Origin of the sequence: Brevibacillus gelatini, assembly GCF_003710935.1 — a bacterium.
Classification (GTDB): Bacteria; Bacillota; Bacilli; order Brevibacillales; family Brevibacillaceae; genus Brevibacillus; species Brevibacillus gelatini.
Genome location: NZ_RHHS01000047.1, coordinates 1 through 57,671, shown reverse-complemented (window position 1 = coordinate 57,671; position 57,671 = coordinate 1). Strand labels below are relative to the sequence as shown.

Annotated in this window: 54 protein-coding genes (1 of these 54 running past the window's edge); 10 read left to right on the top strand and 44 right to left on the bottom strand. The window is 54.9% G+C overall.

The features are described 5' to 3' along the window. Positions 1–522 carry the beginning of an efflux RND transporter permease subunit gene (locus EDM57_RS19085; protein WP_122906285.1) on the bottom strand. It extends 2,604 nt beyond the left edge of the window, so only the first 522 of its 3,126 coding nucleotides appear in the window; its start codon is at positions 520–522; the stop codon falls past the left edge of the window. Between the two features lie 76 nt (positions 523–598). Then, on the bottom strand, positions 599–985 hold the full coding sequence (locus EDM57_RS19080) for a MarR family winged helix-turn-helix transcriptional regulator (RefSeq protein WP_122906284.1): 387 nt from the start codon (positions 983–985) through the stop codon (positions 599–601). A gap of 194 nt (positions 986–1,179) precedes the next feature. Here EDM57_RS19080 and EDM57_RS19075 point away from each other — a divergent pair, with 194 nt between their 5' ends. Together EDM57_RS19075 and EDM57_RS19070 are read left to right on the top strand one after the other, a co-directional pair. Beyond that, positions 1,180–2,382, top strand: coding sequence for a sensor histidine kinase (locus EDM57_RS19075; protein ID WP_122906283.1), 1,203 nt, complete (start codon positions 1,180–1,182; stop codon positions 2,380–2,382). Beyond that, positions 2,379–3,056 (top strand): response regulator, encoded by a 678-nt coding sequence (locus EDM57_RS19070; protein ID WP_122906282.1) that lies wholly within the window; start codon positions 2,379–2,381, stop codon positions 3,054–3,056. Before EDM57_RS19075 ends, EDM57_RS19070 begins: the two co-directional genes overlap by 4 nt. A gap of 9 nt (positions 3,057–3,065) precedes the next feature. Here the strand turns inward: EDM57_RS19070 and EDM57_RS19065 are convergent, their stop codons facing one another. The 15 genes from EDM57_RS19065 to EDM57_RS19000 all read right to left on the bottom strand — a co-directional run bounded on the left by EDM57_RS19065 (position 3,066) and on the right by EDM57_RS19000 (position 15,747). Further along, positions 3,066–3,566 (bottom strand): hypothetical protein, encoded by a 501-nt coding sequence (locus EDM57_RS19065; protein ID WP_246005851.1) that lies wholly within the window; start codon positions 3,564–3,566, stop codon positions 3,066–3,068. 262 nt (positions 3,567–3,828) lie between these two features. After that, on the bottom strand, positions 3,829–5,367 hold the full coding sequence (locus EDM57_RS19060) for a two-component system sensor histidine kinase NtrB (RefSeq protein ID WP_122906280.1): 1,539 nt from the start codon (positions 5,365–5,367) through the stop codon (positions 3,829–3,831). Positions 5,368–5,672: 305 nt separating this feature from the next. Beyond that, entirely contained in the window at positions 5,673–5,963 is a 291-nt protein-coding gene (locus tag EDM57_RS19055; RefSeq protein ID WP_122906279.1) for an antibiotic biosynthesis monooxygenase family protein, read from the bottom strand. Between the two features lie 78 nt (positions 5,964–6,041). Beyond that, on the bottom strand, positions 6,042–6,950 hold the full coding sequence (locus tag EDM57_RS19050) for a hypothetical protein (RefSeq protein WP_122906278.1): 909 nt from the start codon (positions 6,948–6,950) through the stop codon (positions 6,042–6,044). A gap of 88 nt (positions 6,951–7,038) precedes the next feature. Further along, the gene (gene thiE / locus EDM57_RS19045) at positions 7,039–7,701 is read right to left on the bottom strand and encodes a thiamine phosphate synthase (protein WP_122906277.1); all 663 of its coding nucleotides are present in this window, start codon (positions 7,699–7,701) and stop codon (positions 7,039–7,041) included. Beyond that, positions 7,698–8,327: a thiamine phosphate synthase gene (locus tag EDM57_RS19040; protein WP_122906276.1), complete on the bottom strand. Its 630-nt coding sequence runs from the start codon at positions 8,325–8,327 to the stop codon at positions 7,698–7,700. Before EDM57_RS19040 ends, thiE begins: the two co-directional genes overlap by 4 nt. After that, positions 8,317–8,685 carry a hypothetical protein gene (locus EDM57_RS19035; RefSeq protein WP_122906275.1) on the bottom strand — a complete coding sequence of 123 codons (369 nt, stop codon included), beginning with the start codon at positions 8,683–8,685 and terminating at the stop codon, positions 8,317–8,319. The genes EDM57_RS19040 and EDM57_RS19035 overlap by 11 nt, the downstream gene beginning before the upstream one ends. Before the next feature lie 116 nt (positions 8,686–8,801). Then, positions 8,802–8,933: a hypothetical protein gene (locus tag EDM57_RS23940; protein WP_281274250.1), complete on the bottom strand. Its 132-nt coding sequence runs from the start codon at positions 8,931–8,933 to the stop codon at positions 8,802–8,804. 56 nt (positions 8,934–8,989) lie between these two features. Continuing rightward, positions 8,990–9,406: a DUF3054 domain-containing protein gene (locus EDM57_RS19030; RefSeq protein ID WP_122906274.1), complete on the bottom strand. Its 417-nt coding sequence runs from the start codon at positions 9,404–9,406 to the stop codon at positions 8,990–8,992. Positions 9,407–9,493: 87 nt separating this feature from the next. Beyond that, complete coding sequence (locus EDM57_RS19025) at positions 9,494–10,084, bottom strand: GNAT family N-acetyltransferase (protein ID WP_122906273.1); 591 nt, start codon at positions 10,082–10,084, stop codon at positions 9,494–9,496. A 108-nt stretch (positions 10,085–10,192) separates the two neighbouring features. Next, positions 10,193–11,719: a tripartite tricarboxylate transporter permease gene (locus EDM57_RS19020; RefSeq protein ID WP_122906272.1), complete on the bottom strand. Its 1,527-nt coding sequence runs from the start codon at positions 11,717–11,719 to the stop codon at positions 10,193–10,195. 12 nt (positions 11,720–11,731) lie between these two features. Further along, entirely contained in the window at positions 11,732–12,196 is a 465-nt protein-coding gene (locus EDM57_RS19015) for a tripartite tricarboxylate transporter TctB family protein (protein ID WP_122906271.1), read from the bottom strand. Between the two features lie 111 nt (positions 12,197–12,307). Then, positions 12,308–13,339, bottom strand: a complete 1,032-nt coding sequence (locus EDM57_RS19010; RefSeq protein ID WP_122906336.1) for a tripartite tricarboxylate transporter substrate binding protein — start codon at positions 13,337–13,339, stop codon at positions 12,308–12,310. 142 nt (positions 13,340–13,481) lie between these two features. Continuing rightward, positions 13,482–14,180 carry a response regulator gene (locus EDM57_RS19005; protein WP_122906270.1) on the bottom strand — a complete coding sequence of 233 codons (699 nt, stop codon included), beginning with the start codon at positions 14,178–14,180 and terminating at the stop codon, positions 13,482–13,484. Then, positions 14,167–15,747: an ATP-binding protein gene (locus tag EDM57_RS19000; RefSeq protein ID WP_425455821.1), complete on the bottom strand. Its 1,581-nt coding sequence runs from the start codon at positions 15,745–15,747 to the stop codon at positions 14,167–14,169. The genes EDM57_RS19005 and EDM57_RS19000 overlap by 14 nt, the downstream gene beginning before the upstream one ends. Before the next feature lie 153 nt (positions 15,748–15,900). Between EDM57_RS19000 and EDM57_RS18995 the strand changes: the two genes are divergently transcribed. The 3 genes from EDM57_RS18995 (at position 15,901) to EDM57_RS23450 (ending at position 19,711) form a co-directional block, all read left to right on the top strand. Further along, a complete protein-coding gene (locus tag EDM57_RS18995; RefSeq protein ID WP_122906268.1) occupies positions 15,901–17,664 on the top strand; it encodes a UbiD family decarboxylase in 1,764 nt (587 codons plus the stop codon). A gap of 175 nt (positions 17,665–17,839) precedes the next feature. After that, positions 17,840–19,330, top strand: a complete 1,491-nt coding sequence (locus EDM57_RS18990; RefSeq protein ID WP_122906267.1) for an NCS1 family nucleobase:cation symporter-1 — start codon at positions 17,840–17,842, stop codon at positions 19,328–19,330. A 204-nt stretch (positions 19,331–19,534) separates the two neighbouring features. Next, on the top strand, positions 19,535–19,711 hold the full coding sequence (locus EDM57_RS23450) for a hypothetical protein (protein ID WP_170163476.1): 177 nt from the start codon (positions 19,535–19,537) through the stop codon (positions 19,709–19,711). A 125-nt stretch (positions 19,712–19,836) separates the two neighbouring features. Here the strand turns inward: EDM57_RS23450 and EDM57_RS18985 are convergent, their stop codons facing one another. From EDM57_RS18985 to EDM57_RS18965, 5 genes are all read right to left on the bottom strand, one after another. Beyond that, the gene (locus EDM57_RS18985) at positions 19,837–20,349 is read right to left on the bottom strand and encodes a hypothetical protein (RefSeq protein ID WP_122906266.1); all 513 of its coding nucleotides are present in this window, start codon (positions 20,347–20,349) and stop codon (positions 19,837–19,839) included. Positions 20,350–20,447: 98 nt separating this feature from the next. After that, positions 20,448–21,338, bottom strand: a complete 891-nt coding sequence (locus tag EDM57_RS18980) for a nitrilase-related carbon-nitrogen hydrolase (RefSeq protein WP_122906265.1) — start codon at positions 21,336–21,338, stop codon at positions 20,448–20,450. Between the two features lie 32 nt (positions 21,339–21,370). After that, entirely contained in the window at positions 21,371–22,756 is a 1,386-nt protein-coding gene (gene hydA, locus EDM57_RS18975) for a dihydropyrimidinase (RefSeq protein WP_122906264.1), read from the bottom strand. Positions 22,757–22,857: 101 nt separating this feature from the next. Beyond that, positions 22,858–24,135, bottom strand: a complete 1,278-nt coding sequence (preA, locus tag EDM57_RS18970; RefSeq protein ID WP_122906263.1) for an NAD-dependent dihydropyrimidine dehydrogenase subunit PreA — start codon at positions 24,133–24,135, stop codon at positions 22,858–22,860. Between the two features lie 118 nt (positions 24,136–24,253). Continuing rightward, positions 24,254–25,600, bottom strand: a complete 1,347-nt coding sequence (locus EDM57_RS18965) for an NAD(P)-dependent oxidoreductase (RefSeq protein ID WP_122906262.1) — start codon at positions 25,598–25,600, stop codon at positions 24,254–24,256. A gap of 190 nt (positions 25,601–25,790) precedes the next feature. On the opposite strand from EDM57_RS18965, the gene EDM57_RS18960 reads away from it, so the two are divergent. Both EDM57_RS18960 and EDM57_RS18955 read left to right on the top strand, forming a co-directional pair. Next, positions 25,791–26,306: a hypothetical protein gene (locus EDM57_RS18960; RefSeq protein ID WP_122906261.1), complete on the top strand. Its 516-nt coding sequence runs from the start codon at positions 25,791–25,793 to the stop codon at positions 26,304–26,306. A 9-nt stretch (positions 26,307–26,315) separates the two neighbouring features. Further along, the gene (locus EDM57_RS18955) at positions 26,316–26,726 is read left to right on the top strand and encodes a hypothetical protein (RefSeq protein ID WP_122906260.1); all 411 of its coding nucleotides are present in this window, start codon (positions 26,316–26,318) and stop codon (positions 26,724–26,726) included. Between the two features lie 8 nt (positions 26,727–26,734). Here the strand turns inward: EDM57_RS18955 and EDM57_RS18950 are convergent, their stop codons facing one another. The 5 genes from EDM57_RS18950 to EDM57_RS18930 form a co-directional block, all read right to left on the bottom strand. Then, entirely contained in the window at positions 26,735–28,000 is a 1,266-nt protein-coding gene (locus tag EDM57_RS18950; RefSeq protein ID WP_122906259.1) for a hypothetical protein, read from the bottom strand. Positions 28,001–28,183: 183 nt separating this feature from the next. Then, positions 28,184–29,512 carry a hypothetical protein gene (locus EDM57_RS18945; RefSeq protein WP_122906258.1) on the bottom strand — a complete coding sequence of 443 codons (1,329 nt, stop codon included), beginning with the start codon at positions 29,510–29,512 and terminating at the stop codon, positions 28,184–28,186. A gap of 197 nt (positions 29,513–29,709) precedes the next feature. Beyond that, positions 29,710–30,294, bottom strand: a complete 585-nt coding sequence (locus EDM57_RS18940; protein ID WP_122906257.1) for an LOG family protein — start codon at positions 30,292–30,294, stop codon at positions 29,710–29,712. 290 nt (positions 30,295–30,584) lie between these two features. Then, complete coding sequence (locus EDM57_RS18935; RefSeq protein ID WP_122906256.1) at positions 30,585–31,949, bottom strand: aspartate aminotransferase family protein; 1,365 nt, start codon at positions 31,947–31,949, stop codon at positions 30,585–30,587. Positions 31,950–31,963: 14 nt separating this feature from the next. Continuing rightward, positions 31,964–33,472 carry a CoA-acylating methylmalonate-semialdehyde dehydrogenase gene (locus EDM57_RS18930; protein WP_122906255.1) on the bottom strand — a complete coding sequence of 503 codons (1,509 nt, stop codon included), beginning with the start codon at positions 33,470–33,472 and terminating at the stop codon, positions 31,964–31,966. Between the two features lie 165 nt (positions 33,473–33,637). Between EDM57_RS18930 and EDM57_RS18925 the strand changes: the two genes are divergently transcribed. Next, on the top strand, positions 33,638–35,302 hold the full coding sequence (locus EDM57_RS18925; RefSeq protein ID WP_122906254.1) for a PucR family transcriptional regulator: 1,665 nt from the start codon (positions 33,638–33,640) through the stop codon (positions 35,300–35,302). A gap of 68 nt (positions 35,303–35,370) precedes the next feature. On the opposite strand, the gene EDM57_RS18920 is transcribed toward EDM57_RS18925, so the two are convergent. The 9 genes from EDM57_RS18920 to EDM57_RS18880 all read right to left on the bottom strand — a co-directional run bounded on the left by EDM57_RS18920 (position 35,371) and on the right by EDM57_RS18880 (position 48,563). Further along, a complete protein-coding gene (locus tag EDM57_RS18920; protein WP_122906335.1) occupies positions 35,371–37,635 on the bottom strand; it encodes a S8 family serine peptidase in 2,265 nt (754 codons plus the stop codon). A 145-nt stretch (positions 37,636–37,780) separates the two neighbouring features. Beyond that, complete coding sequence (locus EDM57_RS18915) at positions 37,781–40,192, bottom strand: AAA family ATPase (RefSeq protein ID WP_122906253.1); 2,412 nt, start codon at positions 40,190–40,192, stop codon at positions 37,781–37,783. 84 nt (positions 40,193–40,276) lie between these two features. Then, positions 40,277–41,452, bottom strand: a complete 1,176-nt coding sequence (locus tag EDM57_RS18910) for an MFS transporter (protein ID WP_122906252.1) — start codon at positions 41,450–41,452, stop codon at positions 40,277–40,279. A gap of 83 nt (positions 41,453–41,535) precedes the next feature. Beyond that, the gene (locus EDM57_RS18905) at positions 41,536–42,027 is read right to left on the bottom strand and encodes a MarR family transcriptional regulator (RefSeq protein WP_122906334.1); all 492 of its coding nucleotides are present in this window, start codon (positions 42,025–42,027) and stop codon (positions 41,536–41,538) included. Positions 42,028–42,157: 130 nt separating this feature from the next. Further along, the gene (locus EDM57_RS18900) at positions 42,158–42,370 is read right to left on the bottom strand and encodes a hypothetical protein (RefSeq protein WP_122906251.1); all 213 of its coding nucleotides are present in this window, start codon (positions 42,368–42,370) and stop codon (positions 42,158–42,160) included. 46 nt (positions 42,371–42,416) lie between these two features. Next, positions 42,417–43,457 (bottom strand): Gfo/Idh/MocA family protein, encoded by a 1,041-nt coding sequence (locus EDM57_RS18895; protein WP_122906250.1) that lies wholly within the window; start codon positions 43,455–43,457, stop codon positions 42,417–42,419. Between the two features lie 277 nt (positions 43,458–43,734). Then, on the bottom strand, positions 43,735–44,061 hold the full coding sequence (locus tag EDM57_RS18890; RefSeq protein WP_122906249.1) for a hypothetical protein: 327 nt from the start codon (positions 44,059–44,061) through the stop codon (positions 43,735–43,737). A gap of 6 nt (positions 44,062–44,067) precedes the next feature. After that, positions 44,068–46,617, bottom strand: a complete 2,550-nt coding sequence (parC, locus tag EDM57_RS18885) for a DNA topoisomerase IV subunit A (protein WP_122906248.1) — start codon at positions 46,615–46,617, stop codon at positions 44,068–44,070. A gap of 2 nt (positions 46,618–46,619) precedes the next feature. After that, positions 46,620–48,563, bottom strand: coding sequence for a DNA gyrase/topoisomerase IV subunit B (locus EDM57_RS18880; protein ID WP_211338276.1), 1,944 nt, complete (start codon positions 48,561–48,563; stop codon positions 46,620–46,622). Between the two features lie 536 nt (positions 48,564–49,099). Between EDM57_RS18880 and EDM57_RS18875 the strand changes: the two genes are divergently transcribed. Further along, a complete protein-coding gene (locus EDM57_RS18875; protein WP_122906246.1) occupies positions 49,100–49,477 on the top strand; it encodes a YflT domain-containing protein in 378 nt (125 codons plus the stop codon). A gap of 94 nt (positions 49,478–49,571) precedes the next feature. Here EDM57_RS18875 and EDM57_RS18870 read toward each other — a convergent pair whose 3' ends face one another. The 8 genes from EDM57_RS18870 to EDM57_RS18840 form a co-directional block, all read right to left on the bottom strand. Further along, entirely contained in the window at positions 49,572–49,877 is a 306-nt protein-coding gene (locus EDM57_RS18870) for a DUF1292 domain-containing protein (RefSeq protein WP_122906245.1), read from the bottom strand. An 82-nt stretch (positions 49,878–49,959) separates the two neighbouring features. Next, a complete protein-coding gene (locus EDM57_RS23445) occupies positions 49,960–50,133 on the bottom strand; it encodes a hypothetical protein (protein ID WP_170163475.1) in 174 nt (57 codons plus the stop codon). A 30-nt stretch (positions 50,134–50,163) separates the two neighbouring features. After that, a complete protein-coding gene (locus EDM57_RS18865) occupies positions 50,164–51,030 on the bottom strand; it encodes an ABC transporter permease (protein WP_122906244.1) in 867 nt (288 codons plus the stop codon). Beyond that, positions 51,027–51,959: an ABC transporter ATP-binding protein gene (locus tag EDM57_RS18860; RefSeq protein WP_122906243.1), complete on the bottom strand. Its 933-nt coding sequence runs from the start codon at positions 51,957–51,959 to the stop codon at positions 51,027–51,029. Before EDM57_RS18860 ends, EDM57_RS18865 begins: the two co-directional genes overlap by 4 nt. Then, positions 51,953–54,190: an acetyl-CoA carboxylase biotin carboxylase subunit family protein gene (locus tag EDM57_RS18855; RefSeq protein WP_122906242.1), complete on the bottom strand. Its 2,238-nt coding sequence runs from the start codon at positions 54,188–54,190 to the stop codon at positions 51,953–51,955. The genes EDM57_RS18860 and EDM57_RS18855 overlap by 7 nt, the downstream gene beginning before the upstream one ends. A 17-nt stretch (positions 54,191–54,207) precedes the next feature. After that, the gene (locus tag EDM57_RS18850; protein ID WP_122906241.1) at positions 54,208–55,284 is read right to left on the bottom strand and encodes a TolB family protein; all 1,077 of its coding nucleotides are present in this window, start codon (positions 55,282–55,284) and stop codon (positions 54,208–54,210) included. Then, positions 55,281–55,844 carry an RNA polymerase sigma factor gene (locus EDM57_RS18845; protein WP_122906240.1) on the bottom strand — a complete coding sequence of 188 codons (564 nt, stop codon included), beginning with the start codon at positions 55,842–55,844 and terminating at the stop codon, positions 55,281–55,283. Before EDM57_RS18845 ends, EDM57_RS18850 begins: the two co-directional genes overlap by 4 nt. 134 nt (positions 55,845–55,978) lie before the next feature. Beyond that, positions 55,979–57,127 (bottom strand): trans-sulfuration enzyme family protein, encoded by a 1,149-nt coding sequence (locus EDM57_RS18840; protein WP_211338273.1) that lies wholly within the window; start codon positions 57,125–57,127, stop codon positions 55,979–55,981. Positions 57,128–57,261: 134 nt separating this feature from the next. On the opposite strand from EDM57_RS18840, the gene EDM57_RS18835 reads away from it, so the two are divergent. Continuing rightward, the coding region (locus EDM57_RS18835; RefSeq protein WP_211338272.1) for a peptidylprolyl isomerase at positions 57,262–57,671 on the top strand (410 nt) is incomplete at its 3' end.

Below are 57,671 nucleotides of genomic sequence, written 5' to 3'. Positions count from 1 at the left end.
GGAAGCAGCCGCAACGCCGTCAATCCGCTCCAGCCGCGACTGGATCATGTCTTCCGCCAGCTTTTTCAACTGGTTGACATCCTGCTCGCCTGTGACGGCAAACTGGATGATCGGCTGACTGTTCGGATCGATGCGCAATACGCGCGGCGCATGCGCGGAATCAGGGAGCATGCCTCTCACCTGATCGACCTTTTCCCGCACATCGAGCGAGGCCTGGTCGAGATCCGTTCCCCAGTTAAACATGAGGATGACCTGCGAGGCCCCTTCAATGGATACGGATGAAATGCTGTCCAGATTGGAAACAGTTCCCAGCGCATTTTCTATCGGCTTTGTCACCAGTTTTTCTACCTCACTGGGCGATCCCCCGTCTACAGACGTGACGACTACCGCAACCGGAAAATTAAGTTCCGGCATCAGGTCAATCGCCAAGCGAGGCAAGGAGACGAAACCGAAAATCAGCATGGCCACGGTCAGCATAATCATCGTGACCGGGCGTTTAATCGAGAGTTCAGACAGATTCAAATCTACTCACCTCTTCTGGAAAACTTGACATGGCTAATCGTACCCCTTCGGCTTTGCCATTTGCCGAAAGCGACAATTAGCCTGTTATTTCTTTCATTTGGGAGAACAATCGTTGCAGCGCATGAAGAGATGAGATCGCGTGAGGATCTTCCGGCTTCAATTCCTGTTGGGTAGACACCCGCTCCGTCAAGGCAACCCACACGATTCGGCGGTCCGTTTGGTCCCGAAAACGGCGCACCAGATTTTCCTGCTCCAGCCTGTTGATTAATCCTGAAGTGGTACTGTACGGAAGATCGACAGCCTTGCAAATTTCCCCCATCGTTTTTGAACCGTTGCTGACTTGTTCCAAAATCAGCACCTGCTGCCAGTTAAGATCGCTGCTGTCCAGTTCCTTTTTGGAAATGGATGCAAACAAGGCGCTCGCTTCTTTCAGGAGCTTAGCCAACTGAATCAGTTCTTTCATGAAAGCCTCCCTTACTATCCCACATGACCCATCTACATCTTTATTAGCCAAGCTTTATTCTACCTATAGCCTTGGGTAGTGAAGTCTATCAGCAGGTTGATTTCCCGGCCTGCGGTGTCTATCTGGAGATAGACGACACCCCATGCTAGAATGAAAATAAATGAGTATCCGGTCAGAGAAAGAAGGACATCTCTTTGCTGAAACTGAGTATAAAGGCGATTCAAAAACGTTTGCTCATCATCTGGTTCTCCATCTTGATTGTGCTGGCCTTGTTGCCAAGCTCTTTCATGCGCGAGACTCCCTTACAGTTTTCTCTTACGATTGTACTATTCTTTTGTTACATTGTGGTATTCTGGATTTCAAAAAGGAAATGGAAGCCGTACCAATTTGAACTAGCGACGGTTTTACTGGGCACGATGTCTCTTTTCAAAGGCATGTTCGCCGGGGGAGAAGGCTTCGGGATGATGCTGCCGCTCGCCGTCTTTATCGGCTTTTACATCGAAGGACGGCGCGCGCTGGCTTACGCAAGCTTTTTTGGCACGTGTACCACGCTGTTTTTGTATTGTTACGACATCCTCACTCTTCCGCATATCGTTCCGTTTATCCTGACGTATATCGGCTGCTATATCGGGGCGCGAGGATACCGGATTCAAAACGAGGCGTACAAAACGAATCAGGCCCATTTGAAGGAGCTGCAACAAGCCCATACCGAGCTGCAGGAAGCGCATTCCCAGCTTCAGGAAGCGGCCTTGCACTCGCTGCAGGTAGCGGTTCTTGAGGAACGGACGCGGATTGCCCGCGACATTCACGACGCGCTGGGTCACAGTCTGACCTCGCTGATCGTCCAGCTTCACGCGCTAAAGTACATGCTGCAGGACGGTCCGGAGCACGCACAGGAAGCCGTGCGCAACATGCTCAGCGTAGCCAAGCAAAGCCTGGACGAAATTCGCACCTCCGTGCATACGCTCGCCATGGACAAAACATCGCTGGGACTCACGCCGCTGCGCGCATTGCTGTCACAGGCGCAAAAGCATACAGGGATCAAGATGGAGCTTTTGTCCTCCGAACTGGATATTCCGCTGTCCCAGGAGCTGACGATCACCTTTTACCGAATTTTACAGGAAGCCGTTACCAATACGCTGCGCCATTCCAACGCAAAAGAAATCCAGGTCTTGATCGAGCAGCGGGAAAACTCTCTCTTCCTCTCGATCCAGGACGACGGTGACATCACGCCGCAGGATCAAATCAAGCCTGGGTTCGGACTGACGGGCATCGCCGAGCGAATCAAGCAGCTGAACGGCACCCTGTCCTATTTTGCCAAGGAACCGCATGGATTCAGACTCGATGTAACATTGCCGCTGGAACATTTGGAAAAAGAAGGGGGCATGCGAACATGACAGACCAAGCGAAAAAAATTCGTGTGATCCTCGTAGACGACCAGAACATGATTCGCCAGGGATTGGGATACGTAATCCAGATGCAGCCGGATATGGAGGTCGTCGGGGAAGCTGCTGACGGAGAGGAAGCCGTGGAGCTGGTAGGAAAAATCGCGCCAGACGTCGTGCTGATGGACGTGCAGATGCCAAAAATGTCCGGGATTGAAGCAACGAGGAAGATCATGAACGCACATCCAGCCGTCAAGGTCCTGATCCTCACCACTTTTGACAACCACAATTACGTGGTCGAAGGAATCCGCGCAGGCGCTGTCGGCTATATGCTGAAGGATGCTGACTCGCAGGAGATGCTCGACCTGATCCGCAGAGCCTTCCAGGGGGAAGCTCTTTTTCATACCGTGACGGCAGCCAAGGCGCTGGCAGAAGCCTTGCAGGTGCAGCGCAGCGTTTCCGATCACGCTGCCGCTCCTTCGGCCTTGCTCGATGAGCTGACAGACCGCGAGCTGGACGTCCTGCAGCAAATCGCCTACGGGTATCGCAACGATCAGATTGCGCAAAACTTGTTCATATCCGAAGGCACGGTGAAAACACACGTTCACCGCATCTTGCAAAAAATGGGCGTCGAGGACCGCACACAGGCTGTCGCCAAGGCCCTTCGGCTCAAAATCGTGAAGTAGCGAAACGTTTCAGGCAGTACAATCGAGCGAGACTCGCGTGCCGTCGTCCTGCAGGACCCAGATTGCCAGGCCATCCAGCAACCGGGCGGCAGACATGGCTTCCCGGACGGCGGCGACTGCCTTGTCGATGTCGAGCACGCGGCAAATGACAGCAAGATGTTCCAGGCTGTCGTCTCCTCCGTCGCTATGTCCGTTCCCGGTTTTGCCAAGACATTCATCCAGCAGTTCCTCGATGGCATACCGCATCTCCACATCCGCTTCCGACAAGTGCTGAAAGCTCACCACCAGCTTCTGCATATCCTCTTGTGCAAGCTCGGCATAGCCCTTTTCCTTCATTTCTTCCGCCCAGTTTTGCAGCACATGCGCCGGCTTCCCTTCGATTTGCTCGGCGACGATTGTATAGTGGTCGCCACTCTCGCCTACCTGACCGTAGTTCACCACATACTGCCGATCCTTTTCGTCATACCACGCTTCCCAATAGCTCCACCTCTTTTCATTTTTGTGCAACATCCGGATCACTCTACGTTCAACTCCGTTCAGCCTTTTTGTAAATTATTCCACCAAACGACACGGTTTGACAACGAGTTGCAAATATTTTGATTCGAAAGACTTGCAACCTTTTCCGATCAGAGGACTTTACACCTACTCCTATCTGTTCCACCACAGTGACACCGTGCCTTTTGGCGCAGGTGCAGATTGGATATATACCTTTTTCCCGGATGAAGCCATGAAAAAAGACGGAAGGTTCGCTCCGTCTTTGCGTTTCTTATGTTCATGTGCTTGTAGTAGTGGAAAGCGGCAAGCGGATTTCGAAGCGCGCCCCATTCAATCGAGACGAGTTGTCGGCAAAAATTTCGCCGCCGTGATCCGCGATGATGCGTTGCGTTGTGGACAACCCAAGTCCGGTACCCTCTTGCTTCGTCGTAAAAAAAGGCACGAACAAATTTTCCAGACAGGCAGGACTCAGCCCCGGTCCGTTGTCCTCCACGATGATGACGACCTGGCTGATGGAGCCGTAAACGGTGACACGCACCACGCTGCCTTGAGTCAGCACAGCTTCGAACGCATTTTTCATGATGTTCAGAAACGCCTGCTTGATGCGCGAACGGTACCCGAACACATACCAATCGCCAGGAGTGATGTCCAGCTCCAGCTTGATCCCCCTGCGATTGGCTTCCGGCTCCAGCAAACGAATGACGCCATAAAGCTCGTCCAGTACGAGAAAACGTTCGGAAACGATTTTGTCGTCCCTGTACCGGGCCAAAACGAGCACGTCGTTCAACAACCCGTCGATGCGTTCGATCTCCGTCAAAATGACGGAGAAGTAGGAATCGCTGCGTCCCGCCCCTCCCTGCTCGCGCAAGAGTTGAATGAAGCCCTTGATCGAGGTAAGCGGATTGCGGATTTCATGCGCCATCCCTGCGGCAAGCTGGCCCACAGCCGCCAACGCTTCCCGCTTGTTCAGCTCTTCTTCGTATCGTTTGCTCTCGGTAACATTCCGGTAAACAGCGATTGCTCCCCACATCTCGCCCATGTAGTAAATCGGACTGGTGCTGACCGTCGTCCATTTGGCATGGTATTCGGCCATGTAATGACCTGACTGTCCGCGTTCAATGACCCATTGGACAAACCTTTCGTTCTCGTTCTGTTTAAAAACTTCGTCTATGTTTTGGCCGATGATTTGTTCGCGTTTGAACCCAAACAGTTGACACAACGCATGGTTGGCTTGGATAATTTTCAGCGAGCGATCAATCATCAAAACGGCGATGTCGCTGGAGTGCAGCACCATTTGGACCAGCTCTTGTTCGGCAAGCAGAGCAATTTGCTCCTCTTGTTTCCGCTCCAAGACTCCACTCGTATTTTGCCTGTAATTTGGCGGGCGATTTTCCTGACTGTAGACGCTCACGATCTGGGCAATCAGCTGATCCGTCGCCTGAAAAAACGCATATTGTCCTCGCAAAAGCTCAAGCTGCTCCGCTTCACTTTTCACCAGCAAGGCAGAGTTGTTGTTCATCTGCTCGACAATGCTGTCCCGGCACACTCGCAGGAACTGCACCAGCGTCGCCAAATTCAGTCCATGATGCAAACATTTGTACGCGACTTCATTAATTTCTTGTTCTGCCGTTGTTGGATCATTAGATTCCACCACTTCTGCCCAGCGAATGAGCAGTTGAACAAGCAAAGCCTCAGTATGTGCGCGGTCTCCCAGAAGCGAAGCAGAGTGATCGTATTTTTCAGAAAGAAAAGTAAACGTTTTGGCCACTGCAGCAGGGGCCAAATGAGTAAGATACTTACTTATTCGATTTTTCAAAACGCTCTGACTCCTTTTCTTCTTGCTTCATTGAGGCCTTCATTCAACTATGTATGATAATATTATGGACACAAAATCGAGATGATGTAAAGCAGTGTGTCCAACAATCAGGGAGATGATCGCCACGCAGTCGATCCTGCTGGCGTTCGTTTTGCAGAAGTTTCTCCCAGCCAAAAATCACTTGAAACGGCATGCCCATCTTCTATTATCATATCACGATCATGCATTGATTTGGTAAAAAATGTTTATCCATCAACGATTAAAAAAAGAAGCATTTGCCCCGAAACGACAAATGCTTCTTTTTGCTATGAATGAGCTTTTACGATGTAATTGCGCAAGTCTGACTTGACCGGGCTGTTTGGATTCGTTCCGGCGTGTGCGCGCTTGAATGCTTCGCTCTGCGTCCAGTTTTGGAACGACTGTTCATCTGTCCACTTTGTGAAGACGATGTATTCGTCACCTTCTGTCGGTGCGAGGAAGAGAAACTCCAAAAAGCCCGGAACTTCCTTCATCCCCTCGCCGCCCCCGCCAAAGGCGCGTTCGAGGTGAGACTGGTAATCGGCAGGAACTTTCAATCTGTTCATGGATACGTACATGCTTGTCCACATCCTTTTTCAAATAGGTTTCCCTTCTATTATACACCACAGCGCGAAAAACAAAAAACCGCTGACGCTTCAGTCACGTCTGCGGTTGAGCTGCTGCTCCAGCATAATATCCATCAGCAAGGTGTCCTGCAGCGGGTCCTTGGGATCGACCGTCAAAAGTGCAGCGACAGCCGCCATGGCACAGCGCACGGCTTGGTACGAGTAAAAAGCGTCGCGCTCCGTTTCACTGAACAAGGAAAGGTCCGACCGCTCCTGGACCGGATAAGGAAAATCGGTCTCCACACCTGCCCGGTCCAGCACGATCAGCGCCTGCTTGATCGCAAGCAAGGCGGCGCTGACGCTAAGCCCGTACTCCTTGCGCAAGTCGTCCCATACTTGAAAAGCGGATCGCTCCACCCTCTCCTGATTCGGCCTTGTGATAATGCCGGTTTTCCGCCCTTCCTTCAAAAGCCAGTCGACGAAGATGTCGTGGCGCGGTGGAAACGCATACACCTGCAGCTTCATCTCCAGCTCGGTCGGAAAATCTTTGGCGAAGCGCGCATGAGCCAGGGACATTTCATAACGCCGCGAAGGATGTCCAGGCACGGTGACAAAAACCGTATCCTGACGCACCGCCGCAATCTGCAGCTTCGTTCTCGCCGGAATCCGGGCCTGGGGGGCCTTTTCCCGGCGGATGTTTCCCGGAATCAACTCCGTCCCGAACTGGTGATACTCCAGAGGAGAATCAATCCACGGAATCGGTTCGCGGGTTTGAATCTCGTACAGCCCGTTGAACGTCACCCATTCGCCCGGACGTCGCTGACTGCGAATCAGGACAGCATGGACTTCTTTTTCCGGCGGCAATTCGGTATCCTGATCGTCCGGGGGCGGCTGGAGCCGTTTATGCTCGATCAGGATACAGTCGTGCAAGTTCAGTCGCTCAAGCAATTCCCGTTTGCTGACCCATTCGTATCCGATCCGGTAAATCCGATTTTTCATCGGTTCCACCTCCTTTTGATCGCCAGTATCGGTTTCCTGCGTGAATGAGTAAGTTACCCTACCATATGTATTCGTCTGGTTGTCCGTGCTAGATCGATCGTACAATCTGCAGCAAGTCTTGTGCCGCTTTTCTGGGCGAGTCTGCCCGGCTGATGGCGCTGATGACAGCTACGCCGTCGGCTCCGGCGTTGATTACCTGCTCGGCGTTTTGCAGGGTGATCCCGCCAATGCCCACGATCGGCAAGTCTCTGCCGACAGCCTCGCGAATGGCGCGAAGTCCCTTGGAACCGATTGGCTCGCCCGCATCCGCCTTCGAAGAGGTAGCGAACATGGCTCCTACCCCGATGCAGTCTGCGCCGCCGTTTCGGGCTGCGAGCGCTTCCTCCACCGTGCCTGCTGACACGCCGATATACATCGCTTCGCCTACCTTTTCTCTCACCTGGGCCAGTTGCATGTCGTCCTGTCCGACGTGTACCCCGTCCGCCTGCAGGCGAACAGCCAGCTCCACATCGTCGTTGACGAAAAACAAGGCTTGTGCTTCGCGGCACAGCTGCTGGAGCTGCCGTCCCAGTTCATGACGTTCTTCCGCAGTCAGCCTGCTGCCTTTGTCCCGCAACTGCACGATGCCAGCTCCGCCCGCAAGCGCCTCGCGAACGATCTCGACGGTCTTTTCACTGGAAAACCCGCAATCCTGGCTGCCGATCACCAGGTAAACGCCCATCTTTTCCCGAAGTGTGTGCCTGTCTTTCACTTTTCATTCCCCTCCCAGCGATCCAACGCCTCGCGATAAGCCAAAGCGGCTGCCTGTGCATCTGTTGCGTCGGTGATTCCGGATAGTACGGCAATACCTGCGCAGCCTGCAGCGAGCACTTCGCCAGTCCGCTCAGGTGTAATCCCGCCGAGTCCGATCACGGGAACCGTCCACGCTGCTGTTATTTTCATCAACTCGCCCGTCCCTCTCGGCGCGAGGTTCGGTTTGGAGCCGCTTGGAAAAATATGTCCGTACATCAAATAGTCTGCCCCTGCTGCCACTGCTTGCTCTGCTTCCAAATACGAATGGACGGAGCGACCTATTTTTTGTTCCCGCCGCAAAACCAGCCGGGCATCGCCAACCTCCAGGCTGTGATACGCCAAATGTGCGCCTGCACAGCCTGACGCGGCACTCACATCGACCCGATCATTGACCAAAAGGCACGATAGCGGAACCACATTCGCCAAAGCCCGAACCCAGTCCATGCATTCTCTGGCCGTTCGCTGCTTTTCGCGAATATGCAGGTAGTCCATCCCTCCGGCATACGCTGCTTCGGCCATCCGCAGTACCTCTTCGAGCGTTTGCCTGCCGCTCGTAATGACGTGAAGCTCCCGGCTAGTTCGCATCTGCTTTGGCACCTGCCGCAGCACCGACCCCGGACAACGCCGTCAGACATTCCTGCAGCCATTGCGTCGTCTTGTCGTCATTGCCATCAGGTGCTTGCGCAAGCAGCTCCACGATCAGCCTCCGCACGAAAAACGCCTGCTGCACCGTCAGTGGAAACGTAATTGTCTTTGGCTTCGTCTCTTGCTTCTCCAGAGTTTCCACTCCGGCCAAAAGAATATCCCCGATGGACTCAATCAGCTCGCGAAGCTGTTCATTTTGCTTCAACTCGTCATAGCATCCGTCGTAAAGTCGGCACAAAATCAAAAACGCCTGTGACGACATAGTCACCGGCTGTACGTCATGCATCGGTTCCGTCATACAGTTTTTCCCCTCCACTCGCTTGAAAAACAAAACCTATTATAACACAACTCGTCCGGAATCGAACCATTTGCTGTGCCAGCCTGGCTGCTGAAAACAGAAAAACCGCTGAAAGCTCAGCGGTCTTTGCCCGTACCCTCGTTTCGGTCGTTGTGGTGGGATTGGCGCAGGTTCGTGTTCTGATCGTTGTGATCGAGCGTTTTCCCGCGGTTTTTTCCCAGGTCCTTGCTGTTGTTGTTCTTGCCCAAATGATTCACCTCCTGTCGTCATTCACAGGATAGCGTAACCAATTTGGAACAGTTTATTAGTGAACAGTCTCTTGTCTGGTCCGCTTCCATAAAGCGTGGAACAGCGCGAAAGGCAAACGCCAGCCAAGCAGAAAAGCCAAGGTCACGAAGTACGTCACGCCGGAAAAAATGAGCGTCATCGGCACACCCGTCCACCAGGAACGGATCAAAAGGCCAATCGGCGCCGCAAGCGTCCAGCTGAACAGCATCGTGACCAGCTGCCGCCCCCAGGATGAGCAGGCGCGTTCTGCATAGGTGCGAAAAACCAGTATCGCGATGATCCAGCCAAGCAAAAACGGAGCCAACGTCTCGCATATTCCAAGAAACGTAACTGGCAGATGATGAGCCAGCTTTCCATAATAAACAAACAGTACAAAGGCGATCAGATCCCCGGCGAGCAGTACGCAGCCGGTTGGTGAGAGGCGAAATCTCATGCATACCCTCTTTTCTGAACCCATTTGCCCTCAAGGTTCATTCCTATTGTACACATGGAGGTTTTCCGCTACAATCGCCCCGCCCTTTTATTCACCAAACAGCAACATTTCCAGCCGTTCTTTCACTGCCGGCCACTCACGGTCGAGGATGCTGAAATAAACCGAATCGCGGATATATCCGTCCCGCATGACCATGTGATTGCGGAGTACGCCCTCGCGGATGCCGCCGATGCGGGCGATGGCGCGCTGGGAGTTGAGGTTGCGCGAGTCGGTTTTCAACTGGACGCGGATGCATCCGAGCTGCTCGAAGCAGTGACGCAACAGAAGCCATTTGCACTCTGTATTGACAGCGGTTTTCCAGACAGCAGGGGTCAGCCACGTGAAGCCGATTTCCAGTCCGCGATCCTTGCGAGAAATGGCGAGAAACCTCGTACTCCCGATGACTTTGCCATCTGCGCGATTGATGATGGCAAAAGGCAGTTCGGTTTGCGCTGCCTCGTTTTTCATGGCTTGCTCGATAAAAGCTTGCGCGTCATCGCGCGTCTGAATCTCGACCGACAAGTACGACCAGATCTCCGGAAAAGCACCGGCGGCAAAAATGCCATCCGTATGCACCGGACGAAGCGGCTCCAGTCTGACCAGCTTTCCTTCCAGTGTGACAGGCTCGATTGCCAACATGTTCGTCTCCCCTTCCCTGTACTGCCCGCTTGCCCGAGCAGTACAGCTTCCCGCAATTTTTCCTATGATAGGGGGAGAGAAAAGCGCTGTCAAGCAGCGTGTATAGCTTTATGCTTCTTCGTTAATCACGACTTGTTTTCCCCGTCGCTTCAACACCAGCGGCACGACGAGCCAGGCCAGCGCACACAACAGAAATACGGCAGAAAGCGGCTTCGTGAAAAAAATCGAGAAGTCTCCGTTGGACGTCGTCAGCGCCCGGCGCATGTTGTTTTCGATCATCGGGCCGAGTACCAGCCCGAGCACGAGCGGAGCGAGCGGGAAGTCGTTTTTGTTCAAATAGTAGCCGAGAATGCCGCATATCACGAGCAAAATGAGATCAAACGTGCTGATTTGCACCGCATAGACGCCAAATACGGAGATGGCAATAATCATCGGGAGCAAATATTGCGGCGGCGTTTCAATGATTTTGGCGAACACTTTGACGAGCGGCATGTTCAGGGCGAGCAGCATCAGATTTCCGATGAACATGCTGGCAATCAATCCCCAGGCAATCTGCGGGTGATCGCTGAACAAAAGCGGCCCCGGCTGGACGTTGTACATGAGCAGCGCCCCCATCAGAATCGCCGTTGTCCCTGATCCCGGGATTCCCAGCGTCAACAGCGGAATCATGGCGCCTCCGGAAGCGGCATTGTTCGCAGATTCCGGCCCTGCTACCCCGGCGATCTCGCCTTTTCCGAAACGCTCCGGGTGTTTGCTCCATTTTTTCTCCATGATATAGGAAAAGAATGAGGCCAGTGTCGCACCTGCTCCGGGCAATACGCCGATGAAAAAGCCGAGCAAAGAACCGCGGACGATGGGAGCGGCACTATCTTTCAAGTCTTTTTTGGTCGGTAAAATCCGCTCGACCTTGATGATTTCCTGGGAGGAATGGTCATTTTCCAGAATCGTTTTGAAAACCTCGCCAAGCGCAAACAGACCGACTGCAATTGTCAAAAACTCCAACCCTTGGTACAGGTCGGGAATATCGTAGGTAAACCGGGCCACTCCCGATACGTTGTCGATGCCGATCGTTGCCAGCAAAAGCCCAAGGACTGTCATCATCAAAGCCTTCGTCATGGATTTGCCGCCAAGTCCGCTCACGGCGCACAGACCGAGCAGCATGAGCGAAAAATACTCCGCCGGACCGAACTGCAGCGCGAGGTCAGAGAGCGGATCGGCGAGAAAGACAAGCGCCACCAGCGCCACAATCCCGGCCACGAACGAGCCGATGGCCGCAATCGACAGCGCCGCTCCTGCCCGCCCCTGTTTCGCAAGCTGATACCCGTCCAAGGTCGTGACGACGGACGAAGATTCGCCCGGTGTATTTAGCAAAATGGACGTGGTAGAGCCGCCGTACATCGCGCCGTAGTACACGCCCGCAAGCAAGATCAGGGCGCTCGCCGCCGCCATCTCGGGCGGCAGACCCGCCGTCAGCGAGGCTGTCACCGGCATCAGCAGCGCCACACCGCTCATCGGACCGATGCCAGGCAGCACCCCGACAGCCGTACCGATCAGCACTCCGATAAACGCGTAAACCAGATTGTGCCATTGAAAGGCGATTTGAAATCCATCAGCCAAATATTGCAGCGTACCCATCTCGATCCCTCCCTAGACGCCGAGCCAGGCAGGAAAGCCTGGAAGCGTTCCTTTCAGCAGTTGCACGTACACCACGTAAACGCCGACGGAAAACAGCAAGGAGACAACCGCCGATCGCCATTGGCTTTTGCTGCCCATGACCAGAAACGTGACGTAAAGAAACAGAGCCGTAGCGATCACATACCCGATTGGCTCCAGCAGCAGGACATACAGCACCGTCGCCGCGAGCATCAGGAGAAATCGTTTGTACAAAAGTTTTTCAACGGCTTGTCCCTCAGCACGGTATTTCGCCTGGAATGTCTCGTAAAACAGGCGCAGACTGAGCAGGACCAGCAAGATGCCCAAGCCGAACGGAAACATGCTCGGCCCGACCTGACTGCCGTATGCACTCGTTGAGATATGCTGGCTCTCCGCGATGAAAAATGCCCCCACCAGCGCAAAAGCAATACTGCCGTACCGATCAAACCTGACGTTCATACGTACCTCCTTTTTCGATAAGGGAGCGTTCGGACGCGTCGTTTTCTCTACCCGAAAAAAACGGACGCGCGCCGCAAAAAGCGGGGAAAAAAGGAGAGGAGTGCCCTCTCCCTATTTCGCCATGCCAAGCGAGTTCAACAGTTCTTTGACGAGCTGATCCTGCTCCTCCAAGAACGCCGTGAAGGCCGCCGCGTCCTTGTATTCGCTCTCCCAGCCGTTTGCAGCAAGCTCCTTCTTCCACGCTTCGCTCTCCGACAGCTCTTTCAATTTGGCGTCCCAATACGCCTTGGCATCTGCAGGCATGTCAGCCGGACCAAATACACCGCGCCAGATCGTAAAGGTCGCATCGATTCCTTGCTCCTGCAAAGTCGGAACGTCTTTCAAATCGCCGCTCATCCGCTCTGTTGACGTGACACCGAGCACGCGAACCTTGCCTGCCTTCACGTATTCGCCTACGCCGGAGGCATCGGTCGCGATCATGTCGGCATTGCCGCCAAGCAGTGCCGCAATCGCTTCTCCGCCGCCGTCATAGGAAACGTACTTGACCGTTTTCGGGTCAATGCCGTATTTGGCTGCTGGCAACACGCTGACGAGATGGTCCATCGAGCCCGGAGCCGAACCGCCAGCCAGCGTCATTTTTGTCGGGTCTTTTTTCAAATCGTCCAAAAAGCTTTTCATATCCTGGTACGGCGAGTCGGCGCGCACGACCAGGGCGCCGAAATCTTTCGTCATTTGCGCAAGCGGCGTCACATGCTGGAAGCCGAACGGACTGTTCCCCTCTTTTTTGTTATGGTTGATGAGAATCGGCGGAGAGCTGACAAACAGCTTGTAAGGGTTGCCTTTGTCCTTGCTGACGTATTCCGCCATGAAGACGGTCCCGCCGCCGCCTGGTTTGTTTTCTACCGTAATCGCTTCCGTCACCAGCTTGCTCTCGGCGAGTACCTTGGCAAGCGAGCGGGCTGTCTTGTCCCAGCCTCCGCCTGCCCCGGATGGAGCGACGAACACAATCGGCTTCTCCGGATAGCTGGATGCGGTAGACGCCGGCTGCGCTCCCGAGCCGGACGAGCTGCTGTTCGCCCCGCCACAGGCGGCCAGCGCGAGCGTAAGGAAAGCGGACAAAACAATGAGTGCACTTTTTTTCATTTTCAAACAAAAAACCCCCTCGAACCCGTCGTTTTTGTAAGCGGTATCACGCTTGCCATTAACGTATCATGCCGGGTCTTTCGGGGATAGTTTTCGAACATAAGATACATTTAGAAAATTAACAACTTTTTGTTCATTTTGTTCATGCCCGCTCAGGCAAAAAGCGGTACTTTCGCTCTGGCCTGCCAACACTGCCGTAAATCAGTTCGGCTCTCGCCTTTTTTTCCTGCACCAGATGCTCCAGATAGCGGCGGGCTGTCGTCCGACTGGTGCCGATCTCGCGGCCGATCTCTTCTGCGGAGACGCCTTTGTCGCCTGTCTGCCTGATCGCCTCGATGACTTTTTCCAGGGTCAGCTGGTCAATGCCTTTTGGCACGGCTAACTCGCGCTGTTTTGGGTTGAGCGGACGCCTGGTCAGCATCTGGTCGATGACATCCTGATCGACTTCTGTCGCCGCTTCCGTCCGGGCCACATGGGCGCGATAGCTCTCCAGCCGCTCGCGGAAACGCTCGAAGACCAGCGGCTTGACGATGTAGTCAAAAACGCCGCCCCTAAGCGCTTCCTGGACCATCTCCATCTCCTTCGCAGCCGTAATCATGATGATGTCCACCTCGCGATAGTGCTGGCGGATGTACCAGACCAGCTCGGTTCCCAGCATATCGGGCAAATACACGTCCAAAAGCACCAGATCGGGGCGTGTGACAGCGAGCAGCTCTTTGGCGTCACTGCCGTTGGTGGCGGTGGCAATCACTTCGAATCCCTCGATCTTGTTCACGAATCTTCGGTTAATGTCGATAATCCGCAAATCGTCCTCGACGATCAGCACTTCAAGCTTCTTCACTGCCAATCCTCCCTTCTTTCGGCAAGGAAACGGTGAACAGCGCACCGCCCCAGTCGCTTTTTCCGACGACAATGTAGCCGCCCATCTCTTCGGCGATTCCGCGCACTTTTGCCAAACCAAGTCCCCGGTCCTCGCCTTCTTTCGTCGAAAAACCGTAGGCAAAAATTTTCTCGCGCCATTCATCGGGCACCCCCGGCCCGGAATCGGCAATTTCAAACAGCAGCTCTTCTTCCGTGTCCGCCAGATACACGTCGACGCGCTTTTGCGAAACGGCTGCATCATTAACCGCTTCCAGCGCGTTTTGCAGCAAATTGCCGAGCAGCACGATCACCTGCTGGCGGTTGATATGTGCCGGCAGCACTTTAAGATGGCTGTCCTGATCGATCACGAGCTGGATTTTCAGTTCTTTGGCCCGGTTGTGCATGCCCAGTAAAAGCGCGCCAATCATCGGATCCGGAATTCGTCTTGCCACGAACAAGAGCAATTCTTCCTGTGCCGTTGTCTCGCTCGTTATCAGTTCAATCGCCTCCTGCACGGAGCCGAGCTGCAACAGCCCGGAGATCGTGTACAGCAAGTTGTGAAACTCGTGCGTCTGGGCGCGCAGCACATCGGCATAGCGCCGGACTTGTGACAGCTCCGAGGTCAGCTTGTCAATCTCCGACTTCGGGCGAAAGCTGCTGACGACACCGACGATTTTGTCCCCGAGCTTGATCGGCAGGCGGTTTACGATAATTTCTTTGCCGCTCGTGATTGTTTCGCGGTCGAGCTGCTGTTCCCCGGTTTCCAGCACCTCCGGCATGCGGCTATCCGGCAGCACGTCCAAAATGTGCTTGCGTTGAATGTCTTCCTCCGGCAATTCGAGTATGCGGATCGCGGCCTTGTTCATCATCGTGATCTCGCTGTTCCGGTCAATCGCGACGATTCCTTCCCGGACGGATTCGAGAACGGCGTTGCGCTCCACGTACAAAGCGGCGATTTCTTCCGGCTCCAGCCCGAGCGTCAGCCTTTTCAAATAGCGGCTCAGCCCGATGGCAAAAGCAATCCCGCAGACGAGCGCAATCAGCGTGATGAGGAAAACCTTTTCTTGATAATCGTCGATGGCTTCCTCAATGTCCTCCAGCAAAAAACCGACCGACACGATGCCGATCACCGCGCCATTGTCGTCGCGAATCGGCACCTTGCCGCGCAAGGATGGACCCAAGCTCCCAATCGCCTTGGAAATGTACGACTGGCCATAGATCAGTCCCGGCTCATTGTCTCCGCCGACCATCGACTTGCCGATGCGGTCAGGCAGCGGATGCGAATAGCGGATGCCGTCCCGGTTGCCGACGACGACAAATTCCGCTCCGGTTTGCAGCCGGACGTTTTCTGCAATCGGCTGGATCAGCTCGGACGGCGAACTGCTTTGAAAAGCCCCGCGCAGTTCGGGGTCGTGGGCGACGATTTTGGCTACGCTCAGCGCCCTTTTCCCGATCTGCTCCTCAATCGACGAGGCCACGATGGACGAGAACACGGCACCAACTGACGAAATAATCAAAATAATTCCGATGGTAATGAGCAAGATCATTCTCGTTTGCAAAGACAATACTTTTCCGGCTGTGGTCACAAATCGCTCACCTCCAGCTTCATCTTACCATCCCGAGCGGATAAAAAGGTAGCTTCATTGCTATTGTTCGTGTACAGTTAAAAGGGAATTACGGGGATGTGGAGGTATCTACAGATGCACGCGAACCTTCGTTCGTTCATAGAACAATTGCGCCGCGCCGGACAAGTCGTGGAGATTGACGCACCAGTCGATCCCTATCTGGAGCTGGCCGAGATTCATCGCAGAGTGATTGAAGACGGCGGACCTGTTCTGCTGTTCACCAATGTAAAAGGAAAATCGTTTCCCGTGGTCACGAACCTGTTCGGGACCGTAGAGCGGGTCGACATGGCGTTTGGGCCTAAGCCCGAGGCGGTTGTCCGCAGCCTGGTGCACGGGATGGACAAGCTGTTGCCGCCAAAGCTCTCCGGCTTGTGGGAGCTGCGCCAGCCGCTCCTGGAAGTCATGCGCACCGGTACCAAAACCGTGCCTGCCTCCCAAGCGCCTGTGACGCAAATCGCAACAACCGATGTCGACATGACCAAACTGCCTGCCCTGACCAGCTGGCACCTGGATGGCGGTCCGTTCGTCACCTTGCCTTTGGTGTATACAGAGCACCCTGAGACAAAAGAGCACAACCTGGGCATGTACCGCATCCAGATTTACGACAAAAACACGACAGGCATGCACTGGCAAATTCAAAAAGGCGGCGGCTTCCACTACCACGAAGCGGAAAAACGAAACCAGCCACTGCCTGTTACGCTGACAATCGGCGGCCCGCCTGCCCTGATCGTCTCCGCAATCGCGCCTCTGCCCGAAATGGTGCCGGAGCTGGTTTTCGCCTCGCTGTTGATGGGCGACAAGCTGAAAATGACAGAGGTGCCGAACCATCCGCACCGCATCGTTGCGGAGGCCGAGTTTGTGTTCGCAGGAGAAGTTCCGCCGCACATCAGACGGCCTGAGGGGCCTTTTGGCGATCACTTCGGCTATTACTCCTGGGCACATGACTTCCCGGTGTTCAACGTGAAGCAAATGTGGCACCGCAAGGACGCAATCTATCCGGCAACTGTCGTCGGAAAGCCGCGCCAGGAGGACTACTACATCGGGGAATACTTGCAGCGACTGCTTTCCCCGTTATTCCCGGTCGTCATGCCGGGTGTCAAGGCGCTCTGGACCTATGGCGAGACAGGCTTCCACGCGCTCGCCGGCGCGATTGTGCGCGAAAGCTACTATAAGGAAGCGATGGCACACGCTTTCCGCATCATGGGAGAAGGCCAGCTCACCTTGACCAAGTTTTTGATGGTGACAGATGAGCCGTGTGACCTCGGCAACTTCAAGCAATTTCTCGAAATCATCCTGGCACGCTTCCAGCCGGAGCGCGACCTGTTGATCGTCAACGATACGTCGAACGATACGTTGGACTATACGGGACGGAAGCTGAACCACGGCTCCAAAGGGATCATGCTGGGCATCGGCGATCCGGTCCGTGAGCTGCCGCGCGAGTACAAAGGACAAGGCATCCCAGGCATGACCGATATTCGCGCTTTTTGCCCCGGATGTCTGGTCATTTCCGGGCCGAGCTTCCACGATAGACCGGAGCTGGGCGAAGAGCTGCTGCCCTATCTCAACGAACATCTCGCGGAATGGCCGATGATCTGCATCGTGGATGATGCGGCAATTGCCGAGAAGCAAAGCAGCTTCCTGTGGACCGTGTTCACTCGCTTCGACCCGGCCCACGATCTGTACGCCAAATCGACGATTGTCCGCAACAAAATCCGTTATGAAGGGCCGCTGGTCGTCGATGCGCGGATGAAGCCTTTCTATCCGGATGAAGTAGAGACACTGCCGGAAATTTCGGCACTGGTCGACAAACGCTGGAACGAATATTTCCCAAAAGCATAGCATGGCCACCTGCTGTACGTCTGGAACGAACTGTTCCGGACGTTCTTTTTTACCCAGGAAAAAAGCTGGAATTAGGTCTTCCTTCCCCCAATATAATGTTACAACTTGTATTTCAGACAACCTGGGGGCAGTTGTCAGAATACGAGTGATTTTGTCAATAAAAAGGAGGGAAAAAATGAAGACGCAGGAAGAAGTAAATGGAATCGTCACCCTGACAAAAGAAGGGGAAGAGCTCATCAGTCACAGCTCGCTCTATAATGAAGGGCTGCGGCCGACTACCAAAGCTGAGCATTCGTGGACGGCGTACAACTTTGCCAGCCTTTGGATCGGAATGTCGATCTGTCTTCCCACGTACGCGATGGCAGCCGGGCTGATCTCGTTGGGCATGAGCTGGTGGCAGGCGATTTTGACCATTATTCTCGGAAACTGCATTGTCCTTATTCCTATTCTTCTCAACTCTCATGCCGGAACGAAATTCGGCATCCCCTACCCTGTGTTCGCCCGACTCTGGTTCGGCTCCAAAGGCGCACACATCCCGGCAGTCGCCCGCGGCCTGATCGGAGCCGGCTGGTTTGGCATCAACTGTTGGTTTGGCGGTGCCGCCATCGATACGCTGCTCATGTCGATGTCAGACTGGGCCAGTGTCCCCGGCCATCTGTGGATCTCCTTTTTCGGTTTTTGGCTCCTGAACGTATGGGTCGCCTATCGCGGTCCGGAAACCATCAAAAAGATGGAAGCCTGGGCAGCGCCGATTCTAATTATCATGAGTCTCGCCTTGCTCGTATGGGCTTTGACCAAAGCAGGCGGATGGGGCCCGATGCTCTCCGCTCCTTCCAAATTCACCTCGATTGGCGAATTTTTGCAAGTCTTTTTCCCGGCCCTGACAGGAGCAATCGCCTTCTGGGCAACCATGGCGCTCAATATTCCCGACTTCTGCCGTTACGCCAAAAGTCAAAAAGCGCAAATCGTTGGGCAATCCTCTTCTCTGCCGACGACCATGGGTTTCTTCTCCTTTATCGGGGTAGCCGTTGCCTCCGCTACCGTGGTGATCTACGGAGAAGCCCTTTGGGACCCAGCCGCCGTCCTGGCCAAGTTCTCGCCATTCGCCATCTTCCTTGGCACAATCGGGATCGTTCTTGCTACCTTGACTACCAATGTAGCCGCCAACATCGTCGCCCCCGCCCGTGCCGTGGAAAATCTCGCGCCACGCCGACTCTCCTACGAAGCCGGAGCGATTATCGCGGGAGTCGTCTCCCTGCTCATGCAGCCTTGGTATATTTTGGAAAATTTCAGCAATTACATTTTCCTCTGGCTCGGCACGTATGGCGCACTGCTTGGCCCGATTGACGGGATTGCGATTGCGGACTACTGGCTCGTACGCAAACGGCGCATTCACCTGGTAGAGCTGTACAAACATAACGGCATGTACGCCTACAAGACAGGGTTTAACGTAAGAGCGATCTGGGCGATGCTGATCGGGATTGCCATTCCGTTTATCAGCAAGTTCATTCCCGGCCTCCATCTCATCTGGGACAACGCCTGGACGGTCGGGCTACTAATCTCGCTTGCGATCTACACGTGGATGATGAAAAACGACGCCTCGATCTTGAGCCAAAAAGAGTACGACCAGATCACGTCACAAGCCCAGGAGTCGCGCGCTTCCTGAAACGGAAGCAGGATAAAAAATGACACCTGTTCACTACCCCTTTCAGGTAGACAGTGAGCAAGACCAAGTTTCCCAAGCTTGGTTCGACACTGGTACCTGGAGGGGGCTTTTTTTCAGACGGATTGTCATGCGAACAGAAATCCTGAGAAATGTTTCATCATAGGATGTTATGGAAAAAGTAACGTTTGACAAGGAGGTTATGGCATGTTTTGGGGAATCATTTTGGCTTTTGTCGTACCCGTGCTTGTTCTTGGCTATGTGGCTGACAGACAGCGCAAAAAGAAAATCTATTATCATGAAAATCATGATGCCGGAAAAGAAAATAGAAACCATACATCCGAAGCGGAAGCTTTAAGCAGAACTTTCATGGATCCGCCATAAAAGGTAAACGTCCCAACCAGTGTGTCCCGGTACAATGCCGAAACACACTGGCAACCTGGACCTTTTTATGACAGTCTCATCGTCCCCGTACTGCGCTCCATCCGTCGATCGCCTCGGTTGATCTCTCACACTTCAAGCACCGAAAGAAGCGTAATGTCTTCAATTTGCGAATCAGGCTCATAGCAAACATAGTACGTAAGCTCCGGGCTGATCCGATAGCGAATCCCCCGGTATCCACAGGCAAGCACGTAAGCCCGCACCTCATCCCCGGTCCATTCCAGCCATTCCTCGTACGAAAGCCCAGCGGCGCGCCGCTCCAGTTCCTCCGCGCCATGTCTGTGCTGCAGCGCCTCGTTGCGCAGCTCATTTTCGCCGTAGCGCTCGTCCAAACAGAAAAGTCCCGGCAAAGCGAGCTGTTGCTTTAGCACTGCTGCTTTGTCCCCGATCGTCTCGGCGTGACAGATCGCGTACTGGGCGGCCACAAGCGGATTGCTCACCAGATAGACACCCGCTCCAAACACCGCCTTCGCACTCGCTCCGTTGGTAAACTGGCGGCGTTCTGCCCGTTCGTAGCGCTGCGCCTTGACGACCCGCAGCGCTTCTTCGTACTCGACTCCCCGATAAACCGTCTGCTTCATTATCTGGCCGCTCCTTTTTGCCGTTTTTCGTGAACAACAGTCAGGCCGAGATGCGAAAAGGAGGAAGACGCGTGTCTGGCGTCTCCCTCACCTTTGTTTTACGGCAGCAATTTGACCATATCGCCGTACGTCTCCGGGCGACGATCGCGGAAAAATTGCCACGTATCCCGCACTTCCCTGATCTTTTCGCGATCCATGTCCGCCACGATCACCTCGTCCTGGTCGCGGCTGCCGACAGCGACAAACTGTCCGCGCGGATCGACGAGGTAGGACTGTCCGTAAAATTCCCCCATGTTCCACGGCGCTTCCGTCCCCACGCGATTAATGGCGGCGACGTAGTAGCCGTTTGCCACCGCGTGTGCGGGCTGTTCGAGCTTCCACAAATACTCGGACAGTCCGGCGACGGTAGCGGAAGGATTGAAGACGATTTCCGCGCCATTTAGGCCAAGCAGCCGCGCCCCTTCCGGGAAGTGGCGGTCGTAGCAGATGTACACGCCTACTTTGGCAAAAGCCGTATCGAACACCGGGTAGCCCAGGTTTCCCGGCTTGAAGTAAAACTTTTCCCAGAAGCCGCAGCCGCTGCTGCCCACCCCGACATGCGGGATGTGCTGCTTGCGGTACTTGCCCAGGTACGTGCCGTCTGCATCAATGACGGCTGCCGTATTGTAATACGTGCCGATGCCAACCTTTTCATATACGGGCAAGATCAGAACGGTTCCGAGCTCCTTGGCCAGCGCGGAAAACTGCTGCACAGTCGGTCCGTTCGGCACCTCTTCCGCCGCGTCGTACCATTTCGTGCTTTGTTCCGCACAAAAATAAGGGCCGTAAAAAATTTCCTGCAGACAGATGATTTGCGCCCCTTTGCCAGCCGCCTCCCGCACCATTTTCACATGCTTCTCGATTGCTTTTTCCTTGTGGAGATGAACAGGTTCATCGCCGTGCACGTCGTTTTTGGCCTGAATCAGACCGATTGTCACTTTATCTGCCATCTTGCTCCTCCTCACCCAAGCATTTTGAACAGCTATGGTCTGGCAAATGTCGAACGCTTCACGAAGCGGCCCGCCCCGGCATGGCCGACGAACTGCTTGTCGCGGACGACGAACGAGCCGCGGGACAGGACGGAAATGACATCGCCGCATACTTGCATGCCCTCAAACGGGTTGTAGTCGACATTCATATGGTGTGTCTCCACTGAGATCGTCCGCTCCGCAGTCGGGTCGAACAAAACGATGTCCGCATCGGAGCCGACTGCAATCGTGCCTTTTTGCGGAAACATGCCGAACAGCTTGGCGACCTTGGTGGAGGTGATGTCCACGAATTGGTTCAGACTGATTTTTCCTTTGCGGACGCCTTCGGAAAAGAGAATGGTCATGCGGTCCTCGATGATCGGTCCGCCATTCGGAATTTTCGTAAAATCTCCGCGGCCCAGTTCTTTTTGCCCGGAGAAGTTGAACGCGCAATGGTCGGAGCCGACGGTTTGCAAAATGCCGTTTTTCAGGGCGCTCCACAGTACGTCCTGGTTCCACTTTTCCCGCAGCGGCGGAGACCAGACGTATTTCGCCCCTTGGAAGTCCGGCTTTTCGAGTGCGGTAATATCGAGCACCAAATATTGCGGACATGTTTCGCCGTAGACGTTCCAGCCTTTTTCGCGCGCTTCGGCAATGCGGCGGACGGCATCGGCGCAGGAAACGTGCACGACGTACAACTGCGCATCCGCCAGCGCGGTGAGGGCAATAGCGCGTCCGGTCGCCTCTCCCTCCGCTTCAGGCGGCCGGGTGTAGGCGTGGTAGATCGGATCGGTATTCCCTTGGGCCAGCGCCTTCCTCGTCAAATAATCGATCACATCTCCGTTCTCCGCATGCACCTGGACCAATGCCCCCAGCTCACGCGCGCGGATCAGCGTCTTGAACAAAGTCTCGTCGTCGGCCATCAGCACATTTTTGTACGCCATGAACACTTTGAGCGAGGTAATTCCCTCGTTGTTCACGACCGACTCCAGTTCTTCCAGCACGTGGTCGTTGGCATCGGACACCATCAGGTGAAAGCCGTAGTCAATGACGGCTTTGCCCCTCGCTTTTTCGTGCCAGGTCGCAATTGCGGAGTGGAGCGACTCGCCTTTGCTCGTCAGGCAAAAGTCAATGATGCTCGTCGTCCCCCCGAATGCAGCAGCTTTTGTTCCGGTGAAAAAGTTATCCGATGTCACCGTGCCGCCAAACGGCATGTCAAGGTGCGTGTGCGGATCGATCCCGCCCGGAAGCACATAGTACCCGGTTGCGTCGATGACCTCTGCATCCGTGGCTTGCAGGTCCGTGCCGATCGCGACTACCTTTTCGCCGTCGATCAGCACGTCTGCCTGATACGTGTCTGACGCGGTCACAATCGTGCCGTTGCGAATCCATTTTTTCATGACCTTCCTCGCTCCTTTCCCTGGCGTGCATGAATGAGACAACACTTCCCTCGTACATGCTTATGCCGCCGATGTCCTCTTCATGCCATACAGCCTGTTGTTCACGTCTCGCAGCTGCCCCCGCCCGCCAAGGCCGCCTGGCGCTGGTTCCAGGAAAGCGGCGGCTTGCCTGTCGGAATCTCCACCATCTCGATTGTTCCTTCCACCGGACAGACGATGGAGCACAGGTTGCAGCCGACGCAGTCTTCCTCGCGCACCACCAGCCGCTCCTTCCCCGTCGCATCGTCCCTTACGATCTCAATGCACTGATGGGAGGTGTCCTCGCAGGCGATATGACATTTGTTGCAGTGGATACAGGTTTCTTCATGGATGCGGGCGACCACCTTGTAGTTCAGGTTCAGGTTGCCCCAATCCGAATACGTGTGCACGGCCTTGCCGACGATGTCCATGACCGAGGCAATACCGCGCTGGTCGAGGTAGTTGTTCAAGCCGTCGATCATGTCTTCCACGATCCGAAAGCCGTGGTGCATCGCAGCTGTGCATACTTGCACACCGGTTGCTCCCATGAGCAAAAATTCGACCGCATCCCGCCAGTTGGAAATCCCGCCGATGCCGGAAATCGGCACGCCTACAAACGGGTCGCGGGCACATTCAGCGACCATGTTCAGGGCAATCGGCTTTACCGCTGGCCCGCAATAGCCGCCATGCGCTCCTTTTCCATCGACGTGCGGAATCGGCAGCCATTTGTCCAGATCGACGCCCATCAGGCTGTTGATCGTGTTAATCATGCTGATCGCGTCGGCTCCGCCTTCCGCAGCCGCCCTGGCGGTAAAGCGAATGTCGGTAATGTTCGGGGTAAGCTTGACGATGACAGGCGTCTTTGCAACTTCTTTGACCCATTCGACCTGCTGACGGATCAGATCGGGGTGCTGCCCGACAGCTGAACCCATGCCCCGCTCCGCCATGCCGTGCGGACAGCCGAAGTTCAGCTCCAGACCATCGACGCCGATTGCCTCCACTTTTTTGACGATTTCATGCCACGCCTCCCGCTTGTGCTCGACCATGAGCGAGGCGATCAGCGTATGCTTGGGAAACCGTTTTTTCGTCTCATCCATTTCCTTCAGATTGACCTCAAGCGGTTTGTCGGTAATCAGCTCGATGTTGTTGAACCCGAATACCCGCTGCCCGCCAAAAGTCAGTCCGGCGAACCGCGACGAGACGTTGATGATCGGCTCCCCGAGCGTTTTCCAGACGGCTCCGCCCCAGCCCGCTTCAAAAGCCCGCTGGACCTGGTACCCCGAGTTCGTCGGCGGCGCGGATGCCAGCCAGAACGGATTCGGGGATTGAATCCCTGCCAGATTGATAGAAAGATCGGCCATGATTGCTCTCCTCCATCTTTTTGGCGCTGCCACAGGCACGCCGTACTCCCCTGCCAGACTCACACTCTGCAATAAAGCGCTTGCAAAACAAGGTCAGAATGTTCTGTATATTGATTCCCTAAACAGGCTGTTTCTGGTCGCGGATCGCCTTGTCAATCGCATGAGCGGCACGCTTTCCGTGATTGGCCGCGTCGACGACCATCGCATCCGTTTTTCCTCCGCCAAAAATGACATCCCCTGCGGCAAACACTTTCGGGTGCGAAGTCCGGTACGTGCCTTCCTCGACGCTGACGATGCCGTTTTCATGCTGCAGGCCAAACTGCTCAACCAAGGCCACGTGGCGGTTTTGGCCAATCGCTTTGACCACAAAGTCGACCTCGATGGAAAACTCGCTCCCCGGAATCGGTACCGGGCGTTTTCGGCCTTTCGCATCCGGCTCACCCAGCTCCATCCGGATCAGCTCGAGCCCCGTCACGCGCCCGTTGTTTCCCAAAACGCGCTTCGGGGCCACGAGCCAGCGAAACTCTACGCCATCCTGCTTGGCAAACTCGTACTCGAACTGGTAGCAGTTCATTTCCTGAGCCGTTCTGCGGTACAAAATCTGCACATGGTCTGCTCCCAGCCGCTTTGAACAGGTCGCAGCATCAATCGCTGTATTTCCCGCGCCGATCACGACCACTTTTTTGCCGACCATCTCTGTAGAAAGCGGCCTGGTCTTAGTTTCCTCCACCAAGGCAATCGCGTCCAATACTCCTTCCAGCTCTTCTCCGGGGATGTGCAAGGCAGGCACGCTGCCCATGCCGACTGCCAGCAGGACCGAATCGTAACTCTCAACCAGCTCGTCTGGCATGATGTCAACGCCAACGCGCGTGTTCGTCTTGATGGTAACGCCCAAGGCCTCGACCTGCTCAACCTCCCAGAGCGGGATTTCCTGCGGCAGCCGGAAGGACACGATGCCGTATGTGTTCAGCCCGCCCGCTTTTTCTTTTGCCTCGTAGATCGTGACCGCATAGCCAAGCCGGGCAAGCTCCCGCGCCGCCGACAGTCCGGCTGGCCCCGCTCCGACAATCGCCACCCGCTTGCCGTTTGGCTCCCCTTTTTCAAACAAGGTCACGTTGTTGCGGATCGCCCAGTCTGTCGCATGGCGCTGAAGCAGCCCGATCATAATCGGTCTGGAGGCGTGATTGAGCACACAGGCTCCTTCGCACAGTTCCTCTGTCGGACATACGCGCGCACAGCTTGCCCCAACCGGATTGGCTTCCATGATCGTCCTCGCGGAGCCGAGCAGATTGCCTGTTGCGATCTTGCGAATGAACATCGGAATGTCAATCGACGTGGGGCAAGCCTTGATACAGGGTGCGTCGTAGCAAAACAGACAACGATTCGCTTCATCAATCGCTTCCTTCGGCTTTAAGGCGCTCACCACTTCGCTGAAATTTTTTTGCAAGTCGTACGGGACGCTCATCCATACACAGCCTCCTTGCCAGCGGAAATAAGATGCTTGCTATTAATCAATGTGCAGCAGCGCCGTTTTATGATTGTTTCGTTTCCTATCGACATATGTTTTTCGTGCAATCAATCGCCGCTCGCAGTCATGAATGATTTCACACCCGAATAGGCTAACAGTAACCACGTCTGTCAAGGAGTCTGTCAGGATGAAAGACTACGCCAGCAAGATCGCGCAAATCAAACAGCAAATGGCAGAGCTGACCATGCAGCTTGCCGAACTGGAAAACGAGCAACAATGCTATCACGAGCAGTTGGCGCAGCGCAAAGCGTACATGTCTTCACGGGAAATTCTTGCGTTATTGGAGCAAAAACAGGTCCGCATCGGCAGTATGGCCACGATCAAACGGTGGTCGGATCGCGGCTGCCTGGGTGAAGGTGTGGACGAACGGGAAGCTTTTCCGCTTTTGGCGGGCAAACAGGGGAACAAGCGGTTTCTGTACCCGCGCGAAACAGTACTGTCGTTTTTGTATGAAAAAGGGCTGCTCGCCCCCGCGTACGAAGTGCTGGACCGTGTGCGCTTCCGTCATGCCTGCCGGGACACAGGCTGGGCATTGGTCACAGCCGTTTCGCGCCGCGACCTGCGCTTCTTTTACGACGTTCAATTGGAGACAACGGGAGAAGTCGTGCTTCAAGTACCGGAAGAAGATTTGTTTCTCCCGTAAGGAGGCACTATGGAACTGGCCGTTATCATGCTGGAAAATAATGCGGACAATCAGGAGCTGTCCCGACAAATTCGCGATTTTCACAAAAAAAAGGGGCAGCCCCTCGCGATCCGTTTCAGCGAAGGACTGACCCATATTATTTTGGAGGCACCATGCCTGTATATACCAGACCCCAAGCAGCTCGATCCGCGCACGGTTGTGGACGGACAGATCAACGCGAGCGGCCGACATGGGGAAATTCACCCGCGCCACAAAGGGAAGACCGTCAACCTGCACCTGGATTCCGAGCTGGTAGCCGAGCTGGAGCAAATTCGCGCGCTCGTCAGCAGCAAGACACAGCAAGAGGTAATCCGCGAGCTGTTCATACGCGGCATGCGCGCCTATTTGGCGGAAAAGAAAGCCGAACAATCCGCTGACTAGATGCGGCTTCATTTTTTCCAGTCAAGTTGGATACGCTCTCCGGCAAGCTGGTATTGCACCGTGTACGTTTTTTCTGGCTTGTCCCCGCACACAAACGCAATCTCCTTTTTCACCAGATCGAGCTGTGTTTCATTGACATCAAACATCGTGATCGGCACCGCTTGCTGCTTGTCCCAGGACAAAATGGCAGTTGCCTTTTGCGTGGGGACATGGTAGACACCAGCTTCGTTCATCGTTTCATAATAGATCCAGCTGTGGTCCAACCAGACAACTTTCTCCACGAAATGCCCGGGGAAAAACTGGGCGACAGGCTTGTCCTTCCAATCGTAAAAACGGATATTGGCGGAGCTGTACAAACCTTCCGAGTCGATGACGGCCACCGTTTTTCGGTCTGGCGAAAATATTCCCTCGCTTTTCAATTTTACAAGATTGGCCTTTTCTTGCTCGATTCGCTGCTTTTCAGCCACAACGAGCGCATCTTCCGGAGAGAGGCTGACATGGGGAAGCTTCGCCAGGGAAGACAGCACATCTTTTGCCGGGAAATTGCTGTAGATCGTCAATGTCCCCTCTTCCGGCGCACCGTCGTAGGCAATGCCAATCGACGGATATTCCCAGGCATACGTGCCAATTCCGTGCAGATGGTAAGTAAAGTCAGGCTGGCCCCAGACGCCAAAAATGGAAAAAGCAGCGGAAGCAGCCGGCTCAGCGAGCTTCTCTCCATACGCTTGCAAATGCTGCGCCATATCGACAAACGCCCCCACGTCTGGCACACGATCGCGGCGATAGAGGGAAAACGCCTTCACTTTTTGTTCGTCAAACGTGACAAACAGGTAGTAATCCTGATAGGAATAGCCGATCAGCCCGTATTCCTGTTCAGTGAAGGCTGGCGTGCCCAGCTTGCGCAAAATCTCCTGCCTGGGCGTCTGAACGGTGATGCCCGGAACGATTTCTCCCTGGTAGCCCGGCTCAGCCAACACGCCAAACGCTTGCCCGTTTTCATCCCACTTGACGGCAATCCCCGCCTGATAATACGCATAATCGTCGAACGACTTGACGGCTTGTCCCAAAAATTTGCCCAGTGCGTCCCGTTGCCATTGTCCGCTCTGGAACACGTGGACAAGCGAAGCTTGCGTCTGCCCCTGCGCTGCATTCGCCTGATCTGTTCCGATCTGGCCCGGTACGGTCTGCTGCATGCCCGTAGCCACACCGGCCAATGAACCGGTTGCAAGCAACCCAAAGCTTGCAAGCAAAAGAAACATGTATTTCGCCAACACGGTAATCCCTCCCCGATCAACCTTTCCTTGTCTATCTTTCCCAGTTTAGCAAAACATACCGAATGATTGCCAATATTTTCTCCTGACTCCTGGCGGGTCTGCTGCAAAAAGCCTTGCTCCCACCGCTTGGGCAAAGCAAGGCTTTTCACGATTGATCGGTTTTTTTGCCTAGACAAAAAAGGCCTATTTCGATTCGCCGTGGAGATAGTTGTAGAATGGCTGGTCAACCCAGAACTTGTACGTTTCCACGTTCAGCTTGTCGCTCAGTTTTTTCAGCCCCGCCACCACTTTTGGCGACTCCTCGTTCAGGGAGAACGTCTGGACGATGTAGCGGCCTTCCTTGATGAGGTTGTTCGTGATTACCGGATAGTCGGCAAGCTCCGTACGGGAGTGGTAGAGCGGCTGCCACCAGGATGCTTTCAGCAGGCCCGTCACGTCTTCCTGATTTCGTTTCGCATACTTCAGCACCAATGGCTGGAAGCGTTCCTTCTCGGTTTTGCTCGCAAACTCGAAGCTCAGGTCGTATTCTTTTGCATAGGCGATAAAATTGCCATTTTCAATCTGCACGACCTGATAATCATCCGACTGGGTAGGCTCGCCCCATTCCTTCAAGTAGATGAAGGCGGATGTTTTCGGCTCGAACTGGACTTTGGCGTGGATGCCTTCGCTTTTCAACAGACCGATCAGTTGAATGGCGTGAGCAATATCGCTGTGTCCGTAAGTAATCGTGCGCTCCGGATCAAAGTGCGGATCGAAGGCAGCGTCTTTCAGGTTGTAGCCGGTAATCAGGTTTTGCTTGAGGCCCGTGTCGATGATCTCTTGCAGCTCTCCCGCCTTGATAATCGACGATTCGCTCCAGGCTTGCGCAAGCTTTCCGTAAATATCCGCATCCTGCACGCTGCCCAGGTAGTTCTTGTAGTCGCCGTGGAACTCTACGACTTTCCCCAGCAGTTGTACGGCCAGTTCTCCGGTCGTGTCACCGTCTGTCTTGATCGCGGCCAGCGTGCCCGCAGAAACAAGCCCGGTGTCAAGGGCAACGGCTACTTCCTGTGCAGCCTGCCAGGAAAGCGCTCCACCCTGTTGATAGGCAATGCCCGCCGTTTTCAGGGACGCCGCCACTTTGTCCTCGCTGTACGTGTAAGCAAGCTCGGCCAAATCAGCCGCCTTCACAGCGGCGCTGATCGCTTCCCAGGCGGCGATTTTCGCCGTACCTGCGGCTTGCGGAACGTAGCCTTTCGCGTTCGCTTCTGTTTCCGTTATACTTTGGGTAGCCGCAACCACCTTGGCGAGTGCCTGGGAAAATTGCCCGCGGGTCACTGCCTTGTCAAGCGAAATGCCGTATTGCTGCAGCAAAAAGCTGCCGTACTCTGCCTGCGCCGTTGCGCTTGCCGCTTCTTTGGCCAGGACCGCAACAGGCTGATTCGCTGCTGCTCCCGCTGTCGCCGGGAGAGCCAGCGCGGTGATGAGCGCCGCTGTGGTGGAAAGCTGAAGCCACTTGTTCGTTTTTCTCATGTCGGTTCCTCCTTATGTACGAAGCAAAATATATTTTTACTATTCCTATTTGTTAACTAGGATATATTGTCATCTACCTTATCACCTGTTCTTATTGTCTGTCAATCTTTTCTTGTTCCATGAAAAAGTGCCGTTCCAAAAAGCAAGAAAGCAGCTCGCTGCCGTTTTTCCAAAGCGAACTGCTTTTTTCTGTTCCCCTATTCTTCAGTCAGCTCCGACCATTTGTTCCCTTTGACTGGCGGCTTGTAGTCGCGCAGACGGTCGAGCAAAACAGCCGGATCGCTCTCGCACACGACCAGCTCTCCTTGCATCTGCGGGATGAAGCCTGCCTCTGTAGCGTGCCGCACCATTTCCAACAGCGGCGTATAGAAGCCGTCTACATTTAAAAGCCCGATTGGTTTCGAATGAATCCCGATTTGTCCCCAACTGACGACTTCAAAAATTTCTTCAAACGTGCCATAGCCTCCGGGCAAGGCGATAAATCCATCGGACAAGTCGTGCATTTTCGCTTTGCGCTCGTGCATTGTGACGACCTCATGCAGCTCTGTCAGCCCCTTATGTACGATCTCGCCGCGAAACAGTCCGGTCGGCATGACCCCGATCACTTTGCCGCCGCCTTCGAGCACCGTATTCGCCACTCGTCCCATCAACCCCATGTTGGAACCACCGTAAACCAGCTCAAGCCCTCTTGCCAAAAGCTCTCTCCCCAGCATTTCGGCATACTGGGCATAGGCCGGATTTACGCCTGGATTGGAACCTGCAAAAACACAGATACGTTTCATGCCATCCTCCTAGATCCATCAAAGTTGCGTGGCTTTTGGCACCACTTTTTTGTGTACTGGATCATTATACAAAAATCTGGAAAGGACAGATACATGTGAATATCAGGGAATTTCAGGAACAGGCAGGAAAATTTATGGGGAACGCTGCCGAACGTAGAAAAACACAGACACAAGGATAGCATCAGGAAGATTGCAGCGAAAAAAACAGCAGTCACCCCGGCCACGTCTCCCGTAAAGAGCGTGGGGGCTTCTGCTGTTTTCTTGACTTGAAAAGGCTTTCTTTCAAACTTCTATCCCAATGTGTCGAACGCTTCCTTCATAACGCGGGCAATAAAGTCGATGTCCTCGCTCGTGGTCGAAAAGGGCGGTGACAGCGTCAGGACGTTGTTGAAGCCGGGGATCGTGTCGCCGTTGCGACCGATGATGAGGCCGCGCTTTTTGCACTCGGCGATCACTTGCGTAAGCTTCGCCGGGGCCGCGGGCTCTTTTGTTTTGCGGTCCTCGACCATTTCGATGCCCATCAAAAAGCCGAAGCTGCGAATGTCTCCTACATTCGGGTGATCGGCCAGGAAAGCGAGCTTGGCACGCAATTCGTCCCCGAGCTGCTCGGCGCGTTCCACCAGTTGTTCCTCTTCCATAATCTGAATGTTTTTCAAAGCGAGCGCACAGGCCGCCGGATTTCCGCCAAACGTGTTGACGTGGCGGAAGTGCTGATTGTTGCCCGGCTCGTTGAACTTGTCGGCAATGTCGGCGCGCACAGCTGTTGCCGACAGCGGCAGGTAGGCGCTCGTAATTCCTTTTGCCATCGTGACGATGTCCGGCTTGACCCCGAAGTTTTGATGCCCGAATTTTTTGCCGGAGCGGCCAAAGCCACAGATGACCTCATCGACGATCATCAGCACGCCGTACTTGTCGCAAATTTCCCGCACCTTCGGCATGTACTCGGGCGACGGCACGATCACTCCCCCGCCTGTAATGGTCGGCTCCATGATGACGGCAGCGACCGTTTTTTCGCCTTCCCAGTTGATGACCTGATCGAAGTACCCGGCGCATTCCAGGTTGCATTTACCGTACGATTTCCCCGCCGGACAGCGGTAGCAGTACGGCGGCGGCACATGCAAAAACCCTGGCGCAAGCGGCTCGTACTTTTCCTTGCGCACGGCCTGGCCCGTCGCGGCGAGCGCTCCCATCGTGTTGCCGTGGTAGGCGCGGTGCCGGGAGATGAATTTGTAGCGGCCCGGCTCGCCGTTTTGGTGATGGTACTGGCGGGCGATCTTGAACGCGACCTCGTTCGCCTCTGATCCGCTGTTGGAGAAAAAGACGCGATACTCCTCGCCCAGCCACTCGCTCACTTTTTCCGCAAGGCGAATGGCCGGCACGTGACTTTGCGTCAGGGGAAAGTACGCGAGCTGCTTCAACTGCTCGTAGGCGGCATCTGCCAGTTCCTGCCGTCCGTACCCGACGTTGACGCACCACAGGCCAGCCATGCCGTCCAGGTAGCGGTTGCCGTCAATATCCGTGACCCAGGAGCCCTGGGCACCCGTCACAATCATCGGATTCGGATTATAGGGCGACATATGGTGCCACATGTGCTCGCGGTCTGCCGCAAGCAAGCTTTCCTTGTCGTACTCATGCAACAGTTGATCTTGCTCCATCGCCTACGCCTCCTTTATTTCACGAACACGTTTTGCGAGCCGATGCTCGTATCGCCATCTTCAAACCATCTGGAGGTAACTGTCTTTTTCTTCGTGAAAAACATGACGCCATCCTTGCCGTTGGCGTGCAGGTCGCCGTAAAACGATTCCTTCCAGCCCGAGAAGGCGAAAAAGCCCATTGGCGCAGGCACGCCCACGTTGACGCCGACCATCCCGGCCTCGACGCGCTGCACGAACTCCCTGCCCCATTTTCCGTTGTTGGTATAAATCGTCGCCCCGTTGCCAAAGCGGGAGCGGCTAATCGTTTCCAGTCCTTCTTCAAAATTTTTCACGCGCATGACACTGAGTACCGGAGCGAAAATTTCGTCGCGCACGATCACCATTTCCGCATCGGCCTGGTCAAAAATCGTCGGGCCAAGGAAGTAGCCTTTTTCGTGCTGTTTCGCATCTTCCCGGCCGTCGCGTACGAGTGTTGCACCGGTTGCGAGCCCTTTTTCAATGTAGCCGTGCACCTTGGCCAAATGCGAATCGCGGATCACCGGACCGAGATCGACGCCAGCCTCAAGCCCGTTGCCCATCGTCAGCGCGTTCGATTCTTCGATCAGGTGCGCCACCAGTTCGTCAGCGATTTCCTCGACAGCGACGACTGCGCTCGCTGCCATACAGCGCTCGCCCGCACAGCCGAACGCGGAGCTGACAATCGTTTTGGCGGCTCGCTTGAGGTCGGTGTCGGGCATGACCAGATGGTGGTTTTTCGCGCCAGCCAGCGCCTGTACCCGTTTGCCGTGAGCGGCGGCGGTCTTGTACACGTACTCGGCCACTGGCTGCGAGCCGACAAAGGAGATCGCCTTCACATCCGGGTGCTCCAACAGCCCGTTGACGACATCGTGAGCGCCATGCACGACGTTGAATACTCCGTCCGGCAAGCCCGCTTCCTTCAGCAGCTCCGCAATGCGAATGCAGGACAGCGGCGTGCGTTCCGAAGGCTTGAGGACGAACGTATTTCCCGCTGTTATGGCGATCGGATACATCCACATCGGAACCATCACAGGGAAATTGAACGGAGTAATCCCGGCCACGACGCCCAGCGGAAAGCGAATCACCTGGCTGTCGATATTGGCCGCGATATTTGGCAGCGTTTCGCCCATTAACAGCGTCGGCATCCCGCACGCAAATTCGACCATTTCCAGCCCGCGCAAAAGCTCTGCCTGCGCTTCCGGGAGATTTTTCCCGTTCTCCAGCGTAATCATCCGGGCCAGTTCGTCCTCATGCTTCATCAATAGACTGTGAAAGCGAAACATGATGCGAGCCCGCTCCACGACCGGAGTTGCGCTCCATCCGGCAAAAGCTTCCTTGGCAGCAGCAACGGCCTTGTCCACATCTTCTTTCGTCGACAGCGGCACGCGGGACAGCAGTTCGCCTGTCGCCGGGTTCGGCACGTCCTCAAAGCGGGCTGCCTGCGATTCCACCCATTGTCCCCCGATGTAATTTTTCAATGGAGTACCAGCAGCGGCTGTGTTCATCCTTTCAACTCCTTGCCATCTTTTGTTTGACAATTCCATTTTATCCAAAAATAAAACGCGCCATCACTAGACAAAATGTCAATCATTCGATAGCATTCATCATACATGATGTCAATTGCCCGGCTGCAAAGCACATAGGGAAACGGGCAGAGAGAGGAGAAGCCTATGAGCAATGACTGGCGACTGACCGTTGCCGAGGCGATCAAGCGCCCTTTGTTTCAGCATGCCGAGATCGTGGCAGGGCAGCGTGGTCTGTCCCGGCCTGTGCGCTGGGTCCACGTCCTGGAGACTGCCGATACGGGACGATTTTTGAATGGCGGCGAACTGATTCTCTCTACCGGACTCGGCTTCGGGGAGGCAAAAGAAAAGCGGCTCGCCTATTTGGCCGAGCTGATCCGGCGCAAGGCGTCGGGACTGTGCGTGGAGTTGGGCGCGTACATCCCGTCGATCCCTCAAGACATGCTGGAGATGGCCAACCATCACGAATTTCCGCTCATTGTGTTTCACCAGCCTGTGCGCTTCGTCGATATTACGCAAGATTTGCACGAGCACCTCATCAATCGGCAAATGCAGGCACTGCGAGCGCTCGAAATGTACTCTCGCGGCCTGCAGCAGCTCAGTCTGCAGGCTGCGGGCATCCCCAAGCTGCTCCAGCATTTCCAGTCAGCGGTAAAGACGCAGGTGCTGTTTTACTCGCCAGACGCCGCTGCCCAGTACGTCCCGGCCCTGCCGCATGCGGTCCAGCAGGAGTTGACCGAACTGCTGCGCACCCATTTTGCGCAGGCTGACACGAGCGATGCCAGCGTCCGCTTTCACCCGCTTTCTGCGACGAAGCAGTTGATCTATCAGCCTGTCATGGCAATGGGCCATCTGCTCGCTTACGTCGGATTGATCTTGTACGAGCGGGAGGCGGACGATTATTTGCTGTTGACCCTGGACAATACCGTCTCGGCGATGGCCCAGTTTTTCATGCGGAAAATGTTTGCGGAGGAACAGACGCGCGCCATGGAAAACCGCCTGTTCGACGAGCTTATCGCCAATCGCGCGATGCCGGAAGAGCATATGCGTACGCTACTCGGTCTGTCCGGCAGCAGCAAGACCCCTGCCTACTACACGCTCATCATCTCCTGTGAAAAAAGCACCGCCCTGTCAGATGACGCTCTCCCGCCGCACGATTTGACGGCCATTTTCCGCTCGCTGCTGACGCGGCAAGGATTTCGGCCGTTCATCCGCTGCACGGGCAATCGCTTTTACATTTTGCTCATCGACCGGAAGACAACAGCGAACGCTCGGCGGGCACTGGAAAAGGCGTGGGCGGAGATGAAGCGGATTGCCGGACAGATGCTCGGAGCAGACGCCCGGATTTCGTGCGGAATCGGACGTGTGGGCAAACGGTTGTCTGACGCCGGAAGACATCTCGCGGAAGCCGAACAGGCACTCGCTTTCCAGCGCGAAGCCACCAGTCCGTTTTTTGCGGACCTTGGCCTGTTTCGCCTGCTGTTTCACATCCCGACCGAGCCTGTGCTGATGAGCTTTATTACCGATTACCTTGGCCCGCTGCTTGCCCACGACGAAAAGCATGGTTCTGCCCTCGTGCACACGCTGCGCGTCTACCTAGATGCCAACCTGTCCAAGCAGGAGGCTGCCGAGCGACTGTTCATCCATCGGCAGACGCTCTATCACCGTCTGGAAAAAATCGCGGAACTGATCGGCGACGACTATACCTCCCCTGAGCGTCGCATCTGCCTGGAGATTGCCCTGCGTGCGCGGGAGTGGCTGGAAAAAGAAGAGGACGGCGCCACGATGCTGGAAAGCCCGCCCCACAACTGAAACCGGACACAAAAAGACACAGCCTTTCGCTCGCACAAAAGCAAAGGCTGTGTCTTTTGATTGCCGGACTACCGCTTTTTCGTTTTGCCTGGGTAGCGGAGGTCCAGACGATACTTCGCTTCCTTGCCGTCCGCAAGCTCCAGCCGTATCTTGTACAGACCGGATTTTGGCAGCTTCATCTTCAACGTTTCGGGATTGTCTGTCCCCGTCGCGGCAGCCAGCTCCTTCCCGTTGTTGTCGTACACGTACATCTGGAGGTCGGCGTCTTCATCCCACTCCAGCGACAAGCTCAGCTCGCCCGCTACAAAGGTGCGGATGACGTACTCCCTGTAAGGAGTCTTTTTGTTCAGCGTCCCTTTTTTCAGTTCGTTTCTGACCTCGTAAGGTTCGCTGTCCTCCTGACCGTTATCGTCGTCCTTGCCGTCCTCCTTCTCCTCTTCATCCTTGACCTTCGCCCATGTTCCTGTCGTGGCGATGGCGTACGGCTGCGGCCCTTTTGGAATGTTGTAGCCTTCCACTGTAACGGTATACGTCCCTTTTTCCGGCTCCACAATCCAAATCTGCTCGACGTTGTTCAGGTTGTCTACCTGGTCGTCGTACGGCGCTTCGAAAAAGTCGTTTCCGTTCAGACGCTCGCCGCTCGGGGTCGTGACCTTCAGATTCAGGTCGTTGACGAGCGTGCGCCGGGCGGCAAACGATGCGGGATAGTCCGTCCAGGCAAGCGTGATCGCGAACGGCTGCGAGCTGTCTGTCACTTTTACCGCGTACTCTGCCTTTTCCCGCGTGCGCAGCCCGTCCTTGACGTCCTTGTAGCTCGTCTGGATCGCCCGCGCCAGATTGGCCCGTCCGAAGCCTTGCTTGCGCATGTCTTCGCCCAGATCATCTGCACTCGTCAAAAGTATCGCCTTGAGCAGCGCGCCGCTCGGCTCCTTCTCCCCCTGCTCGTCCAAAAACTGCCGGATTTGCGCGACACCGCCTGCAAGAATCGGTGTGGCGAGGCTCGTACCGCTCATATAGGCGTAGTAGTCGTTGAAGCGCTTGTCAAAATTTTTGCTCGGAGCAAGCGACGAGCGGGTCGACAAAATCGACGTTCCCGGTGCAACAATGTCCGGCTTCAAGCGTCCGTCCTCCGTCAGCCCGCGACTGCTGTCTGTCCACACCTCGTCTTTGTTGTCGGAGTGGCTGCCAAGGTTCGGACGGACGTTTTCCGTTGCGCCAACGGCGATCACGTTTTTGGCGGTCGCCGGACTCCCGACGCTCTGATAGCCTGTCCAACCAGCGTTTCCGGCTGCGACCAGCGCAGTCATGTCCGGATGCTCCCACAGGAAGCGGTCGAAAAGAAACGAGCTTAAACTGTAGGCCCCGTTGTCATCGGCTCCCCATGAATCGGAATGAATCCGGGCTCCGTCCTCGTACGCTTCCTGCAAAATCGTCTCGACATCAGTGACCAGCTTGCCGCTGCGATCTTCAATCGAGTGAAAGACGAGCTTCGCATCTGGAGCCATTCCCTTGTACTGCCCATTCGATGCCTGGCCTGTGCCAAGAACCGCGCCCGCTACATGCGTGCCATGCCCGTGCCGGTCGCTCGCATCGTTTTGTCTGCCCATGGCGTACAAGCTATTGACCTGGCCTTGAAAATCCGGGTGGATCGACTTTACATCGCCTGTATCCAGACCCGTATCAGCCACGCCGACGATCTGTCCCTTGCCTGTGTAACCTGTAGATGCCAGCTCGTCCGCGTGAACAATCGTTGCCGCGATGTCATTGTGCAACTGATTTTCCGGGACAGGGATGATCGCGATGACATCCTCCGACTCGATGACTTGTCCAATCGCCTCTTCGTCCATCGTGACAATCGAAATGTGCGGAGCGATCTCCGGCGACTCGATCTCCTTGATATTCGCCTCGTCTGCCAGGCGGCTGACGGTTCGCAGCATGTCCACTTTTTGGTCGAAGCCGATCACCGCCACTTCTACCGGCTTGTTTTTTCCCAGCGTGGAACGCAACTGCGGTGCCAGTTTGGCCTGCGGATGATACGGAATCACTTTTTTCACAAAAGAAAGCTGCTCGATTTCTTTTCGCTCTTCCGCGGAAGGCAGCTTGGCCAAAAAGGCGTAATCCGGTATGTAATCGCCGAGCTTGACCCCCAAGTCTTCCAGTTCGTCCTTCCATTGCTCGCGCACCGGACCGGACAACTGAATGACGACGAGGTCACTGGCGCTTGGTCTGGACGATGTTTTCTCAAGCGCCAGCTCTTCCTGCGCTTCGATCTCGATATTTCCCCGTCGCTCTCCCGGCTGACTGGCCTCGGCCGGCACGCTTGCCAACAGCATGCCCAAAGCGATAGTCGTACTTAAGGTTGCTTGCCATTTTTTTTGCAAAGAAAAAACACCCTTCCCCCTCATGTCCTTGTTCTTCCATTATACGGGAAAGGGTGAATTGTCAAAAGAGTAGGAAGACCGTTGTCCGGGACAAAAACTAGACTTTTGTCCCGTTTTCTTCGGCTTCCCATGTGAAAAGAGGCTGAAAGTCGCTCCACAAAAGCGTCGTCAGCAGTTCATCGTCCCAGTTCTCGCGGGAAACGCCCGTGATGCGCATCGCCTGGTTCTGGATCGCCTCCTGCAAAAGATTGTGACTGAACCGCCCGTTTCCATGCAGCCGCTGCTCCTTGGAGGCTTGTTCCAAACGTTGCACAATCGCCGCCACGGCGCTTTCCTCGATCACATAGCCCGCCTTGTCGGCAGCCTGCTGCAAAATTTGCACAAGCTCTGCCACCGAGTAGTCGGGGAAGTGGATGTACTTTTTAAATCGCGACAAAAGTCCCGGATTGCTCAGGAGCAGCCCGTTCATTTCCCCAGGGTAGCCTGCCAGCACCACGACCAGGTTTTCCGCGTGTCGCGTCATTTCCTCGACGAGCGTGTGGATCGCCTCCTGGCCGAAGTCTTGCTGGCTTGGTCCGAGCAGAGCGTACGCTTCATCAATAAACAGCACACCGCCCAACGCCTCGCGCACTTTCCTGCGAGTGAGCGCCGCCGTCTGTCCGACGAAACCTGCGACCAGATCCGCCCGGCTTGCCGTGACGAGGTGTCCGCGCTTCAAATAGCCGACCTCCTGCAGCATCTGCGCATAGAGCTTTGCTACCGTCGTTTTGCCCGTACCCGGATTGCCGGTAAATACCGCATGCAGCTCAATCGCGTTCCTGGGCAGGCCTCTTGCCGCCCGCTCCTGCTGCACGGCGACATAGGCGGCGATTTTTTTCAGTTCGGCTTTCACCGCTTCCAGCCCGATCAACGATTGCAGCGTCGCTTCGGCGGACGATTCCGCAGTCGGCTGCGGTGCCTCGCTGACATCCTCCGGCCGCAAAATGGTGAAGTCGTCCCATTGCAGCGCTTTGCCTGCGGTCGCCCGCCCTTTGGCGAAAATCGCGTCCAGCACCAGATTGGTGACGGTGCGGGCATTGCCGAACGTATCGTCCACCTGCGCTTTTTCGATGCGCTCCCGCAAAGCCGTCTTGGCCGCCTCTGTCAGCGTAAAGTCGTTTCGCGCTGCTACCGCGTCCGCAATCTGCACCAGCTCGTCCGCGTCGTAGTCCGGCAATACAAAGTGCCCGGCCTGTGGAAAGCGGCTGTACAAGCCCGGATTGGCGTACAAAAACTGCCGCATTTCTTCCGGATAGCCTGCGAGTATCACCACAAACCGCCCGGCGTACTCTCCGCTCGTCATCGCCGCCACCAGCGTGTCAATCGCATTTTGGCCGTAGTCGCTGCCCGAACTGTCCGGCCGCTTCAAGCTGTACGCTTCGTCAATGAACAGCACACCGCCGTCCGCCTGCTTGATCGCCTCCATGACTCGCTGCTCTGTCTGTCCAACGTAACCGCCCACCAGATGGGAGCGGTCCACTTCCACCAACTGCCCGTTGGCAAGCAACCCCAGCTCGTGGTACAGGCGAGCGATCAAACGGGCCAGCGTCGTCTTGCCCGTGCCCGGATTGCCCATCAGCACGAGGTGAAGCGGCAGTTGATCGTGCATGTGCCAGCCTTTTTCCTCGCGCAGTTTGCGGTATTGCAAAAACTGGGCCAGCTGGCGCACGCGCTGCTTGATGTCGCGAAGCCCGATCAGGCTCTCCAACTGCTCCAGCGCGGACAGTTCGCCGTGACGCTCTGCTTCGGGAGCTTGGCTGGCAACATCCGTTTCTTCCTCCGGCAACAGCTGCTCTTTTTCCTGTGCCTGTCCGTTCAGGGCGCGAATCGTCTCTTGCAGCTGGGTCAACAGCTCTGCCGAGAAAAAGACGCCAGAAAGCGATGCCCCGTACGCCTGGACGCGCTCCAGCAGCTCGGACAGCAGCTTTTGCCGCCTGTCATACAGCTCGACCAGACCTGTCGCTGTTGCCTGCGCCCGTTCGTCCCCCAGCTTTATTGCCGTCTGTAGCGCATCTTTGGCAATTGCCTGCCACTGTTCGATTTCCGCCTGCGCATGTGTTGCCTTTTCCTGCACGACCTCTACGGCCCGTCTTTTCGCGACGACATTATCCGTCTCGCGCACGGTTGGAAACGCCGTTTCAAGCTCATGGCTGCGCAGTTGGGAAAAAGCGAGCCGCAGCCGAACCTCCAGTGCATAGGGATCGTCCGGCTGCAGCGTCAATGCCCGTTCCAGCCACTCTTGCGCCAGCGCAAAGCCGCCTTTTTTCGCCATGCGCAAAACAGACAGTCTAGTCAGGACAGCCGCTTCCGCACGATCATGCTGCCCGTTTGCACTGTCCGAACGTGTCTCTTCTATTATTTTTTGCAACAGGGCCAAACATTCGGCCTCGGTATATGCTTGAATTTTTGCGGGGTCGACCAGCGCGCCGTCTCCTGCAGGCTGCAAATCTCGCTCGTGTTGTTGCTGCATACTTTTTGCTCCTCCCGCTTTTATGTCATTCTTTGTTGTAGCACATTTGCCGCTGGAAGAAAAGGCTGCGTTCGCAAACTTGCATCACGCGCTTTTGCCGAAGCGCAAGCCGTTTACGTTTTTTACAGCGAACATAACCGCAAGTACGAGCAGCAGTCCCGCCACGCCAAACTCCAGCCAAGTGCCGCCCGCTTCGTACAGCGCCGCTCCCGCTACAGGGCCGGCCGCCATGCCCATATAGCGGATCAGGTTGTAGACGCCAAGTGCCGTGGCCCGTTCCTGTTCAAACACTTCCGTCAAGAGTGTCGTATGCACCGGCATCCCGATTCCGAGCGCCAAAGCGAACAACGTACTTGTCACGACGAGCATGACGAGTGATGCGTCTGCCGCTGTCATAAACAAAAAAGTCGCGGCAGCGTGCATTCCAGTTGTCCAGACAAGAGCTCTCCGCACTCCCCAGCGCTTTTGCACACGAGCAGCCAGCTTGCTGCCAATCATCAAGACGACGGAGGTGAGCAAAAACAGCAGCCCGATTCGCTCACTGGACAAGTGGTAGCGGTGCGTCAGCTCACCCGGAATAAACAGCAGGAAGCAGTAATACGCAAACATTTGCGTAAAACCAAGTAATATCACCGCTGCTCCCACTGTATGCCGGAAAATATCGCTGTAAGCGCGCAAATGAAAGCTTCTCGTAGCAAAATGGCTGTTTTTCGTCTCTGGCAGCAACAGTCCATTCCCGATTAGCAAAAGAACCGCGGTCACGGCTAAAAACGCAAAGACAGCCGGATGTCCTCCCACTCCTCCGATCCAGCCGCCGAGCAATGGGCCGATAGCCGGCCCTACTGCCAGCATCATCTGGTATGTTCCCATCGCTTTTGCCCGCTCGTTGCCCGTAAACAGGTCACCAATCATCGTGGCAGCCACAATCGGGATCGCGGCAAAGCCTATGCCTTGAATGGCGCGAAAAACGAGCAGAACGGCAACCGACTCAGCCAGATAGCAGCCGACGGAGGCCACTGCATACAAGACGAGTGCCGGAATCATCACCTTTTTCCGACCGAGCCGATCCACGAGCGGCCCGTAGACAATCTGCATCACGGCCAACATGACCGTAAACACAGAAATTGTCAGATTGATCCCGTATTCACTTGTTGCAAACGCCTTTTGCATGGCGGGCAAAATCGGCATAAACAAGTTTTGGGCAAACGTACCGAGCAAAATGGTCACGCCCAGCAAGACAAGTACTTTTTTCGTATTCATTGACGGCTTCACCTCAAACTTATTATTGTGTCCAGGGAAACAATCCTGCCCGAAACGTCAGGGAGAATCTGTTCCATCTCCCATCACGTCTCAGTCCAGTTCTTTTCCAGCTCTTTTGTCGCCTCGCCAATAAATCGGGCGATACACGTCAGCTCCGCTTCGCTGAAGTTGTCCAAAAAACGGTACATTTTTTTCTCCAACTGGGCGTGGAAGCTATCGTGAATACTGTTCACCAGTTCGCCCACCTTGGTCAGCCGGAAAAAAACTTCTTTTTGGTTGTCTTCCAGTTGGAAGCGCTCCAGCAGCCCTTTTTTAAGCAGCTTTACCGTAATTTTTGAAATCGCGCTTTTCGTGACCCCGATGTTTTGCGCAATCGTCGTTACGTTCATCCTGGTATTTTTGCCAATCACGGAAATAACGTGCAACTCCGTAACCGAGAGGCTACCCAGCTGCTGGGAGTCGGGAATGCTGTCCTGGATCTGGCGCAGCAGCAATGCTTCGCGGCGTTTGCTCTGTTCCTCCTGTTTATGGAGTAGTGCGAGACACTGATTCCAGACTTTTGCTTTCTGATCCAATTCAGAAGTCAGCTCCTTTACCGACTTTTTGTTTCCTCGGAAACATTTTTTACTGTAACATGGCAAAAGACATGTGGCAAGCAAAAAAACCGCAGCCCTGCTTGCCTGCGCTGCGGTCTTTGCTTGCGTGTTACCCTTGTACATTTCCCAGTTCCACATCTGCGGCAAAATGGGCGCGCGCAGACTCCAGCACTTCGCCTTCCGAGCCTGCCGAGATTTTGTAGTTCGCAACCACCTTTTTGCCTTTACGCACCTGTACGTTGTACTGCGAATCGCCATCGTACGTGCATTCGCACTGGTAGTCCTTGCCGTTGACGTGAATGTTTCCTTCCACAGTGGTCACACCTCCCCTTTTAGTGTGACCAACGCTTTCTTCCGTCATGCTGCCGTCAGACAAAAAGCTCGACGCGTTTGCCTGTCGCAGCAGACTCCATCGCCGCTTCGATAATGCGCAGCGCCTGAAGCCCGTCTTCTCCGGTCACAGCCGGAGCCGTTCCGGTGCGAATCGCCTCGACAAACGCATCAATGACGCCACTTTTCGTCTGCGCGTCATTCGTCTGCATCGCGCCGATCTTGTATACTACTCGCTCGCCGCCAGCGTTCACAATCTCGATGTCTTTTTGCGGGTCGGCAAATATTTTCATGATACCGCGCTCGCCGTACAAAATGGTGCTGTTGTCCTCATCGCCGTAGTAGCTCCAGCTAAAGGACGCCGTCCCGACTGCGCCCGACCTTGTTTTCAAAAGACATACCATGTGGTCGCACACCTCGATGGGCTGGCCGTGCTCGTCTTTTTTGTCCAGGACGTCTGCAAATGCGCTGACCTGCACGATCTCGTCCTGCAGCAAATAGCGCAGCAGATCCACCTTGTGAATGCCCAAATCGCCTGCCACTCCGAGCGCCGAGCGCGATTTTTTGAAAAACCACGTGCCTTTTGTCCGATTGGCGCTCCAATACTCCGGACCTTTATGCCCGAAGTTCGTCTTGAACGACAGAATTTTCCCCAGCTCGCCTGCCTCAATCAGCTGCCGCGCCTTTTGATGGGCGGGTACGAGACGCTGGTTGTGGTCGATCATCAAGATTTTCCCCGAAGTGCGTGCCGCCGCGAGAATCGTCTCTGCCCCCTCGATGGTCGTCGCCATCGGCTTTTCGCACAACACATGCTTGCCCGCGAGCAGCGCCTGCGTGGTGATGATGTGGTGCATCTCGTTTGTCGAGCAGTCGCTGATGGCTGTGATGTCCGGATGATGGACGACTTCCTCCCAGCTTTCCGCTACTTGTCCGCCGTACTGGTCCGCCAGTTTTTGCGCGCGGTCGGGATTCGGATCGTAGACGAGGTGAATTTGTGTGTAAGGATTGCTGCTGTACTCAGGTGCATGACGATGAGTAGCGATAGAACCGCAACCGATAATGCCAACTTTCAGTGTCACTGTATCCTCTCTCCTTTTCCTGGTTCCTGTCCGACTTTTGGCAGATGCAAGGGTGAAGCCACAGGTTGTCCAGCTTTTTTGATAATGGATTTCCCAATATTCTTATTATACAGATATTACCTCTGTTCGAAAACTTCGCTCGATGCGAATCCACATCAGCTTGTCCAGAACGCAAAAAAAACGCTTTGGCACAGCCAGCCACCCGTACAGAGAGCGTACAAGTGCCTGGGCATCAGCCAAAGCGTTTTTTTGTGCCATTTGGCAGGATATTGCCTGCCTAGACAGGGGAAAATGCCGACAGGACGGCAGGCTGTCTCACGGTTTCGTCATTCGGCAGTTCCACGATGAGGTGGCCGCTGTCTCCATCCTCGCCGCCTTCCCAGCGCAGCGCAAATGGCTTGCGCTGGAAAGCATCGTTCTCATCCAGACACGCCAGCATTTTTTTCAGCGTGTCTGCTGTTACCGGAACCGCGACGCTCGGACCTTCCTCCTGCGGAAGCGAGAGCAGCTTGGGCGCGTCTTCAAAATACTCAACGGTATCGAGCAAAAGCGACACCTGCTGCCAGCTCAACGGTGATACAAAAGCTTCAAACGGAGTTGCCATTTTCCATCATTCCTTCTCTTCGCCAGGTTCGAGATCGAACAAAGTAAGAGGCTCTGCTGTCCCCTTTTGTTGCGCTCTCGCGGATTCGCCCTCTCCAGAGCCTTTTGCTGCTTCTTCTTTTGCTTCTTCTGTCGGCAAAACGGTTTCGAACACAACGGATTTGACGCCGCCTTCTACGAGGCTGCGGCCAATTCCGCCCTGTTCGTTGACGTTGATCTGGCTCGTGTCGACCAGCATCCATTCGTTTTGCGCCGTCCACGCGTACACGTTCTCGTCGATGAACATTGCCGCAAGCTGGTGCGGGTTGTTTTTGCGCTTGCGAATCAGCTGGACGCCTTTTCCGGCCCGGCCTTGCAGCGGAATGGCTGCTATCGCGGTCCGTTTGACCACACCTTCAACCGTCAACAGGGTAAAGACTCGGCTGTCCTCTTCTTCAATCGGCAGCATGGTGACGACAGAATCACCTGGCGCAAGCGTAATCGCCTTGACGCCGCTGGAAGCGCGGCCGGTCGGGCTGACTTCTGCTTTCGGGAAGCGAATGCCCATGCCTTCTCGGGTCGCGCCCAAAATGCCGCCTGACTCGCCTGCCACAAACACATGGACAAATTCATCATCTTCTGATTTCAGCTTGGCCGCCACCAGTGCACTCGAACGGTTGGTCTCGTACTCGGACAGCGCCGTCTTTTTTATCAGGCCGTTTTTGCTGATGTGGTAAACAAACAACGGCTGTTTGAAGTTCTCCACGATTGTAAAGCCGACGATGCGCTGATTTTTTTCCAGCGGGATAATGTTGACCAGCGCGGAGCCGATGTCTTTCCACTTGTCGTCCGGGAACGAATTGACGAGGGTGGCGAAATATTTCCCGTCCTGCGTGAAAAAGAGCGCCGTATGGGACGTATTGGTTTCCACGAAGTAGCGAACCTTGTCGCCGTCCTTGACTCCGCACGTCTCCAGAGTCCCGCCCGCCGATCGGAAGGAGCGCGGACTCGTCCGTTTGATGTATCCTTCGTTGGTCAGGGTAACGATGCAATCTTCTGCATTGATTTGCATCGCAATATCGATCTTGATTTCCTCAATTTCTCCCTGAATTTCTGTCAGCCGCGCTTCGGCGTACTTTTTCTTGATCTCGTTCAGCTCGCTTGTGATGACCTGGATCAGCTTTTTCTCGCTGGCAAGAATCGCTTCGAGCTCCCCGATTTCTTTTGTCAGGGTGGAAAGCTCCTTTTCCAGCTTGATAATATCAAGACGGGTCAGGGAGGCGAGCTGAATGCTTAAAATCGCTTCAGCCTGTTCGTCTGTAAAGCCGTATTTCTCAATAATGTTTTTCTTGGCATCGGCCCGGTCTTCGGAATCCATGATCGTGTCGACGATTTCACGCAAAATCGATTTGGCGCGAATCAGCCCCTCCACGATACGCTTGCGTTTGCTCTTGCGCTCCAGATCGTACTGGCAACGATTCGTCACGACTTCCTTCTGGTGGTCGATATACGCGCCGAGCAATCCTTTGAGCCCCATCTGGCGGATGGTTCCCTCGTGGATCACGTTCATGTTGTAGTTGTAGTAAATTTGCAGGTCGGTGTTTTTGTACAGGTAATTCAGAATCGCCCGTTCATCGGCTTCCTTGCGAATGTCGATGACGATGCGGACCTTGTTCATTTCCGCTTCCTTGCGGCCTGTCTCGTCGCGGACGGCCAGCGCGCCTTCGATTTTGCGGTCCATGACCAGCTCGTCCATTTGCGCGACCAGCTTGGACTTGACCACTTCGTAAGGAATTTCCGAAATGACGATCTTTTTCACTTTCCCGCCCTTCGGCTCTTCCATGTGGGTCTTCGCGCGAATGATGAACTGGCCGCGGCCTGTCTCAAACGCCTTGCGAATCCCCGACACCCCCTGGACGATGCCCCCGGTCGGAAAGTCCGGGCCTTTGACGTACTTCATCAGCTCGTCGAGCGAGATGTCCGGATTTTTCATCTGCGCGATCGTCGCGTCAATGACTTCCCCCAGATTGTGCGTAGGAATATCGGTGGCGAAACCGACGGCAATCCCGGACGCGCCGTTTACCAGCAGGTTTGGAAAACGCGACGGCAAAACGGCCGGCTGCTGGGCCGAGTTGTCGTAGTTCGGGATGAACACGACGGTGTCTTTTTCAATATCGCGCAAAAGCTCGTTGGCGAGCGCGGACAGTCTGGACTCCGTATAACGCATCGCCGCTGGCGGGTCGGCATCCAGGCTTCCGAAGTTGCCGTGGCCCTGAATGAGCACCTGGCGCATTTTCCACCATTGCGCCATGCGCACCATCGTCTCGTAAATCGCCGAGTCGCCGTGCGGATGGTACGTACCCATCACGTAACCGACTGTTTTCGCCGATTTGCGGTACGGTTTGTCGTGCGTATTGCCTTCCTGGTACATCGCGTACAAAATGCGGCGCTGCACCGGCTTTAAGCCATCGCGGGCGTCCGGGATCGCACGGGAGAGGATAACCAGATTGGCGTAGTCCCCGAACCGCTTCCCCATGATTTCCGCGAAGCTCTGGTTAATGATCTGATTGGACAACATGCTTATTCATCCTCTCCCACTTCAAAAGTAACGTGGTTCTCGATCCACTCGCGACGCGGAGGCACTTTGTCCCCCATCAAGACCGTCACGAGCTTTTCACAGTGAGCGAGGTCTTCCAGCTCGACTCGAATGAGTTTGCGCGTCTCCGGGTTCATGGTGGTCTCCCACAGCTGATCGGCGTTCATCTCACCCAGACCTTTGTAGCGCTGTACCTCTGCGCCGCGTCCAACCCGTTTTAACGCCTGCTCCAGCTCCTGGTCGCTCCAGCAGTAGATCGACTCCGTCTGCTTGCCCTTTACCATTTTTTTCACCTGGTACAAAGGCGGCTGGGCAATGTACAGATGCCCGGCTGCGATCATCGGGCGCATGTAGCGGAAGAAAAACGTAAGCAAAAGCGTCTGGATGTGCGAGCCGTCCACGTCCGCATCGGACATGATGATGACTTTGTCAAACGCACAGTTTTCAATATCGAAGTCTTCCCCGATGTCCGTCTCCAGCACTTCCAGAATCGTGCGGAACTCCTCGTTCGCCAACACTTCCGACAGCTTGGCCTTTTCCGTATTCAACGGTTTTCCCCGCAGCGAAAACAGCGCCTGGAACTCGGAGTTGCGCGCCTGCTTCGCAGAGCCACCCGCAGAGTCCCCCTCGACGAGGAACAGCTCGTTGCGTTTGGAATCGCGATATTGCGGCGGCGTAAATTTTTCCGAGATCGATTTGCGTTTTTTCGCCGCCTTGCCTTTTTTGTCTCCGCGAAGCGCTTCCCGCTGCTTGCGCAGTTCCTCGCGAATTTCCGCAGAGCGCAACGCCTTGTCGATCAAAAGCTTGCCGATTTCCGGATTTTCCTCCAGGAAGAAGCCCAGCTTCTCGGAGACGATTTGCTCGACGATGGTCCGCGCTTCTTCGTTCCCCAGCTTGTCCTTGGTTTGCGACTCGAACTGGACATCCGCCATTTGCAAGGACAGCACACCAAGGAAACCTTCGCGCAAGTCATTTCCTGTCAAGTTGGGGTCTTTTTCCTTCAAATACCCTTTTTTCCGCGCAAACTCGTTGAAAATCCGGGTCGTTCCGTTGCGGAAGCCGGTTACATGTGTACCGCCATCTGTCGTCACAATCGAGTTGACGTACGACACGAGCGTCTCCGTATAGCCGTCATTGTATTGAAAAGCCAGCTCGACGTAGACGTTGTCCTTTTCCCCTTCGAAATAGACGATCGGGTGCAGTGTGTTTTTGCCCTCATTCAAATAGGAGACGTACGACTTCAGCCCGTCTTCGAAGTAAAATTCTTCCTGCTTCTTCTCCGGACCGCGCTCGTCGATCAGCACCATGCGCAGCTTTTTGAGCAAAAACGCTGTTTCCCGGAAACGGTCGCGAATCGTTTCGTAGTCAAAGCGCGCGTTGCCAAAGACCGCTTCGTCCGGCAAAAAGCGCACAGTCGTACCCGTCCTTTTGGTCGTTCCTGTCACTTCGAGTCCTGTGACCGGCTTGCCAACGTGCTCGATGCCTTTTTCGTCGACGACGTAGGCAAAACGCTGCTTGTGGATTTTGCCATCCCGGTGAATCTCCACTTCCAGCCATTTGGACAGGGCCACGACGACGCTGGAGCCTACGCCGTGCAAGCCGCCGCTTTTTTTATAGCCACCGCCGCCGAATTTCCCTCCGGCGTGGAGAGTTGTAAAGATGACTTCGGGAACGGGCCGTCCCGTTTTATGCATGCCTGTCGGAATCCCCCGACCGTGGTCCTCGACGCTGACGCTGCCATCTTTGTACAGCGTGACGATGATCGTATCATTCGCGCCAGCCAACGCCTCGTCCTTGGCGTTGTCAACGATTTCCCACAGGAGATGGTGCAAACCTCTGCTTCCGGTCGAGCCGATGTACATTCCGGGGCGCTTGCGGACAGCAATCAGGCCCTCCAGTACCTGGATATCTTCCTCGGTATAGGTCATGGTATGTAGTGTATCTGTTTCCTTCAATCGCGCTCTCCCCTCTACTTTTCGAAAAAGCGTCCAAAACATCCCTTCGTTTTGGTAAACGCACAGGTCATCGCCTTGCTCTTTGAAAAACATCCATTCCGTGCGAAAGGGAATATTTCACAAAAAAAGCGAACACTTAATCGCTATTGTACCGTATGCTTCCCATAGTATTCAACGCCAGTCACAAAATGGGGCAAAAAAAACACCCCGCCCGAAGCGAGATGGCCGATCCTGCACAATATTCCTCGTTCCACTGGCGTCAGGCAAAACCACATAGCCCAGGCAGATGACGGTTCAGCAATCGTGTAGCATTTTTCAGGGAAGCAAGGTCAAAGCGGATCAGTCTCGCCTGCCGCTCCCTACTTAATTTCTTGCTTGTGTCGGAAAATCCCTGCCCGCCATAAGGAATTTTTGACTGCACGGGACGCAACTATTTCCATTCATCTATGCCGCCAGAGCGGGCAACCTATTAGGGCATCGATTCCTGAGGCGACTAGGAGGGAATAACTTTGATTAGTGCGACCAAGCCGTTTGTCAAGTTTCATCGGTACGACCAGGAGCTGGTTTCGGACATTCAGGCGTTGAACTCGTCCGGGTATCATAAGGATGACATATGGGTATTGAAGTGGAATCCCGATAAAAACCACTCGAATCAACGTGACAATTTTTATAAATACAGCACGCATTTTGAAAGTGCTGTAGGTGACATCGACAGCAAGGCCCATTTCTTCGACAACGGCGGCGAGGAACTGCGCACCCGTCTGGAAAAGCTCGGCCTGACCAAGGATGAAAGCTCTGCACTGGTCAGGGAGCTGCAAGAAACGGACTACACCTGCCTTTTGGTCGTCCGCGACTTGAAGGACAACATTATCAAAATGAATGACTGATCGGCCCATCAAAAAAGCCGCTGCCCGGTTTTTGTTAAACCAAGCAGTGGCTTTCGTACGCTTACGAGCATCCCGCAGCTGCGCGGCAACCCGATTATTCGCCTTTGTCGATCAGTTCAATGCCTTCCAGAACCTCGTTCAGCTTTGCGTATACAGCGTCTTCCTCGTCTTCTTCCAGTGGAACCATTTCACCGCCATCGACCTGGAATACGAAGATGTCTACTTCTTCATCCAGCTCTTCTTCGGCATCCTCGTCTTCGAGCGCTTCTGTCAGAGCAACGTATTCTTTCCCGTTCAGGTCGAACATCGCCACGACTTCAAAATCACCCAACGGCTCACCGTTTTCATCATCCAGCGTAATAATATCGCCCAATTCGAGGTCTTTGTTATCTTCTGTCAATGCGTTCACGTCCTTATGCTGATATTGGTTCTCTACACCATCATACTGTTTTTTTCCGGCAGAAGCAAACAGGCGAATGGCATTACTCGCTATACTCTTGAAGCACGCCTTTTTCCAGCAAAAACGCTTCCTCTGCTTGCAGAATCGCAATGATCGCCTCGCGCTTCACGTACATGCCCGCAGAAGCGAGACGACTCTCGATCGATCTGAGCATTTCTTCAAAATCAATCACTTGCACTTCTTCCCGTTGGCTCACAAAAAGACCTCCCTTTTCGACACACACTGTTTATTTTACACGAACAAACCATTTCTTCCAACTCCACCATCTTCGCCGGATCGGTTTGAGCAAATACGCGCTCCATACCATCAAGAGCAACGCCAGCACGACGTAAAAGCAGGAAAAAAACAGCCACGGCGAAAAAGCGTGCTGCTCGCAAAGTTCCAGCGTCTCACCTAGTATGCCAAACAGGACGATAACCGGATTCATCCCCGCCAGCACCTGCAACTCCGGCAAATTCCAGACGCCCTGATTCGGGTACAGGTCCGGGTAGCTTTGCTGCAGCCACTCGCCTATGAAGAAAAACAACAGCCCCGTTCCAACGACAAAAAAGAACGCGATTCCGTAAGAAGTAATCGTGCTGATCGAGGTACGCTTGATCCAGGTGGAGCAAAACAGCCCAAGTGAGCCCAAAAAGAAAATATTGACGAAAAGAAACAGGATCAACTGCCCCATCTGCTCGGGAGACACGCTTCCGTACAGCATGACAATACTGTACAGCGGCATGGAGGCAACGAGCAAAAGTGTGGAAAAGGCCAGCGACGTAATCAGTTTGCTCCAGACAATCGTCGTTGGCGACAGCTGCGTTGTCAGCAGGATGTGGAGCGTCTGCCGTTCGCGCTCGCCGCTGATTGCCCCTGCTGTCAGGGCAGGCGCGACGAAGCAGACCATCGCATAGTGAATCGCCGCAGAAATGAGGAACAGGTTGCGGTTTTCGCCCAACGCTTCTGCCCGCAAGGTGTCGGTCAGCAAAAAGCCAAGCGGAATCCCGCCCATGACTAGCAGGTAAACCGCCAGAATGCACACCGTTTTCCGGGAGCGAAACCGTTCGCGCAATTCTTTTACGAGGATCGGATTGAAAAGGAAGCCGTTCACTCCATACCGACTCCTTCCGTAATCGCCATGAAAACATCCTCCAAATTTTTCTTCGTGTCACCGTAGTAGACGACTGCCACCCGCTCGTCGATCAGCTCCTGCAAAAGATCGGCCTTTTCCTGCTCGCTGCCCTGAAAATGAAAGCGGAAGCCGCCCATGTATTCCTCCAGCTGGTTCACATGCGGCGAGCTTTCCAAAAGCAGCGCCGCTTTGTCGAGGTTGCGCAGCGCCCGAAGCTGCATGACGCTCCCGCCTGTCTCTTTGCTGCTCACTTCGTGGACAGAGCCGCACGCGATCAATTTCCCGCGCTCGATCACCCCGATCTCATCGCACAGTTCGGCCAGCTCAGGCAAAATGTGCGAGCTGATGAGAATCGTTTTGCCCATTTCCCTCAGCTGCTTGATAATCTCCCGCAGTTCGATCCGCGCTCGCGGGTCCAAGCCAGACGCCGGCTCGTCCAGAATCAGCACTGCCGGATCATGGACAAGGCATCGCGCCAGCCCCAGCCGCTGCTGCATCCCTCGCGACAAGGAATCGACAAACGCATCCGCTTTGTGCGCCAGGTTCACCAGTTCCAGCAAATCGGCTACGAGCGCCCGTCTTTTGCCTGCCGGAATTTTGTAGGCGCCCGCGTAAAACTCCAGGTATTCTACCGCCGTCAGATTATCGTACACCCCAAAAAAGTCGGGCATGTAGCCGATCGACTGGCGTACGCTGGCCGGGTCTTTGCGAACGTTATAGCCGCAGACGTACGCCTCGCCTTCGCTTTGCTCAAGCAAAGTGGACAAAATCAGCATCGTCGTCGATTTTCCAGCGCCGTTTGGCCCAATGAAGCCGAACACTTTTCCCGGCGCAATCGACAGGTTCAAGTCAGACAAAGCTTGCAGGGTGCCGTAGCGCTTCCCCAGATGCACGGTTTCAATTACCATTTTCTCACCCCTTCCATCTGGAAAAACGGCGTCGGCAGCGTCAGGCGCGTAGCTGTGCTGTTGGTAAAACGCAGCAACAACGTGCGGTTGGCTGTCAAGGCATCGTGAAGCTCTTGCGCCAGCACCAGCTTTGTTCCGCGCTCCACTGTCCGCCACTTCCCGCTCTTCTGGTGGAAGTATTCGATGTGGAAAGGGCGGTACGAGCTGTGGTCAAGCGGAACGAGCAACCGCTTCAACTCCAGGTTCGTCGCGTCTGTCTCCAATTCGAACGTAATGCTGCCTTTTCCGAGCTGCCAGAGGTAGCCTGTGTTCGTTTCATAGTCTCCGCTCGCTTCTGACAGCACCGCATTCAGCAATCCATAGGGGAGGATCACCTTTCCGTCCGCTTGCGGCTGGAGCTGTACGTTCTGGTTGACGACATTCCAGTAATGAGCCTGATGCGGCTCCTGCATTTTCATCAGCGGAACAGGCTCTGTCGTAATCCCGATCAGCCGTACCTGTCCACCCTGTGCATATCCAATGACGCCCTCCTGCAATTGCTTGCGCCGTTCTTCCGGCGAATCCGGCGAATCCTGCTCCAGATTCCGCGGCATAAACAGCCATTCGAGTACACTGTCGATCTGCTTTTCTTCCCCTTTTTTCAGCGCTCCGAGCGAAATGCGCTGCAAGCCGACTTCGATGAATGTCTGCTCATAGGAGTAGACCGTATTGTTTTTCACTTTGCCGACCAGTCGGTTCTCTTCGACACGAACATCCACGTCAAATGCGCCGATATTTTGCAGCACGCCAAAGCCGAGGGCCTGTCTCGGAGTCAGGTACGGCAGATTCCGGTAAGACAACAGGCGTGACCCGTCTGTCAGTCCTTCCGGTTCGTAGTCGCTTCGTCCCTGCGACAAAGGGACAGCGACAATGGATGGCTCGACGATCACGTCATACCCGTCCTTGTCGACAGCCAAAAAGGTGGACGCCGTTCGGGCCTTGGCCAATTTTTCATCCAAAATACTGATTTCCGAAATGCTGTAGCTGGCATTCGTCTTCACCACCAGCGGCTTTCCGATGGCAAAAATGCCAACAGCCATCAGAATCGCGGCCCCCGGAATGATGCCCCACGCCCATTCCCGCCTGCCGACTTTTTTCAGCACCAAATAGGCAAGCGGCGCCACCAGAAGCACGTAGCTGCCCCACATGACCACCATCCAGACAGGGGGCGGAGTTTGCACGTCGGGAATTTTTTTGCTCAGCTCCAAAAAAGAGCGCGACAGCGGGTCGTAATGGCGCTTGTTTTCCAAAACAGTCGTCACGCCTTGCTGGGCCATGACGTTTTGCCACAGCAGCGGGTTGTACTGCCAGGAAGCCAAAGGCTCGGCTGTCACATCGTAGTTGACGAACAAAAAAAGGCCGTTGCCGCTTTGCTTCGCTACATATAGCGGCAGGTTCCGGTTGTACACTCCCAGGTCGCCGGGAAGGGCTGGCTTGCCGCCCGCATAATCGCGCAGTGCTTCCGCGAGCGGCACGCTCCCTTTTTGCCCCGTCTGGATTGGCAAAATGTCCCTGAACCTTTGCACCAGTGCATCCTGATCCGGCCCCGCCGACAAGATGACGACACCGCCGAGCTTGATCCATTCCTTGATCGCGGCAAGCTGCGCGTCGTCAATCAACGCCCCCTGCTTGCTGCTGATCGCCAGCACGTCGAGACTGTCGTACAGCCACGATTTGTCCGGGAGCATGTCCGGGGTCAGGTTATGCACAGAAATCGGTTGATTCATTTTCGATTGCGAGGTGTTCACGGCGAGAAAGTGAAACGTGTTTCCGCCCTCATCCACGACACCGATTGTCTGCCCGTCTTTCGGGAAAGGGATGCGCAGCTTTTCGGACTTTAAAACCTGTCCGTTTTGCGTGACGTGAATGTACCAGTCATGGACGAGCATTTGCATCGGCAAGTCAAAAAACAGGGTCGTGCTCTTGCCTTTTTCCAGCTTGACCGGCTGGCGCATGTTCGCTTGCCGCAAATTTTTCGGCAGTGCCCTGCGCGACAGCTCCACATAGCCCGCAACATCGTTTTCTTCGCTCGTGATCGTCACCTCAAGCCGCATCCATGATTCGTACTTGCTGATGCCTCCCATGGGCAATTTCACTTCTATATTCATGTTGTTCTCCGCTTGCGCCGGCTGTCCGGCAAAACCAAAGCCGAACCAGGCGACGGCAAAGACCAACACCCATTTCCATTTCATGCTTGTTCCTCCGCTCGTTATCGTGACGCCAGTGAGATTACCAGCTCCTGCGGCTGATTTTCACGCAAGACCAGCAGGATTTGCTTTCCGTTTGCCGCCCAGTTTCCGCGGATCAGCTCGGCTGTATACGGGTTGCGCAGTGGCAGCTCTTTTGTCACGAAAGGCTCGTCTGCCACGTTGGCTTCCATGAGCTGTCCGTCCGGCTGCGTGTAGGTCAGCTCCTGCTCTGAACGCCAGGATGCCCACTGCCCTTGTCCCAGCATCGCGATCAGCCCCGTTCGCATTTCCATGACCTGCACCGCTCCCGCCTTGCGAAACGCCAGGAAGCGTCCGTCCGGCGACCATTCAGGCTGCGAGCCCTCGGCCAGCTTCCACTCCTGATAGGAGATGGTGCTGCTGACCCAGATTTCATCGTTGCCGCCTTTCGAGCGGGTATAGGCAATCGAATCGTCATGCTGTGACCAGCTCGGGGAGCCGTATGCAACGCCTTCTTCTTCTTTTAAAAGGCGACTGCTGCCCGTGCTGTACGCCGTTGGCATCTCGACAATCCACAGGCGGGAAAGCTGTCCAGCCTGCTCGACAACCGCGATCTGATTCCCTTTATTGGACCAGGCCAAAGCCACGTACTTGCCGTTTGTCGGAGGCAATTTGACAGTGACAGGCTTTGTATCGCTATCAATCGGAATCGTCCTGAGCTCCGACTGCTGGGCAATGTAGGCAATCTGTGTCGCTGCCCCGTCAATATCCACCTGCTCCACGGATGCTTCGGCAGGCAAGGCAAGCACCTCGTGCCTGTTTATCGTCACGGCACCGTCGCTCCACCACAGAAAAGCTCCGACAGACAGCGCGACGACCATCGCCGCACAGCTGATCCAGAGCAGCTTGCGTGATTTCCACAGCGGTTGTCCCCCTGTTGGAGCCTGCGCTTTTTGTGCTTCCAGTTCTTTCATTCGCTCCAGCAGCTGCTTTTTCAAATCAGCCTTCAACTGATAATTGACAGGGACAGAACGGCGCATTCGCTTCAAATGGGTCAAGAGTTGAGATACAGTCTGATCGTCGGTGTGATCTTGGGGGTATTTCTCCTTCTCGCTCATTCGGAGTCCCCCCTTTCATACATCTTCTGAAGTTTTTGTAAGCCCCGATAGGAGATCATTTTGATGCTAGATTCTGACTTGCCAAGCACTTCAGCGACCTGACTGATTTTCAGATCGGCAAAATAACGAAGCATGAGGACGTCTTTCTGGTCCTGCGACAACAAGTCCAGCCGGTCACGAAGCAGACGAATTTCCTCATTGGTCAACGCCTGTCGTTCCGGCTGCCAGGTATCATCCGGCTCGCTTCCCAAAAATTCCTCCTGATCGACGGGAAGCTCCCTGTTTTTTCGCATAAAGTCCACATATGTATTGTGTGCGATCCGGAATATCCAGGAAGCAAACGGACTTGTTCTGCTATATTGATCGAATTTTTCCAGCGCTTTCAAAAAGACCACAGTGGTCAGATCATCGGCATCCCACGTACTCTGGACACGGCAGCGCAAATAACGGTTCACGCGATCAAAATACTCGTCGTACAGCTCTGTAAACGGACGAGATTCGTAATAGTCTCCAGACGCAGGGTCCGATGGTTGCGCGGAACGCTTAATGGCCATTCCCATTGTGGTTTCCTCGGTTTCTCTCAATTTGTTGCTATTGAGCCGGGATATTGGAGTGCCAATCCTCCCGGCCCCATCCTACTACGTTATACGGGCGGCCCTCAAAGAAGTTACAAGGGTATACTCCTTTTTTTTGACTAATTTTCCAAAGCGCGGGCGAGTTCGCTCACGATGTCGTCAATTGCCTCGATCCCGACAGACATGCGTACCAGTCCCATCGTAATGCCTGCCGCTTTTCGCTGTTCTTCGGAAAAAGCCCGATGCGAGGTCGTAACCGGGTGGGACACGCTCGTCTCTACTCCGGCCAGCGACGGCACGAACTTGATCCAGTCCAGCGCCCGGTAAAAGTCGTAAATTTTGCGCTCATCCTTGAGCGTAAATGACACCATCGCCCCTTGCTTCGGTCTGGCGAAAAACGCCGTTGCCTCCTCGCTCGGGTAGTAGACGCGGCTGATCGCAGGATGGTTTTGCAAAAAACGGGCCACTTCGCTCGCATTGTCACATTGCCGTTCCATTCGGACTGCCAGCGTCTTCAGTCCGCGCGCCGCAAGCCAGGCCTCGAACGGGCTGAGGGAAGCGCCATAGTTGACGACGATTTCCGTCGCGCGTGCGATGAGCGGACGGCTCCCGACGAGAACACCGCACGTCACGTCGCTGTGCCCGCCGATGTATTTCGTGCCGCTGTGAACGACCAGGTCCGCGCCAAAGGTGATCGGCTGAACGAGATATGGCGTCGCAAACGTATTGTCGACCATGACATACAGCCCCAGCTCTTTTGCCTGGCGAATCCAGAAAGGCAGGTCGACTACCGTAAGCAGCGGATTGGTGATCGTTTCCAGAAAAAACAATTTTGTCGTGGGCCGCACGTGATCTGCCAGGCTCGTCCCGGAGTCGAGCACGATGCACTCCAGCTCGATGTCTAAACGCGCCAGTTCTTTTTGCAGCAACGCGTAAGTGCCGCCGTATATTTCGTGAGAGGCGAGCACATGATCGCCGGGGGAGAGAATCGATAGCAAGCCCGCCATGATCGCCCCCATGCCGGATGCGGCGCTGACTCCCGCCTCCGCCTGCTCCAGACGGGCAACAGCGGAAGCAAGCTCGACCTGATTCGGGTTGCCCTCGCGCGTGTACAAATATTCGCCTTCACCCTCGTAATATTTTTCGACTTCCTCCAGGCTGTCGAAGGCAAAAACAGAAGTTTGGTAAATCGGAGTAGACTTGCTTGCTGCCCGACTCAGTGGCTTGTGTCCAATATGCACCGTAGTCGTTTCGAATCGTTCGCTCACATCGATCACCCTTTTTCTACCATCATACCATGCCAGATGCTGGGCCGACTACCTGATTGGCATTTGCCAGTCTATTTGTGCTATAATTCGAAACCGAACTACCCAACAGGGAAGAACAAAGGAAGGTGCAAAAGATGAAGAAGTATTTCATGACCCTGCTCACATGTCTGATGGCAGTCGCCTTGGTTACGGGTTGTTCCAGTGCAAGCAACGAAACGGCTCCGACAGAGCCCACACAGACGACTACACCAGCTGAAAAGCCTGATTCCAAAGAGCCAGCCCAGCCACCAGGACCTACTGGCGAGAAAAAGTACGAGAAAGCTCCCGACATGCAGATCGACAAAAACAAGTCTTATCAGGCGAAAATCTCTACCACGATGGGAGACATCACGATTGAGCTGTTTGCCAAAGACGCGCCAATCACTGTAAACAACTTCGTCTTCCTGGCCAAGGACAAGTTTTACGACGGTCTTACGTTCCACCGCGTTATCAAAGATTTCATGATCCAGACGGGCGATCCGCTCGGCAATGGTACTGGGGTGTA

Coding starts and splice junctions, on each gene's coding strand:
- EDM57_RS19080 (WP_122906284.1), bottom strand. CDS start 985: ATGAAAGAACTGATTCAGTTGGCTAAGCTCCTGAAAGAAGCGAGCGCC.
- EDM57_RS19070 (WP_122906282.1), top strand. CDS start 2,379: ATGACAGACCAAGCGAAAAAAATTCGTGTGATCCTCGTAGACGACCAG.
- EDM57_RS19065 (WP_246005851.1), bottom strand. CDS start 3,566: ATGTTGCACAAAAATGAAAAGAGGTGGAGCTATTGGGAAGCGTGGTAT.
- EDM57_RS19055 (WP_122906279.1), bottom strand. CDS start 5,963: ATGTACGTATCCATGAACAGATTGAAAGTTCCTGCCGATTACCAGTCT.
- EDM57_RS19050 (WP_122906278.1), bottom strand. CDS start 6,950: ATGAAAAATCGGATTTACCGGATCGGATACGAATGGGTCAGCAAACGG.
- EDM57_RS19040 (WP_122906276.1), bottom strand. CDS start 8,327: ATGCGAACTAGCCGGGAGCTTCACGTCATTACGAGCGGCAGGCAAACG.
- EDM57_RS19035 (WP_122906275.1), bottom strand. CDS start 8,685: ATGACGGAACCGATGCATGACGTACAGCCGGTGACTATGTCGTCACAG.
- EDM57_RS19030 (WP_122906274.1), bottom strand. CDS start 9,406: ATGAGATTTCGCCTCTCACCAACCGGCTGCGTACTGCTCGCCGGGGAT.
- EDM57_RS19025 (WP_122906273.1), bottom strand. CDS start 10,084: ATGTTGGCAATCGAGCCTGTCACACTGGAAGGAAAGCTGGTCAGACTG.
- EDM57_RS19020 (WP_122906272.1), bottom strand. CDS start 11,719: ATGGGTACGCTGCAATATTTGGCTGATGGATTTCAAATCGCCTTTCAA.
- EDM57_RS19015 (WP_122906271.1), bottom strand. CDS start 12,196: ATGAACGTCAGGTTTGATCGGTACGGCAGTATTGCTTTTGCGCTGGTG.
- EDM57_RS19010 (WP_122906336.1), bottom strand. CDS start 13,339: ATGAAAAAAAGTGCACTCATTGTTTTGTCCGCTTTCCTTACGCTCGCG.
- EDM57_RS19000 (WP_425455821.1), bottom strand. CDS start 15,747: ATGATCTTGCTCATTACCATCGGAATTATTTTGATTATTTCGTCAGTT.
- EDM57_RS18995 (WP_122906268.1), top strand. CDS start 15,901: ATGCACGCGAACCTTCGTTCGTTCATAGAACAATTGCGCCGCGCCGGA.
- EDM57_RS18990 (WP_122906267.1), top strand. CDS start 17,840: ATGAAGACGCAGGAAGAAGTAAATGGAATCGTCACCCTGACAAAAGAA.
- EDM57_RS23450 (WP_170163476.1), top strand. CDS start 19,535: ATGTTTTGGGGAATCATTTTGGCTTTTGTCGTACCCGTGCTTGTTCTT.
- EDM57_RS18985 (WP_122906266.1), bottom strand. CDS start 20,349: ATGAAGCAGACGGTTTATCGGGGAGTCGAGTACGAAGAAGCGCTGCGG.
- EDM57_RS18980 (WP_122906265.1), bottom strand. CDS start 21,338: ATGGCAGATAAAGTGACAATCGGTCTGATTCAGGCCAAAAACGACGTG.
- hydA (WP_122906264.1), bottom strand. CDS start 22,756: ATGAAAAAATGGATTCGCAACGGCACGATTGTGACCGCGTCAGACACG.
- preA (WP_122906263.1), bottom strand. CDS start 24,135: ATGGCCGATCTTTCTATCAATCTGGCAGGGATTCAATCCCCGAATCCG.
- EDM57_RS18965 (WP_122906262.1), bottom strand. CDS start 25,600: ATGAGCGTCCCGTACGACTTGCAAAAAAATTTCAGCGAAGTGGTGAGC.
- EDM57_RS18960 (WP_122906261.1), top strand. CDS start 25,791: ATGAAAGACTACGCCAGCAAGATCGCGCAAATCAAACAGCAAATGGCA.
- EDM57_RS18955 (WP_122906260.1), top strand. CDS start 26,316: ATGGAACTGGCCGTTATCATGCTGGAAAATAATGCGGACAATCAGGAG.
- EDM57_RS18945 (WP_122906258.1), bottom strand. CDS start 29,512: ATGAGAAAAACGAACAAGTGGCTTCAGCTTTCCACCACAGCGGCGCTC.
- EDM57_RS18940 (WP_122906257.1), bottom strand. CDS start 30,294: ATGAAACGTATCTGTGTTTTTGCAGGTTCCAATCCAGGCGTAAATCCG.
- EDM57_RS18935 (WP_122906256.1), bottom strand. CDS start 31,949: ATGGAGCAAGATCAACTGTTGCATGAGTACGACAAGGAAAGCTTGCTT.
- EDM57_RS18930 (WP_122906255.1), bottom strand. CDS start 33,472: ATGAACACAGCCGCTGCTGGTACTCCATTGAAAAATTACATCGGGGGA.
- EDM57_RS18925 (WP_122906254.1), top strand. CDS start 33,638: ATGAGCAATGACTGGCGACTGACCGTTGCCGAGGCGATCAAGCGCCCT.
- EDM57_RS18920 (WP_122906335.1), bottom strand. CDS start 37,635: ATGCTGTTGGCAAGCGTGCCGGCCGAGGCCAGTCAGCCGGGAGAGCGA.
- EDM57_RS18915 (WP_122906253.1), bottom strand. CDS start 40,192: ATGCAGCAACAACACGAGCGAGATTTGCAGCCTGCAGGAGACGGCGCG.
- EDM57_RS18910 (WP_122906252.1), bottom strand. CDS start 41,452: ATGAATACGAAAAAAGTACTTGTCTTGCTGGGCGTGACCATTTTGCTC.
- EDM57_RS18890 (WP_122906249.1), bottom strand. CDS start 44,061: ATGGCAACTCCGTTTGAAGCTTTTGTATCACCGTTGAGCTGGCAGCAG.
- parC (WP_122906248.1), bottom strand. CDS start 46,617: ATGTTGTCCAATCAGATCATTAACCAGAGCTTCGCGGAAATCATGGGG.
- EDM57_RS18880 (WP_211338276.1), bottom strand. CDS start 48,563: ATGACCTATACCGAGGAAGATATCCAGGTACTGGAGGGCCTGATTGCT.
- EDM57_RS18860 (WP_122906243.1), bottom strand. CDS start 51,959: ATGGTAATTGAAACCGTGCATCTGGGGAAGCGCTACGGCACCCTGCAA.
- EDM57_RS18855 (WP_122906242.1), bottom strand. CDS start 54,190: ATGAAATGGAAATGGGTGTTGGTCTTTGCCGTCGCCTGGTTCGGCTTT.
- EDM57_RS18850 (WP_122906241.1), bottom strand. CDS start 55,284: ATGAGCGAGAAGGAGAAATACCCCCAAGATCACACCGACGATCAGACT.
- EDM57_RS18845 (WP_122906240.1), bottom strand. CDS start 55,844: ATGGGAATGGCCATTAAGCGTTCCGCGCAACCATCGGACCCTGCGTCT.